Genomic DNA, 55,766 nt, shown 5'->3' with positions numbered 1-55,766 from the left:
TCGATGGTCAGGCTGGTCTCGGCGATATTGGTGGCCAGCACCACCTTGCGCGTGCCGGGCGGCGCCGGCTCGATGGCGGCGCGCTGGGCCATCAGGTCCAGCTCGCCGTGCAGCGGACAGAGGAGGATGTCGGTGCGGCCGCCGAACGCGTCCTCCAGCGCCGCCTGCACGCGGCGGATCTCGGCCTGGCCGGGCAGGAACACCAGCAGGCTGCCGCCCTGCTCGGCCAACGCCTGCAACACGGTCTGCGCCACCCGCGGCTCCAGCGCCTCGCCGGGCTGGGCGGCGCGGCCCCACTGGATATCCACCGGGAACATGCGCCCCGCGCTGCGCACCAGCGGCGCATCACCCAACAGCGCGGCCAGGCGCTCGCCCTCGAGGGTCGCCGACATCGGCAGCACCTTGAGCGGCGGCCCATCGCGCAGCAGCTCGCGGCCGTTGAGGGTCAGCGCCAGGGCCAGATCGGCGTCCAGGCTGCGTTCGTGGAACTCATCGAGGATCACCAGGCCAACGCCCTCCAGGCCCGGGTCGTCTTGCAGGCGGCGGGCGAGGATGCCCTCGGTGACCACCTCAATGCGCGTGCGCGGGCCGACCTTGCTGTCCAGGCGGATGCGGTAGCCCACCGTCGCGCCGACCGGCTCGCCCAGCTCGCTGGCCAGGCGCTCGGCGGCGGCGCGCGCGGCCAGGCGGCGCGGCTCTAGCATGACGATGGCCTGCCCGGCCAGCCAGGGTTCGTCGAGCAGCGCCAGCGGTACGCGGGTGGTCTTGCCGGCGCCGGGCGGCGCCTCCAGCACCACTTCGTGGCGGCGGGCGAGCGCCTCGCGCAGCGCGGGCAGGACGGCATCGATGGGCAGGGCGGACGACAAGCTCATGGGCACTCGCAACGGCAGACGGCAAGGGCGGCGATTATAGCGGCGAAGCGCCAGCGCCTTCCGGCCGTCATGACCGAACGCTTACACTATGCGCCCGCGTCTGGCACCGCACTGCCACGCTGCAGCAGCGCCACCCAAGGAGAAGATGCATGCGCACCTGTCACCGGATCGTCAGCGGCGTCCTCGCCGCCACCCTGCTCGCCCAGCTGAGCGGCTGCGGCACCTTGTTCTATCCGGAGCGCCGCGGCCAGCTCAACGGGCAGATCGACCCGGCCATCGCCGCCCTGGATGCCGTCGGCATCCTGTTCTATGTGATCCCCGGGCTGATCGCCTTCGCCGTCGACTTCGCCACCGGCGCCATCTACCTGCCGGAGGGCCGCTACTCTGTGGCGCCCGAGCGCCTGCAGGATGCCATCGGCAGCGACGGCCGTATCGACCACGTCCGCCTGCGCGCCATCCTGCAAGAGGAGCTGGCCCGCGACCTGCCGCTGGACGACCCGCGCCTGATCCGCCACAGCGGCAATCTCGAACAACTGGCCGCCTATGGCCTGCGCCCAAGCGCCTGAGGAGAACTGCAATGAATCTGAGCCGCGAACACGGCCGTCTGATGCGTCTGGCCTCGGGCGCCGCCCTGGCCACCGCGCTGGTCCTGATCGCCGCCAAGGCCTTCGCCTGGTGGCTGAGCGGCTCGGTCAGCCTGCTCGCCGGCCTTACCGACTCGCTGCTCGACGGTGCCGCCTCGCTGCTCAACCTGATCGCGGTGAACTACGCGCTGCGCCCGGCGGACGAGGACCACCGCTACGGGCATGGCAAGGCGGAGGCGCTGGCCGGCCTCGGCCAGGCGGTGTTCATCGCCATCAGTGCCGTGCTGGTCGGCATCCGCGGCTTCGAGCGCCTGCAGGCCCCGCAGGAGATCACCGCCACTGGCATCGGCGTGGCGGTGATGCTGTTGTCGCTGGGCATGACCGCCCTGCTGCTGGTGTTCCAGCGCCATGTGGTCAAGGTCACCGGCTCCACCGCGATCCGCGCCGACTCGCTGCACTACGCCTCCGACCTGCTGCTCAACACCAGCATCCTCGCCGCCTTGCTGCTCGCCGCCTACGGCTGGACGCGGGCCGATGCGCTGTTCGGCATCGCCATCGCCGCCTACATCCTGTGGAGTGCGCTGACCATCGTCCGCGAGTCGGCGGCGGTGCTGATGGACAAGGAGCTGCCGCTGGAGATCAGCGAGCGCATGACCCAGCTGGCCCTCAACGTGCCCGGCGTGCTCGGCGCCCACGACCTGCGCACGCGCATGTCCGGCACCCGCTGGTTCGTCCAGCTGCACCTGGACCTGCCGGCCAGCCTGACCCTGCACGAGGCGCACGACAAGTGCGAGGCGGTCGAGCAGATCATCCGCGACGAGTTCCCCCGCGCCGAAGTGCTGGTGCACGCCGACCCGCAGCATTGAGCCGTCCCCCCTACTGCCCCCTGACGCTGTCTGCCTGGCCGGCAGTGCAGGTGGGCAGCAATCGCGGGGCATAAAAAAGGGGCCTTGCGGCCCCCTGGGATGTTTCCTCCGGATCGCGGCTGCGGTAACAGCCTGCTCGTCGCAACGCCTGGTGGGCAGTGCGGGCCTGGGGCCGCAACCTTGTGGGTTGCCGGCAGCGCGGGCCTGATTGGGCTCTGCGCGGGAGTGAGCGTCCGGGCCTTGAAACTGATTCAAACTGTACGCGCCTTCGCGCAGCAGGAGTTTGCGAAGATTGCCCTTTAAAACATGACTTGCGCAAGCAAATGCCAATCCAGCATGCTTCTGCGCAATTTCAGCGAACCGACCGGCCATCATGAGCAAACTCGACCGCTACGACCTGCGCATCCTCGCCGAACTGCAGCGCGACGCGCGGATTTCCAACCAGGAACTGGCCGAGCGCATCGGCCTGTCGCCCTCACCCTGCTCGCGGCGGGTCAAGCAGCTGGAGGACGACGGCTACATCCTGCGCCAGGTCGCCCTGCTCGACCGCAAGAAGCTCGGCCTGACCCTCACCGTGTACGTGCTGGTGGGCATGGACCGCCACACCCCGGAGCGCTTCGAGCACTTCGAGTCGGCCATCCGCCAGTGCCCGCAGGTGCTCGAATGCAGCCTGGTGACCGGCATGGAGGCGGACTACCAGCTCAAGGTGGTGGTGCCGGACATGGACCACTACCAGCAGTTTCTGCTCGGCACCCTGACCCGCATCGAGGGCGTCTCCAGCGTGCGCTCGAGCTTCGTGCTCAACCAGGTGCTGGCCGGCACCGAGCTGCCGCTGGAACACCTGCGCTGACGACCTGCTGGCATAAAATGTGAAGCCTTCGCATTTTGCCGTTTGCCTAGCGAACCCAAGAGCCTATAATTCGCGCGCATTTTTGCGCATGCCTGCGTGGCCGAACACATAATAACTATCGCCCGCCCCCTGAACGTACCGCATCTCCTGCAGGAGGGATCGATGGACCCGGAAGTTTTCGAACACTGGATGATGACTGGCCTGATCGTCGGCCTGGTCGGATTCATGGCTTTCATCGTCTGGGATCTGGCGAAAAAATCCAATGCCGGCAAATTCGGCACCATGATTCTGTTTTTTGCCCTCGGTTTGGGCGTCCTTGGCTTCGTCATCAAGACTGTGGTGATTGGCAGCCTCGAAGGCATGTAACCCCCAAGCGTTCGCAAGCCCCACAACAACCCCTGCATGATGCACCGGGGTGACGGGACTATTTGCCCCAAAGGATAATCATGACCGCCGCCAATCGTGTGATGCAAAGCTACGGCCGCTGCTGCGCCAGCCCGAACTTCTTCGATACCTTCTACCAACACTTCCTCGCCAGCTCGCCGGCGATCCGCGACAAGTTCACCAAGACCAACATGGTCGCGCAGAAGCAACTGCTGCGCGCCGGCATCCTCAACCTGGTGCTGTACGCACGCGGCATGTCCGACACCAAGCTGCGCGCCCTCGGCCAGAGCCACTCGCGCGAAGGCCTGGACATCCGCCCGGAACTCTACGACCTGTGGCTGGACTCGCTGCTGCTGGCGGTCAAAGAGCATGACAAGGATGCGGACACCGACATCCTCGCCGCCTGGCGCGAAGTCCTGGGCAAGGGCATCAACCTGATCAAGTCGTTCTACTGATCAGCCCGCCGGCGCCCCAAGTCGCCGGCACAGGCTCCCGGGCACGCCCTGCCGCGCAGCCACTCACAACTGCGGCGGCACTTCCCGCCACTCTCCCGGCGCCAGGCCGTCCAGGCTCCAGGGCCCGATGCGCACCCGCACCAGACGCAGGGTCGGCAGGCCCACCGCCGCGGTCATGCGCCGCACCTGGCGGTTGCGCCCTTCGCGGATGGTCAGCTCCAGCCAACAGGTCGGCACGCTCTTGCGAAAGCGCACCGGCGGCTGGCGCTCCCACAGCGCCGGCGTAGCGATGCGGCGCGCCTCGGCCGGCAGGGTCGGGCCGTCGTTCAGTTCGACGCCGGCGCGCAGTCGCGCCAGCTGCTCCTCGCTCGCCTCCCCCTCCACCTGCACCCAGTAGGTCTTCGGCAACTTGTGCTTGGGATCGGCGATGCGCGCCTGCAGGCGGCCGTCGTTGGTCAGCAGCAGCAGGCCCTCGCTGTCGCGATCCAGGCGGCCGGCCGGGTAGACGCCGGGCACCGGGACGCAATCCTTGAGGGTGGCGCGCCCCTCGGCGTCGGCGAACTGGGTCAGCATGTCGAAGGGCTTGTTGAGCAGCAGCAGGCGCGGCTCGGCGGGCGGCGCCTTGGCCACCCGCCGCGGTGCCTGCGCCTTGCCCGCCAGCTGACTGCGCGGCGAGCGGGCGGCAGGGCTGCGCGGTGGACGCGACTTCACAGGCTGTCCCGCAGCCGCTGGCTGCAGCAGTTCTGGTAGCGCTTGCCGCTCTGGCACGGGCACGGCTGGCTGCCGCTGCCGCCCAGCTCCAGCCAGCCCTCCAGGCGCTCGCAGGTCTGCCGCAGGGTCAGCCGCGTCTCCTCGCCCAGTACCGGACGGGCGAGGATGCCGCACACCCGCAGGTAATCCTCCAGCAAGGCATCGCGATGCAGCGCCTGGTAGCGCTCGACGATCGGCACACCCTCGTAGCGCCGCTGCGGGTCGGGCAGGAACAGCCAGGCCTGACTGCCGGGCAGCACGTTCCACAGCCGGCCGCTGCCGTCGCGCCAGCAGGCGCTGAACACCGCTCGCAGCGCCTGGCCCGGCCACTCCTGCAGGCACCAGCCATCGACCCGCTGGCCCCCCAGCGCGGCCACCGCGCGGCCGACCGAGTACCAGGGCTCGCCGCCCAGGCTTTCCGGCAACGGCAGCGGCGCGGCCACCTCGGGCTCGCCGTCGGCCACCAGGGTGCGGGCGAAGCGGCGCAGGGGGTTGCTGAAGCGGACAGGATCGACAAAGGCCATAGGACGGTTTCGCAAGACGGCGCCCGACCGGCCCGCAAGCGAGCCGCCGCGACGGCTGCGGCGCGGGCTGAGACGCGCATTCTAGCCGCCGCGCCGGCCTCAGTCGAACGCCTGCAGCCGGCTGCGCGCCAGCAGCGCCGCCACTTCCACGCCGCGCGGCAGGCAGCCGTAGACCGTCGCCGGCGCATCCAGCCGGGCGGCGATGAAGGCGTCGCTCACCGCGGCATTGCCGGCCTGCAGCAACAGGCCGGCCTGTAGCGCCACGGCGATCTCGCCACACAGCTGGCGGGCGCGATATTCCAGGCTCTCGCGATCCTGCAGGGCATGCTTGAGGCGCAGCACCTGCGCCTTCAGCCGTGCCTCGCCATGGCCGTCGCCCAGCTCGGCGAACAGCGCCTCGGCCACTTCCGGGTTTTTCTCCAGTGCGCGCAGCACGTCCAGGCACTGCACGTTGCCGGAGCCCTCCCAGATCGAGTTGACCGGCGCCTCGCGGTACAGCCGCGGCAGGATGCTCTCCTCGACGTAGCCGGCGCCGCCCAGGCATTCCTGCGCCTCGTTGACGAAGGCCGGCGCGCGCTTGCACACCCAGTACTTGCCGACCGCGGTGAGCAGGCGGGCGAAATGCCGCTCCTGCTCGTCTTCCGGGCGCTCCAGGGCATGGCCCAGGCGCAGGCTGAGGGCCAGCGCCGCCTCGCTGTCCAGGGCCAGGTCGGCCAGCACGTTCTGCATCAGCGGCTGCGCCTCCAGCACCCGGCCGCCGACTTCGCGCTGCGCGCAGTGGTGCAGGGCCTGGCTCAGCGCCTGGCGCATCAGCGCCGCCGAGCCGGTCATGCAGTCGAAACGGGTCAGCGCCACCATCTCCAGCACCGTGGCGATGCCGCGCCCCTCTTCGCCGACCATCCAGGCCAGGGAGCCGCGCAGTTCGATTTCCGCCGAGGCGTTGCTGCGGTTGCCCAGCTTGTCCTTCAGCCGCTGGAGATGGATGTGGTTGTGGCTGCCGTCCGGACGCAGGCGCGGCAGCAGGAAGCAGCTCAGCCCGCCCTCGCTGTGCGCCAGGGTCAGGAAGGCATCGCTCATCGGCGCCGAGCAGAACCACTTGTGGCCGAGCAGCTCGTAGGCCTGTCCCGGGCCCATGGCACCGAGGGCGAAGGCGCGGGTGGTATTGGCGCGCAGGTCGGTGCCGCCCTGCTTCTCGGTCAGCGCCATGCCCAGGGTCAGGCCGCGCTTCTGCGCGACCGGCAGCGGCTGTGGGTCGTAGTCGAGGCTGAGCACCTTGGGCAGCCAGGCCTCGGCCAGTTCCGGCTGGCGCCGCAGCACGGCGACGCCGGCATGGGTCATGGTCAGCGGGCAGGCGCTGCCGGCCTCGGCCTGGTTGTGCAGGTAGAACAGCCCGGCGCGCAGCACTTGGGCACCGGGCCGCGGCTCGCGCCAGGGCAGCGCGTGCAGGCCGTGGCCGATGCCGGCCTGCAACAAGCGGTGCCAGGCCGGATGGAACTCGACCTGGTCGAGGCGATAGCCATAGCGGTCGTGGCTGTGCAGCTCGGGCAGATGGCGATTGGCGGCGAAGCCGGCCGCCAGCAGCGGGCCGCCGGCCAGATCGCCGTAGGCCGCCAGGCGCGCCTCGCCCCAGCTGGCGCCGAAGCGCTGCAGCCACTCCTGCAGCGGCCGGTCGCCGCGGTACAGGTTGCTGCCGTCCAGCGGCGTCGGTTGGTTGGTCACGGTATGGGTGTGTGCGTATTGCTCCAGACTCATCGTCCACCTCCGGCAGGGTGCATCTCCTGCAGTGAAGCAGAACCACGGCGCGACGCCTGCCGGGCGCCGCGCCGGGCAGGCCGCCGGGCGACTTTGGTGGTAAGCTCGGCAGCCATGAACAGATACCCTTCGCGTCCCGTCGTCCTCTGTCTTTCCGGCCACGACCCCAGTGGCGGTGCCGGCCTGCAGGCGGACATCGAGGCCCTGCTCGCCCAGGGCTGCCACGCCGCGCCGGCGGTCACCGCGCTGACCGTGCAGGACACCGTCAACGTTTCCGACTTCCGCGTGCTCGACCGCGCCTGGGTGCTCGCCCAGGCCAACGCGGTGATTGCCGACTTGCCGGTCGCGGCGGTCAAGCTGGGCATGCTCGGCTCGCTGGAAATGGTCGATACCGTGGTCGAGATCATGGCCAGGCTGCCCAGCGTGCCGCTGGTCTGCGATCCGGTGCTGCGCGCCGGCGGCGGCGGTGCCCTGGGCAAAGACGAGGTCGGCTACGCCATCCGCGAGCGCCTGCTGCCACTGTGCCGCATCGCCACGCCGAACCTGCCGGAAGCGCGCATCCTCGCCGAGCTGCCCGCGGGCAGCGCCGACCAGTGCGCCGCCAAGCTGCTGCCCTACTGCGCGCACCTGCTGATCACCGGCGGCCACGGCGACGAGACCGAGATCCACAACCGCCTGTACACGCGCGACGGCGGCCAGCACACCTTCACCTGCGCACGCCTGCCGGGCAGCTACCACGGCTCCGGCTGCACCCTGGCCAGCACCCTGGCCGGCCGCCTGGCGCTGGGCGAGGAACTGGTCAGCGCCGTAAAGTCGGCGCTCGACTACACCTGGCGCACCCTGCGCGATGCCGAGCAGCCCGGTCACGGCCAGTACGTGCCGCGCCGCCTGCCGCTGGATTTCTGCTCCTGACCCTTGTGCCGTGACCTTCTGCCTGGAATAGCGCCGATGAAAACCCTGCGCGGACTCTACGCCATCACCGACAGCCAGCTGCTGGACGGGGGCCGCCTGCTGCCCTACGTCGAAGCGGCGCTGCGCGGGGGTGCGAAACTGCTGCAATACCGCGACAAGTCCGAGGATGCCGCGCGCCGCCTGCGCCAGGCCGAGGCCCTGCGCGAGCTGTGCCTGCGCCACGGCGCGCAGCTGATCATCAACGACGATGCCGAGCTGGCCGCGCGCCTGGGCGTCGGCGTGCACCTGGGGCAGAGCGACGGCTCGCTGGCCGCGGCGCGTGCCTTGCTCGGCCGCCACGCGCTCCTCGGCGCCACCTGCCACGCCCAACTGGAACTGGCCGAACAGGCCCGCCAGGAAGGCGCCAGCTACATCGCCTTCGGGCGCTTCTTCAATTCGCAGACCAAGCCCGGCGCCCCGGCGGCCACCCTTGAGCTGCTCGAGCAGGCCCGCGCACGCTTTCGCCTGCCGATCGTCGCCATCGGCGGCGTGACCCTGGACAGCGCCCCCGAGCTGGTCGCCCGCGGCGCCAGCATGGTGGCGGTGATCCACGCCCTGTTCGCCGCCGACAGCGCCGCCGAAGTCGAGCGCCGCGCGCGCGCCTTCAGCGCCCTGTTCGACTGACTTTCCCTGTAGGGGCGAATTCATTCGCCCGCTGTACGTCAAGGCGAATGAATTCGCCCCTACAGGACATGAATGAGCTTGCCCCGTTCCCGCCCCGACTCGAGAGGCCCCCATGTCCCGCTCCGAAATCCTGTTCAGCAACGCCCAGAAGCACATCCCCGGCGGCGTCAACTCGCCGGTGCGCGCCTTCCGCAGCGTCGGCGGCACGCCGCTGTTCTTCAAGCACGCCGCCGGCGCCTACGTCGTCGACGAGGACGATAAGCGCTATGTGGACTACGTCGGCTCCTGGGGCCCGATGATCCTCGGCCACAGCCACCCGGACGTGCTCGACGCGGTGCGCCGCCAGCTGGAGCACGGCCTGTCCTACGGCGCGCCGACCGCCATGGAAACCGAGATGGCCGAGCTGATCTGCTCCCTGGTGCCGTCGATGGAGATGGTGCGCATGGTCAGCTCCGGTACCGAGGCGACCATGAGCGCGATCCGCCTGGCGCGCGGCTACACCGGTCGCGACAGCATCATCAAGTTCGAGGGCTGCTACCACGGCCACTCCGACAGCCTGCTGGTCAAGGCCGGCTCCGGCGCGCTGACCCAGGGCGTGCCCAGCTCCGCCGGGGTGCCGGCAGCCTTCGCCAAGCACACCCTGACCCTGGCCTACAACGACCTCGCCGAGGTGGCCGCCACGCTGCAGGAAGTCGGCCAGGAAGTGGCGTGCATCATCGTCGAGCCGGTCGCCGGCAACATGAACTGCGTGCCGCCGGCGCCGGGCTTCCTCGAAGGCCTGCGCGCGCTGTGCGACCAGCACGGCGTGGTGCTGATCTTCGACGAGGTGATGACCGGCTTTCGCGTCGCCCTCGGCGGCGCCCAGGCGCACTATGGCGTCACCCCGGACCTGTCGACCTTCGGCAAGATCGTCGGCGGCGGCATGCCGGTCGGCTGCTTCGGCGGCAAGCGCGCGATCATGGAATGCATCGCCCCGCTCGGCCCGGTCTACCAGGCCGGCACCCTGTCCGGCAACCCGCTGGCAATGGCCGCCGGCCTGACCACCCTCAAGCTGATCAGCCGCCCGGGCTTTCACGCCGAACTGAGCGACTACACCGCGCGCATGCTCGACGGCCTGCAGCAGCGCGCCGATGCCGCCGGCATCCCGTTCGTCACCACCCAGGTGGGCGGCATGTTCGGCCTGTACTTCAGCGCGGCAGACGACATCGTCACCTTCGCCGACGTGATGGCCAGCGATGCCGAGCGCTTCAAGCGCTTCTTCCACCTGATGCTGGACGGCGGCGTCTATCTAGCCCCCAGCGCATATGAAGCCGGCTTCACCTCCATCGCCCATGGCGAGGCCGAGCTGAAGATCACCCTCGACGCCGCCGAGCGTGCCTTCGCGGCGCTGAAAAAGGCCTGAAGCGGCCCTGCGGCGGCCCACATAATGGGCCGCCGCAGGGCAAACCCGGCTATTCTTGGGCTCTGCAGGCACATCGCCAGCAGGAAAAGCCGTTCAGGGCCTGTCATGACCCGCCGGCTTATTTCATAATGTGAATGCTGGCGCACTGCGCCGGCCGGGCTTCCTGGCCCGTTGACCCAGGGGAGATGTCCGACCGCCATGAACCGTGCTGGCCGCACCCTGCTGATGGGCTGCCTGTTGCTGACCACCCCGCTGCTAGGCCATGCAGGAGACAACTCCCTGCTGATTCCCGCCGACGGCAGTTGCGTGCTCGACACCCGCCCGGAAGATCTCGAACAGGCCCTGGCGCAATGCCGCCGCCTCGCCGAGGGCGGCGACAGCCAGGCGCAGTACGAGCTGGGCGAATACTTCTACGATGCCAGCCGTCACCCACAGGATCTGCCGCAGGCCGTGCACTGGTACGAGCAGGCGTCCCTGCAGGGTCATGCCGAGGCGCAACTGCGCCTGGGCACGCTGTTCTGGCACGGCGAAGGCGTGCCGGCGAGCGCCATGCAGGCCTACATCGTGCTGAAGATGGCGGCGGTCAATGGTTCGGAGGAGGCGATGGACAGCGCCGACCAGGTGGCCGAGCAGATGGACCGCGAGCAGCTGGAGCGCGCCAACCGCGTACTCGGCGAGATCTTCCGCAACTACCTGCAGGAACTGCAGGCCAGCGACACCCGCTCACCGTTCGCGCCGCTGCCCTGAAGTCTTGCGCAGAGCGATTGTCCAACGCCAGACCACGCTGCGGGGAATGGTGGAAAATCGCTACGCGAGTTATCTACCTACCCGGCTGATGCCTTCAGCCGTTGCGATCCGGCATCGGCGGCATGGGGAACGGCATGACATTGCTGCCGCCCTTGGCCTCGCTGATCTTCGCCGTGCCCAGGCGCTCCACCTCGTCGATGCGCACGATGGCGTGCATCGGCACGAAGCTGCGCAGCACGCCGTCGAACTGCGCCTTGAGCTTCTCCTCGCTGGGATCGACCACCAACTGGCTGCGCTCGCCGAAGACGAACTCCTCGATCTCCAGGAACCCCCACAGGTCGCTCTGGTAGATGGCCTTGGCATACATCTCGAATACCTGACCCTGGTTGAGGAAAATCACCTTGAAGATGGGCGCGGGCTTGCTCATGGATCGCTGGACCAACGGGGACTTGCGGGAAGGGCGCGCATCCTAGCACATCCTCCCGGCGGCCAAGCCTAGGAAGGCTGCGCCCCACTCCCTATAATGCGCGGCTCACTGATTTTCCCGACGAGCACCCATGGCCAAGAAGCTTTTCATCGAAACCCACGGCTGCCAGATGAACGAGTACGACAGCTCGCGCATGGCCGACCTGCTGGGCGAACATCAAGCCCTGGAGCTGACCGAGCGCCCCGAAGAGGCCGACGTCATCCTGCTCAACACCTGTTCGATCCGCGAGAAGGCCCAGGACCGGGTGTTCTCCCAGCTCGGCCGCTGGCGCGAACTGAAGCAGCAGAACCCGGCGCTGGTGATCGGCGTCGGCGGCTGCGTGGCCAGCCAGGAAGGCGCGGCGATCCGCGAGCGCGCGCCCTACGTCGACGTGGTGTTCGGCCCGCAGACCCTGCACCGCCTGCCGGAGATGATCGACGCCGCGCGCAGCACCCAGCAGCCGCAGGTGGACATTTCCTTCCCCGAGATCGAGAAGTTCGACCGCCTGCCCGAGCCGCGCGTCGACGGCCCCAACGCCTTCGTCTCGGTGATGGAAGGCTGCAGCAAGTACTGCGCCTTCTGCGTGGTGCCCTACACCCGCGGCGAGGAAGTCAGCCGGCCGCTGGCCGACGTGCTCGGCGAGATCCTGCACCTGGCCGAGAACGGCGTGCGCGAGGTGACCCTGCTCGGCCAGAACGTCAACGGCTACCGCGGTGACGCCGGTGGCGGGCGCATCGCCGACTTCGCCGAACTGCTGCACGCGGTGGCGACCATCGACGGCATCGACCGCATCCGCTACACCACCAGCCATCCGCTGGAGTTCTCCGACGCCATCATCCAGGCCCACGCCGAGATTCCCAAGCTGGTGAAGTACCTGCACCTGCCGGTGCAGTCCGGCTCCGACCGCATCCTGGCGGCGATGAAGCGCAACCACACCACACTGGAATACAAGTCGCGCATCCGCAAGCTCAAGGCGGCGGTGCCGGACATCTGCATCAGCTCGGACTTCATCGTCGGCTTCCCCGGCGAAACCGAGAAGGACTTCGAGCAGACCATGAAGCTGATCGAGGACGTCGGCTTCGACTTCTCCTACTCCTTCGTCTACAGCGCCCGCCCCGGCACCCCCGCGGCCGACCTGGCCGACGACACCCCGGAGGAGGTGAAGAAGCAGCGCCTGGCCATCCTCCAGCAGCGCCTCAACCAGCAGGGCTTCGAGAACAGCCGGCGCATGGTCGGCAGCGTGCAGCGCATCCTGGTCAGCGACTACTCGAAGAAGGACCCGGGCATGCTGCAGGGCCGCACCGAGAACAACCGGGTGGTCAACTTCCGCGCCAGCAACCCGCGCCTGATCGGCCAGTTCGTCGACGTGCACATCGACGAGGCGCTGCCGCACTCGCTGCGCGGCACCCTGGTCGACGCCGCCGGCGCCTGAGCCCTCGCGCGGCGTCCGCCACGGGCGCCGCGCGACTTATCCACCATTGGCAGGCTTTCCCCCTCGGGCCCCTGCGGTTATTCTTCGTCCATTCCCCCAGCCGAACGGCGGCCAACAGAAGACCTTGAACGCACCCCTGGAACACCATCGCTTTATCCTGGAACCCTTCGAAGCACGCCGCTTCGCCAACCTCTGCGGACAGTTCGACGAGCACCTGCGCTTGATCGAGCAGCGCTTGGGCCTAGAGATCCGCAACCGCGGCAACCAGTTCGAGCTGGTCGGCGACGCCCAGCGCAGCCAGACTGCCGAGCGTCTGCTGCGCCGCCTGTACCGCGAAACCCACACCGGCACCGACCTGACGCCCGAAATGGTCCATCTGTTCCTGCAGGAGTCGGGGCTCGAAGACATCGCCCTGCCCGGGCATACGCCGACGGTGACGCTGAAGACCCGCAAGGTGCACATCACCCCGCGCGGCGCCAACCAGCAGCGCTACGTCAAGGCGATCCTCGACAACGACATCAACTTCGGCATCGGCCCGGCCGGCACCGGCAAGACCTACCTGGCGGTGGCCTGCGCGGTGGACGCCCTGGAGCGCGAGCAGGTGCGCCGCATCCTGCTGGTGCGCCCGGCGGTGGAAGCCGGCGAGAAGCTCGGCTTCCTGCCCGGCGACCTGGCGCAGAAGATCGACCCCTACCTGCGCCCGCTGTACGACGCCCTCTACGAGATGCTCGGCTTCGAGCAGGTGGCCAAGCTGATCGAGAAGCAGGTGATCGAGATCGCCCCGCTGGCCTACATGCGCGGGCGCACGCTGAACAACAGCTTCATCATCCTCGACGAAAGCCAGAACACCACCCTCGAGCAGATGAAGATGTTCCTCACCCGCATCGGCTTCGGCTCCACCGCGGTGATCACCGGCGACGTCACCCAGGTCGACCTGCCGCGCGGCACCAAGTCGGGTCTCGCCCACGTGGTCGAGGTGCTGCGCGACGTGCCGGGGATCAGCTTCACCCACTTCAAGGCCAAGGACGTGGTGCGCCACCCGCTGGTGCAACGCATCGTCGAGGCCTACGACCGCTACGAGCATCGCCTGCAAGGCAAGCCCGACAAGGTCAACGACACCGCAAGGGACGGCCGCCATGCAGATTGAACTGGATCTGCAGCTGGCCACCACGGCCGGCGATCTGCCGGACGAAGCCCAGCTGCGCCGCTGGTGCGAACTGGCCCTGCGCCAGCGCACTGCGCCGTCTGAGCTGACCATCCGCATCGTCGACGAAGCCGAAGGCCGCGAGCTGAACCACACCTGGCGCGGCAAGGACTACGCCACCAACGTGCTGTCGTTCCCGGCCGAAGTCCCCGACGGCCTGCTGGACATCCCGCTGCTCGGCGACCTGGTGATCTGCGCCCAGGTGGTCGCCCGCGAGGCCGGGGAGCAGGGCAAGAGCCTGGACGCCCACTGGGCGCACCTGACCATCCACGGCTGCCTGCACCTGCTCGGCTACGACCATATCGACGACGACGAAGCCGAGGAAATGGAAGCACTGGAGCGGCAGTTGCTCGCCGAACTGGGCTATCCCGATCCCTATGCGTGTGACGAAGAGTAAGGACACATGAGCGAAGACCGATCGAGCCAGGGGCAGAGGTCCTGGCTGGAAAGAATCACCCAGGCGTTTTCCCATGAGCCGAAAAGCCGCCAGGAGCTCCTCGAAGTCCTGCGCGAAGCCCATGAGAACAAGCTGCTCGACACCGAAGCGCTGGCGATCGTCGAGGGCGCCATCCAGGTCGCCGATCTGCAGGTGCGCGACATCATGATCCCGCGCTCGCAGATCATCACCATCAAGGCCTGCCAGAGCCCCCAGGAGTTCCTCCCGGCGGTGATCGACGCCGCCCATTCGCGCTACCCGGTGATCGGCGAGAACCTCGATGAAGTCGTCGGCATCCTGCTGGCCAAGGACCTGTTGCCGCTGCTGCTGCACGGCAGCGAACAGGCCTTCGACCTGCACAAGCTGATGCGCCCGGCCACCTTCGTCCCCGAGTCCAAGCGCCTCAACGTGCTGCTGCGCGAGTTCCGCGCCAATCGCAACCACATGGCCATCGTCATCGACGAATACGGCGGCGTGGCCGGCCTGGTGACCATCGAGGACGTGCTGGAGCAGATCGTCGGCGACATCGAGGACGAGCACGACGTCGAGGAGGACAGCTACATCAAGGCGCTGCCCAGCGGCGACTTCATCGTCAAGGCGCTGACCCCGGTGGAGGACTTCAACGAATCCTTCGCCACGACCTTCGCCGAGGACGACTTCGACACCATCGGCGGCGTGGTGATGAGCACCTTCGGCCACATGCCCAAGCGCAACGAAGTGACCGACATCGGCGGCTTCCGCTTCCGCGTGGTGAATGCCGACAGCCGGCGCATCCACCTGCTGCGGGTGACGCCGCTGGTGCGCTGAGGCTGGCGCGCGCAGCGTAGGCTGGATGGCCACCCCGTGGAAAACTCGCGCAGCGATTTTCCACGGGAACGCTGCGTCATGCGGTGGGCAAGGCCTGTGGCCGCTTCCCACCCTGCGCGCCGAGCATCCCCAGGTTCCTGCCTGGGGATGCCGGTATCGCCTCGCCTTCCCCACGCCCGTGCTAGCCGGGCGCCCGCGGCTCCATTAAGCTGCCCCCGCCTCTCTCTGCCAAGGAATTCCCATGCGCTGGATCACCCGCCCCGGCTGGCCGGGTCACCTGCTTGCGCTGGCGGCCGGCGCCCTCACGCCGCTGGCCCTGGCGCCCGTCGACCTGTGGCCGCTGGGCCTGCTGTCGCTGGCCCTGTTCTACCTCGGTCTGCGCGGACTGGGGCCGCGGGCCGCCCTGGCGCGCGGCTGGTGCTACGGCTTCGGCGTCTTCGCCGCCGGTACCAGCTGGGTCTATGTCAGCATCCACGACTACGGCGCCGCCTCGCCGGCGCTGGCCGGGCTGCTGACCCTGCTGTTCAGCGCCGGGCTGGCGCTGTTCTTTGCACTGCCGGCCTGGGCCTGGGTCAAATGGCTGCGCCGCGAACGCGCGCCGCTGGCCGATGCGCTGGCCTTCGCCGCCCTGTGGCTGGCCCAGGAAGCCCTGCGGGGCTGGCTGTTCACCGGCTTCCCCTGGCTGTACATCGGTTACAGCCAGCTCGCCGGACCGCTGGCCGGGCTGGCGCCGCTCGGCGGCGTCTGGCTGCTGTCGTTCGGCATGGCGCTGACTGCGGCGCTGATGGCCAACCTGCCGGCGCTGCTGCCGCGCTGGCCGTCGGCGCTGACGGCCCTGCTGCTGCTCGCCGCCACCTGGGGCGGCGGCCTGCTGCTCCGGGACCACGCCTGGACCCAGCCGGCCGGCGCGCCGCTCAAGGTCGCCGCCATGCAGGGCAATGTCGAGCAGAGCATGAAGTGGGACCCCGAGCAGCTCAATGCCCAGCTGGCCCTGTACCGCGACCTGACCTTTGCCGAGGCACCGGCCGACCTGTACGTCTGGCCGGAAACCGCGGTGCCGGTGCTCAAGGAATATGCCGAGGGCTACCTCAGCGTGATGAGCCGCTTCGCCAGCGAGCGCAACGCCGCGCTGATCACCGGCGTGCCGCTGCGCCAGGCCGACGGCGAGGGCCGGCCGCGCTACTACAACGCGGTGCAGGTGATCGGCCGGGGCGAAGGCACCTACCTCAAGCAGAAGCTGGTGCCGTTCGGCGAGTACGTGCCGCTGCAGGATCTGCTGCGCGGGCTGATCGCCTTCTTCGACCTGCCGATGTCCGACTTCGCCCGCGGCCCGGCCGACCAGCCCATGCTGCAGGCGCGCGGCTACCGCATCGCCCCCTACATCTGCTACGAGGTGGTCTACCCGGAGTTCGCCGCCGGCCTCGCCGCACGCAGCGAGCTGCTGCTGACGGTGAGCAACGACGCCTGGTTCGGCACCTCGATCGGTCCGCTGCAGCACCTGCAGATGGCGCAGATGCGCGCCCTGGAGGCCGGGCGCTGGATGATCCGCGCCACCAACAACGGCGTCACCGCGCTGATCGACCCGTTGGGGCGCATCGACGCCCATGTGCCGCAGTTCCAGCGCGCCGTGCTGCGTGGCGAGGTGGTGCCGATGCAGGGCCTGACGCCCTATCTGCAGTGGCGCGCCTGGCCGCTGACCGGCCTGTGCGCCCTGCTGCTCGGCTGGCCGCTGCTCGCCGGCCGCCGCGAGCGCCGGCTGTTCGCCGCGCTGGGCTGATCCCAAACCGCCTCGCCCCGGCGCCGGGGGCGGGGCTCAGCGATAGACCAGCGGATAGGCCAGCAGCCCCGCCGCCTCGTTGAGCAGCTGGCCGCTCTGCCACACCGCGGCGGCCTCCGGCAGCCAGCCGCCCCACGGGCGGGCGTTGGCCACGCCGAGAAAGCCCATCGGCGCCGCGACCACCGCGAAGCCCAGCCGCTCGAAGCACCAGCGCGCCCGCGGCATGTGTGGAGCCTGGGTCACCAGCACGATGCGCCGCACGCCGGCGGCGCGCAGCAGCGGCGCGCTGAGGGTGGCGTTTTCCCAGGTGGTGCGGCTCGCGCCTTCCTGCCAGCGCACCGCCACGCCGAAGTCCTCCTGCAACACCGCGGCCAGCAGCTCGGCCTCGCTGGGAGGCGCGCCGTAGTGCAGGCCGCCGCTGACCAGCAGCGGCAGTCCGCTGGCCTTGTGCAGGCGCGCAGCGAAGCGCGCCCGCTCCATGGCCGACAGGCTCGGCTGGTCGCCGCCCCAGCCCGGATCGCCGCGCTCGCGCCCGCCGCCGAGCACCACGATGGCCTCGGCGCGCTGCGCCAGGGCCGGCCACTCGGCCGTGGCCAGCGCCGGCTCGCGCTCGAGCAGCCGCCCGCCCCACTCGACCGCCACCGGCAGGCTCGACAGCCACAGCCCGCCCAGGCCGAGCACGCCACAGGCCAGCGCCAGGCGCGGACGCCGTGCCCGCCACCACCAGGCCAGCAGCAGGAGCAGGAACAGGCCGCCCGGCGGCAGCAGCAATTGCTTGAACAGGTAACGCAGCGGCATGCCGATCTCCCTTGCCCGCCCATGGCGGCGGCCGTTGTCGATGTCGGCCGGCATCATATAGCGGATGCCCGTGCGCCGGCCTCGCCGGGCGTCCGTGGTTGCCGCCCGCCAGCCACAGCCGCACGATCGCCACCGGCGAGCCCGAGCCCCGCGGCGAGTGGCCGCCCCACGCCGTCTGCGGCGATCAGGGTTTCCCCTGATCCGCGGGGGTCATGTATGCTTAGCCTCTTTGGTCAACTCCCTTTTTCCAGTCCGGCAGAGCCATGCACGAACAGTATCAGCCCCGCGAAATCGAAGCCGCCGCGCACTCCCACTGGGACGCGCACCAGTCCTTTGAAGTAAGTGAACAGCCAGGCAAGGACACCTTCTACTGCCTGTCGATGTTCCCCTACCCGAGCGGCAAGCTGCACATGGGCCACGTGCGCAACTACACCATCGGCGACGTGATCGCGCGCTACCAGCGCATGCAGGGCAAGAACGTGCTGCAGCCGATGGGCTGGGACGCCTTCGGCATGCCGGCGGAAAACGCCGCCATGCAGAACCAGGTCGCCCCCGCCGCCTGGACCTACGCCAACATCGACTACATGAAGACCCAGCTGAAAAGCCTGGGCCTGGCCATCGACTGGTCGCGCGAAGTCACCACCTGCAAGCCGGACTACTACCGCTGGGAGCAGTGGCTGTTCACCCGCCTGTTCGAGAAGGGCGTGATCTACCGCAAGAACGGCACCGTCAACTGGGACCCGGTGGACCAGACCGTGCTGGCCAACGAGCAGGTGATCGACGGCCGCGGCTGGCGCTCCGGCGCGCTGGTCGAGAAGCGCGAGATCCCGATGTACTACTTCAAGATCACCGCCTACGCGGATGAGCTGCTGCAGTCCCTCGACAATCTGGATGGCTGGCCCGAGCAGGTCAAGACCATGCAGCGCAACTGGATCGGCAAGTCGCGCGGTATGGAAGTGAGCTTCCCCTACGACGCCGCCAGCATCGGCAGCGAGGGCGAGCTGAAGGTGTTCACCACCCGTCCGGATACCCTGATGGGCGCCACCTACGTGGCGGTGGCCGCCGAACACCCGCTGGCCAGCATCGCCCTGAGCCAGCTGCCGGCCGACCAGGCCGCCGAACTGCAAGCCTTCGTCGACGAGTGCAAGCGCGGTGGCGTGGCCGAGGCGGACATCGCCACCCAGGAGAAGAAGGGCCTGGCCACCGGCCTGTTCGTGCAGCACCCGCTGACCGGCGAGAAGCTGCCGGTGTGGGTCGCCAACTACGTGCTGATGAACTACGGCGAAGGCGCGGTGATGGCCGTGCCGGCGCACGACGAGCGCGACTTCGAGTTCGCCCACAAGTACGCCCTGCCGATCAAGACCGTGATCCGCACCAGCGCCGGCGACCAGACCCCAGCGCCGTGGCAGGACGCCTATGGCGAGCACGGCCAGCTGATCAACTCCGCCGAGTTCGACGGCCTCGACTTCCAGGGCGCCTTCGACGCCCTCGAAGTGGCGCTGCAGCAGAAAGGCCTCGGCCAGGCGCGCACCCAGTTCCGCCTGCGCGACTGGGGCATCAGCCGCCAGCGCTACTGGGGCTGTCCGATCCCGATCATCCACTGCGCCAGCTGCGGCGACGTGCCGGTGCCGGAAGACCAGCTGCCGGTGGTGCTGCCCGAGGACGTGGTGCCGGACGGCGCCGGCAGCCCGCTGGCGCGCATGCCCGAATTCTACGAATGCAGCTGCCCGAAATGCGGCGGCGCGGCCCGCCGCGAAACCGACACCATGGACACCTTCGTCGAGTCGTCCTGGTACTACGCGCGCTACGCCTCGCCCAAGTTCGAGGGCGGCATGGTCGACAAGGCCGCGGCCAACCACTGGCTGCCGGTCGACCAGTACATCGGCGGCATCGAGCACGCCATCCTGCACCTGCTGTACGCGCGCTTCTTCCACAAGCTGATGCGCGACGAGGGCCTGGTCGACAGCGACGAGCCGTTCACCAACCTGCTGACCCAGGGCATGGTGATCGCCGAGACCTACTACCGCCTGCAGGATAACGGCGCCAAGCTGTGGTTCAACCCGGCCGACGTCGAGCTGGAGCTGGACGCCAAGGGCAAGCCGCTGTCCGCCAAGCTGAAGAGCGACGGCCTGCCGGTGGAAATCGGCGGCATCGAGAAGATGTCCAAGTCGAAGAACAACGGCGTCGACCCGCAGACCATGATCGAGCAGTACGGCGCAGACACCTGCCGCCTGTTCATGATGTTCGCCTCGCCGCCGGACATGAGCCTGGAATGGTCGGACTCCGGCGTCGAGGGCGCCAGCCGCTTCCTGCGCCGCGTCTGGCGTCTGGCCCACGCCCACGTCAGCGCCGGCCTGCCGGGCGCGCTGGACAAGACCGCGCTGAGCGATGCCCAGAAGGACGTGCGCCGCGCCATCCACCTGGCCATCCGCCAGGCCAGCCAGGATATCGGCCAACACCACAAGTTCAACACCGCCATCGCCCAGGTGATGACCCTGATGAACGTGCTGGAAAAGGCACCGAACGAAAGCGCCCAGGACCGCGCCCTGCTGCAGGAAGGCCTCGAAGCCGTGGCCCTGCTGCTGGCGCCGATCACCCCGCACATCAGCCACGCGCTGTGGCAGCAGCTGGGCCATGCCGAGGCGATCATCGACGCCACCTGGCCGCAGGTCGACGACGCCGCCCTGGTGCAGGACAGCCTGACCCTGGTGGTGCAGGTCAACGGCAAGCTGCGCGGTGAGATCCAGGTCGCCGCCACCGCCTCCCGCGAGGAAGTGGAAGCCGCCGCCCGCGCCAACGAGAACGTGCTGCGCTTCACCGAGGGCACCACCATCCGCAAGGTGATCGTGGTCCCCGGCAAGCTGGTCAACATCGTTGCCAACTGAGTGTCGCCACGCGACGCAAGCCATCCAATCCGCCGCCCGCCCATCGCGGGCGGCGCTGCACAAGAGGGAAGACTGATGAAACGGAGCCTGACCGGCCTGCTGCTGGTGATGCTGACCACGACGCTCGTCGCCTGCGGCTTTCAGCTGCGCGGCGTCGGCAGCAACGATTTCGCCCTGAAGGAGCTCGACCTCAGCGCCCGCAACGCCTACGGCCAGACCGTCAAGGACGTGCGCCGCCTGCTGGAGGCTAGCGGCGTGCGCGTGCACGACGGCGCGCCCTACGAGTTGGTGCTGACCCACGAGGGCGAGCAGCAGCGCACCGCCAGCTACACCAGCTCGGCGCGCAGCGCCGAGTACCAGCTGACCACCAGCCTCGACTACCAGATCCGCAGCGGCAACCTGTCCCTGCTCGACGACAAACTGGAAGTGCAGCGGGTCTACGTACACGACTCCAACAACCTGATCGGCTCCGACCAGGAGTCCCAGCAGTTGCGCACCGAGATGCGCCGCGAACTGGTGCAGCAGCTGCTCATGCGCCTGCAGCAGCTGACTCCGGCGCGCCTCGGCGAGCTGCAGGAAAAGGCCCAGGCGCGCGCCGAGGCCGAAGCCAAGGCCAGCGCAGCCGCCCGCCAGAGCGCGCCGGCACCGGCTCTGCCGCTGCTGCAGCGCTGATCCGCCAGACGGGGCCGCAGGGCCCCGTTTGCTTCTGCCGATGAAACTCAATCCCGCCCAACTGGCCAAGCACCTGCAGGGTCCGCTCGCCCCGGTCTACGTGGTCAGCGGCGACGACCCGCTGCTGTGCCAGGAAGCCTGCGACGCCATCCGCGCCGCCTGCCGCGCCCGCGAATTCAGCGAACGCCAGGTGTTCCACGTCGACGCCAATTTCGACTGGAACCTGCTGCGCGAAGCCGGCGCCAGCCTGTCGCTGTTCGCCGACAAGCGCCTGCTGGAACTGCGCATCCCCGGCGGCAAGCCGGGCGACGACGGCACCCGCGCGCTGCTCGACTACCTGGCGCGTCCGGCCGAGGACACCGTGCTGCTGCTCAGCCTGCCGCGGCTCGACGGCAAGACGCAGAAGAGCAAGTGGGCCAAGGCGCTGATCGACGGCGACCACTGCCAGTTCGTGCAGATCTGGCCGGTGGACGCCGCGCAGCTGCCACAGTGGATCCGCCAGCGCCTGGCCCAGGTCGGCCTGGCCGCCAGCGCCGAGGCGGTCGACCTGCTGGTGGCGCGCATCGAGGGCAACCTGCTGGCGGCGGTGCAGGAAATCGACAAGCTGCGCCTGCTGGTCGACGGCAACCAGCTCGACGTGCAGACGGTGCAGGCCAGCGTGGCCGACAGCGCGCGCTTCGACCTGTTCGGCCTGCTCGACGCGGCACTGGCCGGCGACGCGGCGCACGCCCTGCGCATGCTCGAGGGCCTGCGCGGCGAGGGGGTGGAAGCGCCGGTGATCCTCTGGGGTCTGGCGCGCGAACTGCGCCTGCTCGCCACCCTCGCCCAGCAGCACGGCCAGGGCCAACCGCTGGAGCGGCTGATCGCCCAGGCCAAGCCACCGATCTTCGGCAAGCGCCAGGCCCTGGTCGGCCGCGCCGTGCAGCGTCTTCCGGCCAGCCGCTGGAACCAGCTGCTGCGCGATGCCCAGCTGATCGACGCGCAGATCAAGGGTCAGGCGCCCGGCAATGCCTGGAGCGGGCTGGCGCAATTGGCCCTGCAGATCGCCGGCGTGCGCCTCAATCTGCCCAGCGAGTAATTCGGCTCGTTTTCTGCACAGCGCCGCTGGACATTTTCTGTACAGCGACCGATGATGCGCGCGCCTGCACGCTGGCAGGTCCGCATGAGGAAAGGTCATGGCCAAACCACGCAAACCCGGCCCGAACAAGGCCAAATCCCTGGCTGCCCAACCGCTGTTCCGCTGCCGCCAGGAACGTCCCGCCAAGGGCAAGGGCAGCTACCAGCGCGAAGCCTTCCGGTTCACCGACCGGGAGGCTTCTTCCTTTGCGGGCCAGGAAAAGGCGGCCGCCTGAGCGACGCCCCTCCCCGGCTCATGGCCCGCTGACTAGCCCAACCACGGCGGCGGCGGTTCCTCGCGCTGCGGCGGCGCATCTTCAGCCGCCAGGGCCGCCTTGCGGCGCTCTTCGTCGGCCAGTGCCGCGTTGATCTCGCGCATCACTGCGTCGACATCCGCCTCTTCTTCGGGCTCCTCGAACTCGCCGGTCAGCTCGCTCTCCGCCGTCAGCTTGCCGGCCTCGAACAACGCCCACATTTCCTTGGCATGCTTGCGCGTCAGCAACTCGGGCGCGAAGTGGCCGAAATAGGCGTTCATGTTGGCTACGTCGCGCTCGAGCATCTTGAACGCATGGTTGTTGCCGGCGGCATCCACGGCCTGCGGCAGGTCGATCACCACCGGGCCGTCCGGGCCGAGTAGCACGTTGAACTCCGAGAGGTCGCCATGCACCAGGCCGGCACAGAGCATCAACACGACCTGGCGGATCATGAAGGCATGGTATTCACGCGCCTGCTCGGGGGTCAGGTCGACATCGTTGAGGCGTGGCGCCGCATCGCCGTCGGCACCGGCGACCATCTCCATCAGCAGCACGCCGTCGAGAAAGTCGTAGGGCTTGGGCACGCGCACGCCGGCACTGGCCAGGCGGTAGAGCGCGGCCACCTCGGCGTTCTGCCAGGCTTCCTCTTGCTCCTTGCGGCCGTGCTTGCTGCCCTTGGCCATGGCCCGCGCATCGCGGCTGTTGCGGACCTTGCGGCCCTCCTGGTATTCGGCGGCCTGGCGGAAGCCGCGCTTGTTGGCCTCCTTGTAGACCTTGGCGCAGCGCAGTTCGCTACCGCAGCGCACCACGTACACGGCTGCTTCCTTGCCGCTCATCAGCGGACGCAGCACCTCGTCGATCAGGCCATCCTCGGCCAGCGGCTCAAGACGTTTGGGTATCTTCATCGGTTCTACTGCAGGTCCTTGCCATGAAACGGGGGAAAACAGGCGTGCCGACACCTCGGCAGGCGTGGTCGGCACAAACTAGCTGCACGTTATACGCCAAACACCCCGAAGCCGCCCAGCACCGGGCGACCGCAGCCCGGCCAGGCCCGCCCGGCCGCGACCCCGCACGGACGTCCGGTTTTCCGAACGCAACTGCGCCCGGCATCCGGCCAGCCGGACGCAGAGCCCGTGGACAGCCTTCGCCTGAAAATTAAAATCCTTTATTTTCAATAGGTTATGAATATAACCAGGCCATCGAAAAGCTGGCCCGCATCCTGCACCTAGACTTGCCATAAGCGCGATACGCCTGCCACTCGAGCCTGGTGCCCGCACGTCAGGCAGCCGTTCCTCGACGGAGCGGACGGTATCGCTGTTTACGCGCCCAACAACAAGTCGAGGAAACACTCATGCGTATCGCCCCCCGTTTGCTGAGCAGTGCCATCGCCATCGCCCTGCTGTCCGCCCCGGCCTTTGCCGAAGAACTCAGCGGCACGCTGAAGAAGATCAAGGAGTCCGGCACCGTCACCCTCGGCCACCGCGATTCCTCGATTCCTTTCTCCTACCTGGGCACCGATCCGCGCCAGCCGATCGGCTACGCCCACGACCTGCAGATGAAGGTGGTCGAGGCACTCAAGCAGAAGCTCGGCGTGCCGGAACTCAAGGTGCGCTACAACCTGGTCACCTCGCAGACCCGCATTCCGCTGGTGCAGAACGGCACCGTCGACCTCGAGTGCGGCTCGACCACCAACAACCTCGAGCGGCAGAAGCAGGTGGATTTCTCGGTGGGTATCTTCGAGGTCGGCACCCGCCTGCTGACCAAGAAGACCTCCGGCATCGCCGACTTCGCCGACCTCAAGGGCAAGAACGTGGTGACCACCGCCGGCACCACCTCCGAGCGCCTGCTCAAGGCGATGAACGCCGACAAGCAGATGGGCATGAACATCATCTCGGCCAAGGACCACGGCGAATCCTTCCTGATGCTCGAATCCGGCCGCGCAGTGGCCTTCATGATGGATGACGTGCTGCTCTACGGCGAAATGGCCAAGGCGCGCAAGCCGGACGAGTGGACGGTGGTCGGCACCCCGCAGTCCTACGAGATCTACGGCTGCATGCTGCGCAAGGGCGACCCGGCCTTCAAGCAGGTGGTCGACGACGCTATCGCCGCCACCTTCAAGTCCGGCGAGATCAACGCGATCTACGACAAGTGGTTCCTCCAGCCGGTGCCGCCGAAGAACCTCAACCTGAACTTCCCGATGAGCGAGCAGTTCAAGAAGCTGATCGCCGAACCGACCGACAAATCGGCCGAGCAGCTGTAAAGCCGTGACTGTCCGCGGGGCGTGCGCGCCCCGCAGCACAGTCTGCCTTGCGCCATCAATAGAAGGGGTACCCCCGCATGGATTACAACTGGGACTGGGGCGTGTTCCTCAAGTCCACCGGCATCGGCGACGAGATCTACCTGGACTGGTTCATCACCGGTTTCGGCTGGACCCTCGCGGTCGCCCTGGTGGCCTGGATCATCGCCCTACTGCTCGGCTCGCTGCTCGGCGTGCTGCGTACCGTACCGAACCGCTGGTTGTCCGGCCTCGCCACCGTCTACGTGGAAACGTTCCGCAACGTGCCGCTGCTGGTGCAGCTGTTTCTCTGGTACTTCCTGGTGCCCGACCTGCTGCCCACGCCGCTGGAAACCTGGTTCAAGCAGGACCTCAGCCCGGCCACCTCGGCCTACCTGAGCGTGATCGTCTGCCTCGGCCTGTTCACCGCCGCGCGGGTCTGCGAGCAGGTGCGCACCGGCATCCAGGCGCTGCCCAAGGGCCAGGCCGCCGCCGGCTGCGCGCTGGGCTTCACCCTGGCGCAGATCTACCGCTTCGTCCTGCTGCCGCAGGCCTTCCGCATCATCATCCCGCCGCTGACCTCGGAGTTTCTCAACATCTTCAAGAACTCCGCGGTGGCGTCCCTGATCGGCCTGATGGAGCTGCTGGCGCAGACCAAGCAAACCGCCGAGTTCTCGGCCAACCTGTTCGAGGCCTTCACCCTGGCCACGCTGATCTACTTCACCCTGAACATGAGCCTGATGCTGTTCATGCGCTACGTCGAGAAGAAGATCGCGGTACCGGGCCAGCTCGCCGCAGGAGGTAAATGATGGACTTCAGCGCAATTCCCGCGGCCCTGCCGGGACTCTGGGACGGCATGCAGCTGACCCTGCAGCTGCTGGTGCTGGGCGTCATCGGCGGCGTGGTGCTGGGCACCCTGCTGGCGATGATGCGCCTGGCGCACAACAAGCTGCTGTCCGGCCTGGCCACCGCCTACGTCAACTACTTCCGCTCCATCCCGCTGCTGCTGGTGATCACCTGGTTCTACTTCGCGGTGCCCTTCGTGCTGCGCTGGATCACCGGCGAGGACACCCCGGTGGGCGCCTTCAGCTCGTGCCTGGTGGCCTTCGTGATGTTCGAGGCCGCGTACTTCAGCGAGATCGTCCGCGCCGGCATCCAGGCGGTGCCCAAGGGCCAGATGAGCGCCGCCCAGGCGCTGGGGATGAACTACGCGCAGACCATGCGCCTGATCATCCTGCCCCAGGCGTTCCGCAAGATGACTCCGCTGCTGCTGCAGCAGAGCATCATCCTGTTCCAGGACACCTCGCTGGTCTACACGGTCGGCCTGATGGACTTCCTCAACGCCGCCCGCTCGCGCGGCGACATCATCGGCCAGCCCCACGAGTTCCTCATCTTCGCCGGTCTGGTGTACTTCATCATCAGCTTCGCCGCCTCGCAGCTGGTCAAGCGTCTGCAGAAAAGGTTAGCCGTATGATCTCGATCAAGAACGTCAGCAAGTGGTACGGGGACTTCCAGGTTCTGACCGACTGCACCACCCAGGTGAACAAGGGCGAAGTGGTGGTGGTGTGCGGGCCGTCCGGCTCGGGCAAGTCGACCCTGATCAAGTGCGTCAACGCGCTGGAGCCGTTCCAGAAAGGCGACATCGTGGTCGACGGCACCTCGATCGCCGATCCGAAGACCGACCTGTCGAAACTGCGCTCGCGGGTCGGCATGGTGTTCCAGCACTTCGAGCTGTTCCCGCACCTGTCGATCACCGAGAACCTGACCCTCGCGCAGATCAAGGTGCTCGGCCGCGGCAAGGAGGAAGCCACCGAGAAGGGCCTCAAGCTGCTCGACCGGGTCGGCCTCAAGGCCCACGCGCACAAGTTCCCCGGCCAGCTGTCCGGCGGCCAGCAGCAGCGCGTGGCGATCGCCCGCGCGCTGGCCATGGACCCGGTGGTGATGCTGTTCGACGAACCGACCTCGGCGCTCGACCCGGAGATGGTCAACGAGGTGCTCGACGTGATGGTCCAGCTCGCCCAGGAAGGCATGACCATGATGTGCGTGACCCACGAGATGGGCTTCGCGCGCAAGGTGGCCAACCGGGTGATCTTCATGGACCGCGGGCAGATCGTCGAGGACTGCGCCAAGGAGGCGTTCTTCGGCGACGTCAACGCCCGCTCCGAGCGCGCCCAGCAGTTCCTCGCCAAGATCCTCCAGCACTGAAGGCCCGGGCGGCGGGCTCTCCCGCCGCCCGGCTCCGGCCACCCAGAAACGGCCAGCCCGGCGCCACACTGGCCGCACGGACCCGATTGTGATGCAATCCCCCCATCCCAGCCCCTGCGCGTTGCCGCCCTCGCTGACCGTGAACCCGCGCCTGCTCCCGCCCCTGTACCTGCCGCTGCTGGCCATCCTGCTGATGTTCGGCTGCGGCTACCTCGCCTACCACCTGAGCGAGCAGGCCGGCCTGCGCGCCCTGGCGGACAGCGGCGAGCGCCAGCTGGAGCTGCACGCGCGCACGGTGGAAAGCGCGATCAGCACCCACACCTACCTGCCCAGCCTGCTGGAGCTGGAAGACGGCGTCAGCCGCCTGCTGCTGGCGCCGAGCGAGGCGCGTCGCACACGGGTCAACCAGTACCTCGAAGGCCTCAACCAGCGCAGCGGCAGCCGGGCGATCTACCTGCTCGACCGCAGCGGCCGGGTGGTCGCCACCAGCAACTGGCGCGACGCCGACAGCTTCCAGGGCGAGGACCTGTCGTTCCGCGCCTACTTCCAGGACGCCCTGCAGGGCAAGCCCGGGCGCTTCTACGGCGTCGGCAGCACCACCGGCGAAGCCGGCTACTATCTGGCCCACGGCCTGCGTCACGACGGGCAGATCATCGGCGTGGCGGTGGTGAAGATCCGCCTCGACCCGCTGGAACAGCGCTGGCAGCGCGCGCAGCTGCAAGCCTTCGTCAGCGACGACAACGGCATCGTCATCCTCTCCAGCGACCCGGCGCGGCGCTTCAAGTCGGTGCTGCCCCTCGACGCCGCGCGCCGCGCGCAGCTGGCCGCCAGCCTGCAATACCACTGGACCCGTTTCGAGGAGCTGCAGCCGCTGGGCCGCGAACGCCTCTCCGCCGACACCGAACTGCTGACCCTGGCAGGCGCCAACGGCGCGCGGCCGCTGGCCTACCTGGCGCAGACCCTCAGCCTCAACGACCCGCCGTGGCAGTTCACCCTGCTCTCGCCGGTGCAGGAGGTGCGCCGCGCCGCCACCAGCCACGGCCTGCTCGCCGCGGTGGCCTTCGCCCTGCTGGCCTTCCTGCTGATCGCCTGGAACGAGCGGCGCAAGGTGTTGGCCACCCGTCTGGCCGCCCGCGAGGCGCTGGAGCAGGCCAACAGCCAGCTGGAACGGCGCATCACCGAGCGCACCGAGCACCTGCGCGCCAGCAACGAGCACCTCAAGGCGCAGATCCGCGAGCGCCGCCAGGCCGAGGAAAGCCTGCGCCGGACCCAGGACGATCTGGTGCAGGCCGGCAAGCTGGCGGTGATCGGCCAGATGTCCACCTGCATCGCCCACGAACTCAACCAGCCGCTGGCCGCCCTGCGCACCCTGTCCGGCAACACCGTGCGCTTCCTCGCCCGCGGCGACAGCGCCACCGCCAGCAGCAATCTGCAGACCATCGGCGAGCTGGTCGACCACATGGGCCGCATCACCGCCAGCCTGCGCGCCTTCGCCCGGCGCTCCGACGACCGCGGCGAGGCGGAACTGGGCAAGGCGGTGGACGCCGCCCTGTTCCTCCTCCACCCGCGCCTGGAGCGCACGCCGCTGCAGATCCACCGCGCCTGCGCCGATGCCCGCCTGGCCATCGACCAGACCCGCCTGGAGCAGATCCTGGTCAACCTGATCGTCAACGCCGCCGACGCGATGAGCGCGCAGGCCGACCGCCAGCTGTGGCTCGCCGGCCAGGTCGACGACGGCCACTACCGGCTGAGCGTGCGCGACAACGGCCCCGGCGTGCCGCCGGCGCTGCGCGGACAGCTCTTCGAGCCGTTCTTCACCACCAAGCCCGGCGAGCAGGGCCTCGGCCTCGGCCTGACCCTGTCGGCCAGCCTGGCCGCCGCCGCCGGCGGCAGCCTCGCCGCCAGCCACCCCGACGAGGGCGGCACCGTCTTCGAGCTGCGCCTGCCGCTGCTGCCCCCTTCCCCCGCCGAGTCCCCCCGCGATGAATGAGCCCCTGACCGTCCTGATCGTCGAGGACGATCCCCACGTGTTGCTCGGCTGCCAGCAGGCGCTGGCCCTCGAGGACATCCCCAGCGAGGGCGTCGGCAGCGCCGAGGAGGCGCTGGCGCGGGTCGGCGAGGACTTCGCCGGCATCGTCATCAGCGACATCCGCCTGCCCGGCATGGACGGCCTGAGCCTGCTCGGCCAGCTCAAGGCGCGCGACCGCAGCCTGCCGGTGGTGCTGATCACCGGCCACGGCGACATCAGCATGGCCGTCGGCGCGATGCGCGACGGCGCCTACGACTTCATGGAAAAGCCGTTCTCCCCCGAGCGACTGGTCGACGTGGCGCGCCGCGCCCTCGAACAGCGCAGCCTGGCCCGCGAGGTGTCGGCACTGCGCCGCCAGCTGGCCGGCCGCCAGGCCCTGGAGGAGCGCCTGATCGGCCGCTCGCCGGCCATGGCGCAGCTGCGCGCGCTGATCGCCAACGTCGCCGACACCTCGGCCAACGTACTGATCGAGGGCGAGACCGGCACCGGCAAGGAGCTGGTGGCGCGCTGCCTGCACGACTTCAGCCGGCGCCAGGACCGCCCGTTCGTCGCCCTCAACTGCGGCGGCCTGCCGGAAAGCCTGTTCGAGAGCGAGATCTTCGGCCACGAGGCGCACGCCTTCACCGGCGCCGGCAAGCGGCGCATCGGCAAGGTCGAGCACGCCAGCGGCGGCACCCTGTTCCTCGACGAGATCGAGAGCATGCCGCTCAACCTGCAGATCAAGCTGCTGCGCGTGCTGCAGGAGCACAGTCTGGAGCGCCTCGGCTCCAACCAGAGCATCGCGGTGGACTGCCGGGTGATCGCCGCGACCAAGGCTGACCTCGACGAGCTGGGCCGCCGCGGCCAGTTCCGCAGCGACCTGTACTACCGGCTCAACGTGGTCACCCTCGAACTGCCGCCGCTGCGCGAACGGCGCGAGGACATCCCGCTGTTGTTCGAGCACTTCCTGCAGCTGTCCGCGCTGCGCTTCGACCGCCCCGTCCCCGAGCTGGACCGCCAGACCCTGGCCGGCCTGCTGGCCCACGACTGGCCGGGCAACGTGCGCGAACTGCGCAACGTCGCCGAGCGCTTCGCCCTCGGCCTGCCGGCGTTCAAGAAGTCCGGTTCCGGTGCGGAAAGCGGCGGGCCGAACTTCGCCGAGGCGGTGGAAGCCTTCGAGAAACGCCTGCTCGGCGACGCCCTGGAGCGCCACGGCGGCAACCTCAGCCAGGCCAGCCAGGCGCTGGGCATGGCCAAGACCACCCTGTTCGACAAGGTCAAGAAGTACCGCCTGCAGTAGGCTGCGCCGTGCGCACCGCGGACTTGTGCCGGGACCAAGGTGCGCACCGCGCACCCTGCCCGCGCTTGCGGCCGGCGCGGCGAGCGCCGAAGCTATGCGCCCTCGAGGAGCCGCCATGAACATCGACGAACTGACCCGCCGCCTGCACGCCATCCGCGACCACAACGACTGGAAGCGCTTTCACAGCCCGAAGAACCTGGCCATGGCCGCCAGCGTGGAGATGGCCGAGCTGGTGGAAATCTTCCAGTGGCTGAACGAAGACCAGGCGCGCACCCTGGCGCCGGCGCAGCTGGAGCACGCCGGCCAGGAGATCGGCGACGTAGTGCTCTACCTTCTGCTGCTGTGCAGCGAACTGGGCCTGGACCTGGACGCCGTGGTGCGCGCCAAGCTGGCCGACACCGAAAGGCGCTACAAGCAATGAGCGAACACCAGCCAAACGACCGCCATTTCGACGCACTGGCCACCCGCTTCGCCGAGAAGATCTACGGCGGCGCCAAGGGCGCCATCCGCCTCGCCGTGCTGCAGGCCGACCTCAAGGAAGTGCTGCCCGAGCGCCCGCTGCGGGTGCTCGACGTCGGTGCCGGCCTCGGTCACATGAGCCTGTGGCTGGCCGGCCACGGCCACGCCGTGACCCTCGCCGAACCGGCCGCGCCGATGCTCGACGGCGCCCGTGCGCGCTTCGCCGAGGCCGGCTGCCAGGCCACCTTCCTCCAGGCGCCGTGGCAGGAACTGCTCGGCCAGTTCGAGCAGCCGTTCGACCTGGTGCTCTGCCACGCCGTGCTGGAGTGGCTGGCCGAGCCGCCGGCGATCCTGCCGGTGCTGCACCAGCTCACCGCAGCGGACGGCTGGCTGTCGCTGGCCTTCTACAACCGCGACGCGCTGATCTACCGCAACCTGCTCAAGGGGCATTTCCGCAAGCTGCGCAAGGAGCGCTTCGCCGGCGAGGGCCAGAGCCTGACCCCGCAGCGCCCGCTCGACCCGCGCGAGCTGGCCGGGCAACTGGACGACTGGTTCCGCGTCGAACAGCAGAGCGGCGTGCGGGTGTTCCACGACTACATGCCGGCCGAGTTCCAGGCCCGCGCCGAACTGACCGACCTGCTGGAGATGGAGCTGGCGCACCGCCGCCATCCGGCCTTCGCCGGGCTCGGCCGCTACCTGCACTGGCTGTGCCGGCCACAGCCCTGAGCGGTGATTGTCAGCGGGCCCACGCAGTCGCAAGCTATTCGCAGCCCCACCCGCTATCCGGAGCTGCCGCCATGGCTGTCCGCACACCCACCCTGTTGCTGCTCGTCCTCCTCTCCGGTTGCCAGAGCAGCAATCCCTACACCGCCAGCCACCTGCCCTACCCGCCGCCGCCGCGGGAAGCGGCGGCGCTGCCGGTCGACCCGGGCAGCTATCCGGCCACGCCGCGCGACTTCGGCCAGTACCGCAACTGGCAATGGGCGGCGGCGGTCGACGAGCCGCTGGCCGGCATCGTCGCTGCCGAACTCGACCAGCGCGGCCTGCGCCCGGCCACCGCGCAGAGCCCGGCCACCCTGCGCGTGCACGCGCAGCAGCGCAGCGTCACCCGCCAGCAGCAGGTCTACGACGATCCCTACTTCGGTGCCGGCTACGGCTACTACCGCCATCACTACGGCTACTGGGGCGGCAGCGGCTACCCGCTGGTGCGCACCATCACCTACCGGGTCGAGGAGGTGCAGGTGGAGCTGTTCGATGCCCACAGCGGCGAGCGTGTGTGGAGCGGCAGCGGCGAGGCCGAAAGCGGCCGTGCCCGGGACGACAGCCTGCGCCGCGCGGTACGCCAGGCGCTGGACGGTTTCCCGCCGCCTTGACCGCAGCCCCCGGCACGCCCACTCTCATCGATACGACGCCAATCCCGGCGCCATCTGCTCCCGGGAGTCCACCATGCTCCGCCGTCTCTGCCTCCTTGCCATCCTGCTCGGCCTGGCTGCCTGCCAGAGCATCCAGGTGGACAGCGACTACGATCCCCACCGCGACTTCGCCGCCTTGCAGAGCTGGGCCTGGCAGGAGCCGGCCGTGCAGTACCGCCCGGACGATCCGCGCGTGCGCAGCGACCTGACCGAACAGCGGTTGCGCGAGGCGATCGCCCAGCAACTGGAGCAACACGGCCTGCGCCAGGCTGCGCCGGGCACGCCGGCCGACATCCGGGTGCAGGCCTTCCTGATCGTCGACAACCGCCAGCAGCAGGTCAGCACCTACTACGGCGGCGGTTACTGGGGCGGCATGTGGGGTTATCCCGGCTACACCGAGGTCCGCACCCTCGACTACCAGGTCGGCACCCTGCAGCTGGACTTCCTCGACCACGACGGCCGCCTGATCTGGCGCGGCAGCGCGGCGCAGATGCTGCGCCGCAACCCAGGCTCGCCACAGGAGCGGGCCATCGCGATCAATAAAACCGTGGCGAAGATTCTCGCCCGCTACCCGCCGCAACGCGGGCACTGAGGAGCCGGCATGGGCCAGCGCATCCTGATCCTGGTCGCCAGCGGGCCGAGCACGCCACAGCGCTGCGCCGCGCCCTTCCACATCGCCACCCTGCTGGCGTGCATGGACGCCGAGGTGACCCTGTTCCTCACCGGCGAGGGTGTACAGCTGGCGCGCGAAGAGATCGCCGACACCCTGTGCGCCATCGACGGCGGCGAGCCCGTACGCCACTTCATCCGCCAGGCGAAGAGCGCCGGCGCGCGCCTGCTGCTGTGCCGCGCGCCCGGCGTGCCGCTGCACGACTACCGGCTGATCGCGGAGGTCGACGAACCGGCCAGCGGCGGCGAGCTGGCGCAGATGATCCTCGAATACGAGCGGGTACTGACCCTCTGATCCGCTGCGCAAGGAAAGCCCATGAGTGAAGTCCTCAACCTGCACGGCCTGCCCTTCCCCACCGAACTGCTGTATGCCCCGGCGCACAACCTGTGGCTGCGCGAGGAGCCTGACGGCAGCATCACCCTCGGCCTGTGTGCCTATGGCTGCGCGCTGTACGGCGAGATCTTCGCCTTCACCGCCAAGCGCGCCGGACTGCACATCGACGCCGGCCGCAGCTTCGGCGTGGTCGAGTTCGCCAAGGCGGCCTCCTCGGCGCGCTGCCCGCTGGCCGGCGAGCTGGTCGAGAGCAATCCACGGCTGCAGGAACAGCCGGCGTTGATCAACCGCGACTGCTACGGCGAGGGCTGGCTGGTACGCATCCGCCCCGACGACTGGCCGGCGGCGCGCGCCGGCCTGGTCGGCGGGGAAGCGGCGCTGGCGGCCTTCGCCGAACAGATGCGCCTGGACAACTTCGACCCCGAGGCGGCGGGGGTGCAGGCACTGCGGTGGAAGTGAGCCGCCCCCTCGCAGCGGGATGCAGGGCGGGCAAGGCTGCGCCTCGGAAAGTCCCGTAGGGTGGAAAACCCGCGCAGCGATTTTCCACCTTGCGAGCAAGCCCGGCAGCCATGGTCCACCCGACTGCAGTGAAATTGGCGGAAGGCAGTGAGAGTCGAACTCACCCGGGAACGGCTGCCGTCCCCCACCGGGTTTGAAGCCCGGCCGCGCCACCGGGCGCGGTTGCCTTCCGTGTCTCGCGGGCGGCGTGCCAGCCGGCACACCGCCTGAACTCATGCCGCGGCCGGCTGGGCCGCTTGCGCCAGGGCGTTGTCGTGGCGCACCTTGCGCTCGTTGCCGCTGCGGCGGGTCAGGCCGATACGGTCGAAATACTCGAGGATCTGGATGCAGCGCTTGCGGCCGATGCCAAGGCGGTCGCGGAAGTCGACCACCCGGATCATCCCGGCCCTGGCCTCCAGCTGCAAGACGATACGTGCCAGCTGTTGCAAGCTTTCCTGCGGGTAGAACAGGTCCTTGACCACCTGCTGCACCAGCGCCAGACGTGCCAGCTTGCGCAGCAGCAGACGCATCGCCGCCTCGTCCACCGCCAGATCGGCGGCCAGCTCGCGCACCCACGGCGGGTCGAAGCCGCCCTCCAGCAGCAGCGGCCAAATCTGCACGCGCAGGCGCTCGTCGGCCTCGCCCAGCTGTACGCGATGCTCCGGCAGGTGCAGCCACGCCCCGCTGGCCGCCACCACCCCAGCAGCCAGCGCCTGCTCCAGCAGAGCGGCGAAAAGCGGCCGCTCCAGTTCGGCGAAAGCGTAACGGCGCAGGCGATCGCGATCGGGGCCAAGTTCGTCGGGCTGCTCGGCGTGGAAGCGCGCCAGCGCCGCGACCAACGCCTCGCGCAGTGCCTGCCAGCGTTGGCGCGCCAGCAGCCGCGAGCCGAGCCGGGTGGCGATCTCGACCACCTCTCCCGGCACGTTCCAGCGCGCCCGTGGACGGTTGAACTGGCGCTCCAGCACGCCCGGATCGAGGCCGTTGCCAGCCTCGGCCAGCAGGGTCGGCAATGCCTGCTCCAGACCGCCCACCCGCAGCGCGACCAGCTGCGCCAGGCGCGCCGGCGTGCGCCGCTGGCGCGTCGGGGCAAAGGGATCGAGCACCCGCCCGCCGCCCAGGGTGCGCTGCGCCGACTGATCGCGCAGCACCAGCGCATCGCCATGCACCGCGTGCAGCGGCGCGTTGAGCAGCAGCTGCGCCAGCGTGCGTTCGCCCGGCGCCAGGCTGTCGCCTTCGAGCAGGGCGACCCGGCCGGTGACGTCGCTGGCGCCGAGATGGACGTGCAGCGGTGTCCAGTGTTTCAGCTCGCGGGCCTCGCCCGGCAGCAGACGCAGGTCGATGTCGATGCGGGTGGTCGGCGCGTGCAGCGCCTGGTCCAGCAGCCAGTCGCCGCGATGGATCAGCTCCACCGCCAGGCGCTCGCCAGCCAGGTTCAACGCCACCCGCTGCCCTGCGCAGGCCTGCTGCGCCGCGCGGTTCTGCGCGTGCAGGCCGCGCACCCGCACGCGCCGCCCGGACGGGCTGAGCAGCAGCTCGTCGCCCACCGCCACCCGCCCGTCCAGCGCGGTGCCGGTGACCACCACGCCGGAGCCGGCGACGCTGAAGGCGCGGTCGATGGCCAGGCGGAAATAGCCTTCGCCGGCCCGCGTCGCCACGGTGCGGGCCAGCTCGGCCAGTGCCGCGCGCAGGGCATCGACGCCCGCGCCGCTGACGCTGGATACGGCGAAGCGCGGCGCATCGGCAAAGGGGCCGTCGGCCAGCAACGTCGCCACCTCGGCGTCCGCCGCAGCGAGCCGCGGCGCATCGACGCGGTCGATCTTGGTCAGCGCCACCAGCGCACGGGGAATGCCCAGCAGCTCGACGATGGCCAGGTGCTCGCGGGTCTGCGGCATCACCCCGTCGTCGGCGGCCACCACCAGCAGCACGCAGTCGATGCCGCCGGCGCCGGCCAGCATGTTGTGCACGAAGCGCTCGTGGCCGGGCACGTCGATGAATCCGGTGGGCTCGCCGTTGCCCAAGTCCGCATAGGCATAGCCGAGGTCGATGGTGATGCCGCGCTCGCGCTCCTCGCGGCGGCGATCGCCAGCCACCCCGGTCAGCGCGCGCAGCAGCGCGGTCTTGCCGTGGTCGATGTGCCCGGCGGTGCCGACGATCACGACGCCACTCCGGCCAGTTCGGACAGCTGGGCGAGGAACGCCGGCTCGTCGTCGAGCTGGCGCAGGTCGAGCCACAGGGCATCGTCGTCGAGGCGGCCGAGCACCGGTAGCGGCAGGCCGCGCAGCGCCTCTTCCAGCTGGCGCAGGGCGCGGCCGCACAGGCGCTTGGGTTGCCGCGGACGCAGGCACAGCGCGGCGCTGGGCAGGCGCGCCACCGGCTGGGCACCGCTGCCGATCATGCCCAGCGCTTGCTCGGTGGAAACCTGCCAGCTCGGCCCCAGTGCGGCCTGTACCTGAGGGGCCAGGCGCTCGGCCTGGGCGCGGATTTCTTGCTGCGGCCGACTGAGCAGGCGCAGGGTCGGCAGGCGCTCGGCGAGGCGCTCCGGGTCGCGGTACAGACCGAGCACCGCCTCCAGTGCGGCGAGGGTCAGCTTGTCGACGCGCAGGGCGCGCTTGAGCGGGTGTTTCTTGATCCGGGCGATCAGCTCCTGGCGACCGACGATGATCCCCGCCTGCGGGCCGCCGAGCAGCTTGTCGCCGCTGAAGGTGACGATGTCGGCGCCGGCGGCCAGCGCCTGCTGCACGGTCGGTTCGGCGGGCAGGCCCCAGCGGGTCAGGTCGATCAGGGTGCCGCTGCCCAGATCCTCCAGCAGCGGCAGGCCGTGGCCATGGGCGATGGTCGCCAGTTGCTCGGTCGCCACGCTGGCGGTGAAGCCCTGCACGCTGTAGTTGCTGGTGTGCACGCGCATCAGCAGGCCAGTGCGCGGGCCGATGGCCGCCTCGTAGTCCTTGGCGTGGGTGCGGTTGGTGGTGCCGACCTCGACCAGTTTCACCCCGGCGCGGGCCATGATGTCGGGGATGCGGAAGGCGCCGCCGATCTCGATCAGTTCGCCGCGCGAGATGATGCCTTCCTTGCGCGCGCCCAGGCTGGCCAGCGCCAGCAGCACGGCAGCGGCGTTGTTGTTGACCACGGTGACCGCCTCGGCGCCGGTCAGCTCGCGGATCAGTTCACCGATCAGGTCGTCGCGGTCGCCGCGCTGGCCGCTGGCCAGGTCGTACTCGAGGTTGAGCGGATGGCGCGCGGCCTGCACCACCGCGTCGATGGCGGCCTCCGGCAGCAGGGCGCGGCCGAGGTTGGTGTGCAGCACGGTGCCGGTGAGGTTGAACACCCGGCGCACGCGGCTCTGGTGTTGGGCGGCCAGGCGTTCGCCGACGCGCCCGGCGAGCACCGCCTCGCTCAGCTCCACCGCCGCCAGCTGGCCGTGGCGGGCCGGCTCGCGCAGCTCGTCGAGCAGGTCGCGCAGGGTGCCGAGCAGCGCCTGGCGGCCGTAGCGCAGCTGCAGCGGCGCCACGGCCGGGCTGCGCAGCAGGCGGTCCACCGAGGGCAGGCGCAGGGCGGTCACTCGCCGCCTCCCGGCGCCAGCAGCAGGTTGGGCGCCTGGCGCAGGTAGCCCTGCGCGTCGAGCAGCAGGTCGAGATCGAGACTGGCGAGGTCGGTGGACAGCGCCTCCCCGGCCGGCTCCAGTTCCAGGTAGAGCTGCTTGAGGTAGTGCCTACACTCCGGACAGGCTTCGGCGCGCACGCCGTGCGGCGAGTGCTCGAGATGCAGGTGGTCGAGGCGCTTGGTGCTCTTGCAGTGGCTGCACTTGAGGCGCACGTAGTGCCATTCGCAGGCGCACTGCGAGCAGACCAGATAGCGCAGGCCGTTGCGCGCGCCGTGGCCGTGGATCACCCCGACCATCGGCAGCGCGCCGCAGGCCGGGCAGGTCTGCTGATCCTCGGCCTCGCCGATGGCGGCGAGGTCCGCCGTCAGCAGCCAGTGGCTCCAGGCCAGTTGCAGGACAGCGCCGACGAAGGGCGCCACGGCGGCCGGCACGCTGGCGTACTGGCCGCTGACCAGCGCCACGCCCCAGGCCTTGCGCTGCCCGGCATCGGCACGGCGCAGCTGCTCAAGGGCGGCGACGAGCGGTGGATTGGCCGGCTCGAGCGGCACGAAGGCGGCCAGCCAGGCATCGACCAGCGCCAGCCAGCCGTTCTCGCGTACCAGGCTGTCGCAGGCCAGCGGCGGCAGGCCGTGGGCGATGGCCTGGGCGCAGCGCTGCGGATCGGGAGCAGGAATGGCGGGCGGGGCGTTGAGCACCTGCTGCTGGGCGCGGCATACGGCGGCGAGCAAGCGGAGGTAGTCGCCCAGCGCATGGCCTTCGGCCAGCTGCGCCAGGCGCTCGGCGCGCAGGGCGAACAGGTTGCGTGGTGGCAACTGGAGAAACGCGGGCTTGCTGGCAGCGGCGGCGATCTGGCCGGGCTCGAGAATGGTGCCTGACACGCAGGACTCCTTCTGGGCTTGTTGTGATTTTTAGGGGCCTGAAGGAAAGGGTAGACGCTGTTTTCGACTCTGCATGGGCGCGGAGCATCCCGGGCGGCGTTTCCAAACAATCAATGGTGCGCATGGCGCACCCTACGAACACCCGGCTGCGGCGCTCAGCGTCCTCCGTAGGGTGCGCCGTGCGCACCGACCAGACTATTTGCGCTGGCGCTCCACGTCCTTGTACCAGCCGGGATGATGCTTGCGCGCCCAGGCGCGGCTGACCTTGCCGTAGAGCATCGCCCCCACCGAGCCCTTGATCCAGATGGCGGCGTAGATGTGCACGATGATGCTGGTGACCAGCACGAAGGCCGCCACGGCATGGGCCAGCGCGGCCAGGCGGATCAGCTCGATGCCGAACACATGGCCGAAGTACTGGCGCCAGATGACGACGCCGCTGGCCAGCAGCACCAGCATGCACAGTACCAGCACCCAGAACAGCAGCTTCTGCCCGGCGTTGTAGCGGCCGACCTCAGGCAACCGCTCCTCGCGGTTGTTGAGCACGTCGCCCATCTGGCCCAGCCACTGGCGGTCGTTGGCGTTGAGGCGGTTATGTCCTGCGAAACGGATAGCCATGATCAGGAACAGCGCGAACATGGCCAGACCGAGGAAGGGATGCAGGATGCGCGTCCACGGGCCGCCGCCGAACAGGCTGGACAGCCAGAACAGCGCCGGATGGAACAGCGCCAGCCCGGACAGCCCGGCGAGGATGAAGAGGATGGCCACGGCCCAGTGATTGGACCGCTCCGAGGGGGTGTAGCGCTGGATCTCGTTGTTCATCGTCGACTCCCGGAAGAGGCTTTCCCCTCTCCCTCGGAAGGATTCGCGGTCGCCCCGGCCCGCACAACGGACCGGGGCATGGCCGGCTCAGGGCTGCTTGTGCGGATCGACCACGTGCACCGACGGATCGACCTGGTGCACCGTCGGCTCGCCGGAGTCCTGCTCCTCGTCCACCCGGTTCGGACCGACCCGCACGTAGTGGAAGAAGCCGGCCAGCACGGTGGCCCCCATGGCCAGCAGTGCCAGCGGCTTGGCGATGCCTTTCCACAGGCTGACCAGCGGGCTGATCACAGGCTCATCGGGCAACCCGGCGTACAGCGACGGCTGGTCGGCGTGGTGCAGCACGTACATCACATGGGTGCCGCCGACGCCGTCCGGGTCGTACAGCCCGGCCTGGTCGAAGCCGCGCTCCTTGAGGTCGGCGATGCGCCCCGCCGCATGCTCCTGCATGTCCTCCTTGCTGCCGAACACGATGGCACCGGTCGGACAGGTCTTCACGCACGCCGGCTCAAGACCCACCGCCACGCGGTCAGAACACAGGGTGCACTTGTAGGCCTTGTGGTCCTTCTGCGAGATGCGCGGGATATCGAACGGACAGCCGGTCACGCAGTAGCCGCAGCCGATGCACTTGTCCTGGTTGAAGTCGACGATGCCGTTGGCGTATTTGACGATCGCCCCCGGGCTCGGACAGGCCTTGAGGCAGCCGGGGTCGGCGCAGTGCATGCAGCCGTCCTTGCGGATCAGCCACTCCAGGTTGCCGCTGGTGGGGTTCTCGTACTCGGTGAAGCGCATCAGCGTCCAGGAGTCGGCGCTGAGGTCGTTGGGGTTGTCGTAGACGCCGGCGTTGTGGCCGACCTCGTCGCGCAGCTCGTTCCACTCCGAGCAGGCGACCTGGCAGGCCTTGCAGCCGATGCACTTGGAGGTATCGATCAGCTTGGCCACCTCACCGACCTGGCGTACCTGCGGCATCGGCGTGGTGGTGGCGGAACGGGCGATGATGTCTTGGCTGGCCATGTCACACCTTCTCCACGTTCACGAGGAACGACTTGAACTCCGGCGTCTGCGTGTTGCCGTCGCCGACGAAGGGGGTCAGGGTGTTGGTAATGAAGCCGTTCTTCGCCACCCCGGTGAAGCCCCAGTGGATCGGGATGCCGACGTGGTGCACGGTCTTGCCGTCCACCGTCAGCGGCCGCAGGCGCTTGGTCACCACCGCCACCGCCTTGATGTAGCCGCGGTTGGAGGAGACCTTGACGCGGTCGCCGGCCCGGATGCCCAGCTCCTTGGCCAGCGTCTCGCCGATCTCGACGAACTGCTCGGGCTGGGTGATGGCGGCGAGCCGGCAGTGTTTGGTCCAGTAGTGGAAGTGCTCGGTCAGCCGGTAGGTGGTCGCCGCGTAGGGGAACTCCTCCGCCTTGCCGAACACCTCCAGGTCGTTCTTGAACACCCGCGCCGCCGGGTTGCTGATCACCTTCGGGTGCAGCGGGTTGTTGCCGATCGGCGTCTCGAACGGCTCGTAGTGCTCGGGGAACGGGCCTTCGGCCATCTTGTCGACAGCAAAGAAGCGCGCCACCCCCTCGGGGTTCATGATGAACGGGTTCATGCCGTCTTCCGGCGCCGAGTCGGCCTTGAAGTCGGGCACGTCGGTGCCGCCCCAGTTCTTGCCATTCCACCATACCAGGCGCTTCTTCAGCGGGTCCCACGGCCGGCCCGAGGGATCGGCCGAGGCGCGGTTGTAGAGGATGCGCCGGTTGGCCGGCCAGGCCCAGGCCCAGCCAAGGGTCTGGCCCATGCCGTAGGGGTCGGCGTTGTCGCGCCGCGCCATCTGGTTGCCGGCCTGGGTCCAGCTGCCGCTGAAGATCCAGCAGCCGCTGGCGGTGGAGCCGTCGGCGCGCAGCTGGGCAAAGCCGGCCAGCTGCTCGCCGGCCTTGGCCAGCACCGCGCCCGTCGCCGGGTCGCTGACGTCGGCCAGCGCCTTGCCGTTGAACTCGCGGGCCAGTTCGTCGGCGCCCGGTTCGTCGGGGCGCAGGTAGGGCCAGTCGAGACCGAGGATCGGCTCGGCGAAGGCGCCGCCCTCCTTGACGTACAGCGCGCGCAGGCGGTGGAACAGCCCGGCCATGATGGCGATATCGGTGCGCGCCTCGCCCGGCGGCTCGGCGGCTTTCCAGTGCCACTGCAGCCAGCGTCCGCTGTTGACCAGCGAACCGTCCTCCTCGGCGAAGCAACTGGTCGGTAGGCGGAACACGGTGGTCTGGATGCTCGCCGTATCGACATCGTTGAACTCACCGGCATTGCGCCAGAACTCCGAGGTGTCGGTGACCAGCGGGTCCATGATCACCAGGTACTTGAGCTTGCCCAGCGCCGCGCCGACCTTGGCCTTGTTGGGGAAGGCGGCGATCGGGTTGAAGCCCTGGCAGAAGTAGCCGTTGACCTGCCCCTGGAACATCATGTCGAACACCTTGAGCACGTCGTAGCCGGCACCCGGAGCGTCAAGCTTGGGCAGCCAGTCGTAGGCCCAGTGGTTCTCCGCCGTGGCGCTCTTGCCGAACCAGGCCTTCATCAGGCTGACGTGGAACTTCTCGTAGTTCTGCCAGTAGGACAGCTGCCCCGGACGCAGCGGTTTCTGCGTGCGCTTGGCGATGTAGGCGGCGTAGTCCTGCTCGGCGTCGCCTGGCAGGGTCAGGTAACCCGGCAGCAGGTTGGACAGCAGGCCGAGGTCGGTGAGGCCCTGGATGTTGGAGTGGCCGCGCAGGGCGTTCATGCCGCCGCCGGGCATGCCGATGTTGCCGAGCAGCAGCTGCACCATGGCGCCGGTGCGGATCATCTGCGAGCCCACGCTGTGCTGGGTCCAGCCGAGGGCGTACATGATGGTCATCGCCTTGCCCGGCTGCGACGTCTCGGCGATGGTCGCCCAGACTTTGAGCATCTGCTCCTTGGGCGTGCCGCAGATGTTGCTGACCACGTCTGCGGTGTAGCGGCTGTAGTGCTGCTTGAGCAGGTTGAACACACAGCGCGGGTGGCTGAGGCTCGGGTCGACCACCGCGTAGCCGTCCTCGCCGACCTCGTAGCCCCAGGCCGACTTGTTCGGGTAGCCACGCTTCTCGGCGTCGTAGCCGTTGAACAGTCCGTCCTCGAAGCTGAAGCCCTCCTTCACCACGAACGACAGGTCGGTGTAGTGGCGCACGTACTCGTGCTGGATCTTGTCGTTCTCCAGCAGGTAGTTGATCAGCCCGCCGAGGAAAGCGATGTCCGTGCCGGTGCGGATCGGCGCGTACAGGTCGGCCAGCGAGGCGGAACGGTTGAAGCGCGGGTCGACCACGATCAGGCGCGCCTGGTTGTGCGCCTTCGCTTCGGTCACCCACTTGAAGCCGCAGGGGTGGGCTTCGGCGGCGTTGCCGCCCATGATCAGCACCAGATCCGCATTCTTGATGTCGGACCAGTGATTGGTCATGGCGCCACGGCCAAACGTCGGGGCAAGACCTGCCACCGTCGGGCCGTGTCAGACACGCGCCTGGTTGTCGAACGCCAGCATGCCCAGCGAACGCACCACCTTGTGGGTGAGGTAGCCGGACTCGTTGGAGGACGCCGAGGCGGCGAGGAAGCCGGTGCTCAGCCAGCGGTTGACCGTCTGCCCCTGCGCGTTGCGCTCGATGAAGTTGGCGTCGCGGTCGGCCTTCATCAGCTTGGCGATGCGCTCCAGCGCCTCGTCCCAGCTCAGTCGTTTCCACTCGTTGCTGCCGGCCTCGCGCACCTCGGGATACTTGAGGCGGTTGGGGCTGTGCACGAAGTCCAGCAGGCCGGCGCCCTTCGGACACAGGGTGCCGCGGTTGACCGGATGGTCGGCGTCGCCCTCGATGTGGATGATCTCCTGGGCGACGTTCTTGCCGCCGTCGCCCCGGCTGTACATGATCAGGCCGCAGCCGACCGAGCAGTACGGGCAGGTATTGCGCGTCTCGCGGGTGCTGGCCAGTTTGAAGTGGCGGATCGTCTCGGCGTAGGCCGGCGGTGGCGCCATGCCCAGAGCCGCCAGGCTCGAGGCTCCTAGGCCAACACCGCAGACCTTGAAGAATTGCCGACGGTTCATGTCCATCGTGCTCTCCTCTCGGGAAAGGAAAGGTCGACCGGAGCGACCGGGCGACCGCATTGCCTTAACCATAGCCCACGCGCAGGCCTGTGCCAGTCGGTGCCCGGCAGAGCTCCAGTCGATTGCGGCATACTATGGGGCCTCGCCGCCACGCGCCCGGAGTCGCTCCATGTCCTTGCCCAGTTGGTTCCTGCTCGCCCTGCCCCTGCTCTCCGGCGCCATGATGCCGCTGCAGGCCGGCGTCAACGGCCAGCTGGCGCGACACATCGACAGCGTGCTGAGCGCCTCGCTGATTTCCTTCCTGGTCGGCAGCCTGGCACTGCTCATCATCACCCTGACCCAGCGCGACCTGCCCAGCGGCCTCGCTCCGTTCAAGGGCCTGAGCTGGTGGCACTGGACCGGCGGCCTGCTCGGCGTGCTGTTCGTGGTCAGCGCCGCCTTCGCCGGCCCGCGCATCGGCGCCCTGCTGTTCATGTCGCTGGTGCTGGCCGGCCAGCTGAGCGCCGCGCTGCTGCTCGACCATTTCGGCTGGGCCGGCTTTCCCCAGGCATCGGTTAGCCTCGGCAAGCTCGCCGGGCTGGTGCTGATCGTCGCCGGGGTGTGGCTGATCCGCCGTGGCTGAACCCTGGCGCGATGCCTGGCGGCACGCCCCGACCCAGCGCCGGGTGTGGGCGCTGGCCGGGCCGATGATCCTCTCCAACCTGTCGGTGCCGCTGGTGGCGCTGGTCGACAGCGCGGTGGTCGGCCACCTGCCGCACGCCCACCAGCTCGGCGCCGTGGCGGTCGGCGGCAGCCTGTACAGCCTGCTGGTGTGGACCTTCGGCTTCCTGCGCATGGGCACCACCGGCTTCGCCGCCCAGGCCTGCGGCCGCGGCGAAGGCGGCGCGCTGCGTCAGGTGCTGCTGCAGGGCCTGCTGCTCGGACTCGGCCTGGCGCTGCTGTGCGGCCTGATGGCCCTGCCGCTGCTACCCGCCGCCCTGCAACTGATGCAGCCGGGCGCCGCCCTGGATGCCCTGGTCCGCGACTTTGTCCACACCCGCCTGCTCGGCCTGCCGGCGGCGCTGGCCAGCTACGCGCTGATCGGCTGGCTGCTCGGCGTGCAGAACGCCCGCGCGCCGCTGGCCATGCTGCTGACTTGCAACCTGCTCAACGTGGCGCTGGCCCTGTGGTTCGTCCTCGGCCTCGACTGGGGCGTGGTCGGCGCCGCCCGCGCCGCGGTGATCGCCGAGTGGAGCGGCGCGCTGCTCGGCCTGTACCTGGCCCGGCGCCAGCTGGGCGCCTACCCCGGCCGCGCGAACTGGCCGGCACTGCGCAGCTGGGCGAGCTGGCGGCCGCTGCTGGCGGTCAACCGCGACATTTTCCTGCGCACCCTGGCGCTGCAGAGCGTGTTCTTCATGGTCACCGTGCAGGGCACCCGCCTGGGCGACGCCACCGTGGCAGCCAATGCCCTGCTGCTCAACGGCCTGCTGCTCACCGCCCATGCCCTCGACGGTCTGGCCCACGCGGTGGAGGCGCTGTGCGGCCATGCCATCGGCGCGCGTGACCGCCTGGCCCTGCGTCGCAGCCTGTGGATCGCCGGCAGCTGGTCGCTGCTGGCCAGTCTCGGCTTCGCCGCCCTGTTCCTGCTCGGCGGCCAGTGGTTCGTCGACCTGCAGACCGACATCGCTGCAGTGCGCGTAATCGCCCATGCCCATCTGCCGTACCTGGCCGCTCTGCCGCTGCTGGCAGTGTGGAGCTACCTGCTCGACGGCCTGTTCATCGGCGCCACCAAGGCGCGAGAGATGCGCGATGCCATGCTGCTGGCCCTGGCCTTGAGCCTGCCGCTGGGCTGGCTGCTGCGCGACTTCGGCAACGCCGGCCTGTGGCTGGCCTTCCTCGCCTTCATGGCGCTGCGCAGCCTGATCCTCGCCGCCTGGGCCTGGCGCATCGCACAGCGCGGCGGCTGGATCGCCCCGCACCGGCTGGGGTAAACAGCTGGAGCGCCGCTGCATCGGCCATGGCGGCCTGCTGCTAGAATGCGTCCCCTCCTTGTACGCCAACGATCGCCATGCCCAGCACTCCTTCCGCTTCCTCCCCCCGCGTCGTCGTCATCGGTGGCGGTCCGGCCGGCCTGATGGCCGCCGAAGTCCTCGCCGCCGGCGGCTGCGCAGTGGAGCTGTTCGACGCCATGCCCTCGCTGGGACGCAAGTTCCTGCTGGCCGGGGTCGGCGGCATGAACATCACCCACGCCGAGCCCAAGCCGGCGTTCGTCGCCCGCTACGCCAGCCGCGCCGGCGAGATCGGCCGCCTGCTCGCCGACTTCGACGCCGACGCGCTGCGCGCCTGGATTCACGCGCTGGGCATCGACACCTTCGTCGGCAGCTCCGGACGGGTGTTCCCCACCGACATGAAGGCCGCCCCGCTGCTGCGCGCCTGGCTCAAGCGCCTGCGCGAAAGCGGCGTGGCGCTGCACACCCGCTCGCGCTGGCTGGGCTGGAGTGAAGCCGGCGAGCTGCGCATCGCCACGCCGGACGGCGAGCGGCAGCTCAACGCCGATGCCGTGGTGCTGGCCCTCGGCGGCGGCAGCTGGGCGCGCCTCGGCTCGGACGGCGCCTGGGTGCCGTTGCTGGAACAGCGCGGCATCGACGTGGCGCCGCTGCAGCCGAGCAACTGCGGCTTCGAGGTGACGGGCTGGAGCGTATTCTTTGCCGACAAGTTCGCCGGCGCGCCGGTCAAGCCGGTGGCCATTCACGTGGACGGCGAGACACCGCGCCAGGGCGAGTTCGTGGTGACGGCAACGGGCGTGGAAGGCAGCCTGATCTACGCGTTGTCGGCGCCGATCCGCGAGCAGATCAACCAAGGCGGCCGCGCGGTCATCCACCTGGACCTGCTGCCCCACCGCAGCCGCGAACAGATCGTCGCCGCGCTGAGCAAGCCACGCGGCTCGCGCTCGCTGGCCAAGCACCTGGCCAGCCAGATGGGCATCGACGGCGTGCGCGCCGGGCTGCTGCGCGAGCTGACCGACGCGGATACCTTCCAGGACATGGGTAGGCTGGCGACGGCGATCAAGGCCCTGCCGCTGGAGCTGGTGCGCACCCGCCCGCTGGACGAGGCGATCAGCAGCGCCGGCGGCGTGCCGTTCGAGGCGCTGGACGCCAACCTGATGCTGCGCCAGTTGCCGGGCGTGTTCTGCGCCGGCGAGATGCTCGACTGGGAAGCGCCGACCGGCGGCTACCTGCTCACCGCCTGCTTCGCCAGCGGCCGGGCGGCGGGGCTGGGCGCATTGCGCTGGCTGACGCGACGCTGAGCCGTAGGGTGGAAAACGACCGCAGGTCTTTTCCAACAGCAGCGCACGGAGCTTGGTGGAAAATCGCTCAGCGAGTTTTCCACCCTACCCATCCGTACCATGAAAAACGCCGCTGCCCAGTCAGGGGCAGCGGCGTTTTGCGCAACTGGGCAAGGCCTTAGCGGCGCTTGTCCTTCTTCTTCTTCTCGGCCTTCTTGTGGTGGCTCATCAGGCGGCGCTTCTTGTTCACCTGGCGGGTGCTGAGCTCGTTCTTCTTGCCCTCGTAGGGGTTCTCGCCGCCCTTGAACTCGATGCGGATCGGCGTACCGACCAGCTTGAGCACGCGGCGGTAGGTGTTCTCCAGGTAGCGCGAGTAGGCGCGCGGCACCGCGTCCACCTGGTTGCCGTGGATCACGATCAACGGCGGGTTGGCGCCGCCCAGGTGGGCGTAGCGCAGCTTGATGCGCCGACCGTTGACCAGCGGCGGCTGGTGCACGCTGACCGCATCCTCGAGGACCTGGGTCAGGTAACTGGTCGGCCAGCGGGTCACCGCGGAACGGAACGACTCCTGCACCGACTTGTACAGGTTGCCGACGCCGGTGCCGTGCAGGGCGGAGATGAAGTGGATGTCGGCAAAGTCGACGAACTGCAGGCGGCGCTCCAGCTCGGTCTTCACCCGGTCGCGCTCGTGGCTGTCCATGCCGTCCCACTTGTTCAGCGCGATCACCAGCGCGCGGCCGGTCTCCAGCACGAAGCCGAGCAGGTTGAGGTCGTGGTCGACCACCCCTTCGCGGGCGTCCATGACGAATACCACCACGTTGGCGTCCTGGATCGCCTGCAGGGTCTTGACCACCGAGAACTTTTCCACCGCCTCGAAGATCTTGCCGCGGCGGCGCACGCCGGCGGTGTCGATCAGGGTGTACTTGGCATCGTCGCGCTCGAAGGGGATGTAGATGCTGTCGCGGGTGGTGCCGGCCTGATCGTAGACGATGACCCGCTCTTCGCCGAGCATGCGGTTGACCAGCGTCGACTTGCCGACGTTGGGACGACCAATGATGGCGATCTTGATGCCGGTACGCTCGTCAGGGCCGGGGATGCGCTTCTGCGGCGCGGCGGCGCCCTCCTCGCCTTCACCCTCGGGGAACTCCTCTTCCGCGACTTCGTCCTTGGGGAACTCGCCCAGCGCGGCCTGCAGCAGCGCGGTGATGCCGCGACCGTGGGCGGCGGCGATCGGCCAGGCGTCGCCGATGGCCAGCGGGCTGAATTCGGCGCGGGCGATGTCCGGGTCGACGGTGTCGACCTTGTTGGCCGCCAGGAAGGTGCGCTTGTTCTTCTTGCGCAGGTGCTCGGCGATCATCTGGTCGGCGGCGGTCATGCCGGCGCGCGAGTCGACCATGAACAGCACGGCATCGGCTTCCTCGATGGCCTGCAGCGACTGCTCGGCCATCTTGGCGTCGATGCCTTCCTCGTCACCGGAGATGCCCCCGGTGTCGATGACGATGTAGGTGCGCCCCTGCCACTTCGCCTCGCCGTACTTGCGGTCGCGGGTCAGGCCGGAGTAGTCGGCGACGATGGCGTCGCGGCTCTTGGTCAAGCGGTTGAACAGGGTGGACTTGCCGACGTTCGGCCGTCCTACCAGAGCAATTACGGGAACCATGCGGCTCTCCACGGTAATTCGGAAAAACACAACGGCCGCTGCAGTGTAGGTGCAGCGGCCGCTAATGGGTATGTCCCGCGCCCCGCAGGGCGCGGCGGGCAATCAGCGCAGGGTGTAGGCCACCAGCTTGCCACTGTTGCCGTAAGCGTACAGCCAGTCGCCGACCACCAGCGGGCGGGCGCGCAGGCCGTCGCTGTCGACGCGCTCGCGGCCGACGAAGCGACCGTCCACCTGGCTCAGCAGATGCAGGTAGCCCTCCAGGTCGCCGACCGCGACGTTGCTGGAGAACGCCACCGGGCTCGACAGCTGGCGACGCGCCAGGGCGTCGTTGCTCCACAGCGCCGAGGTCGAGCGCTCGTCGATGCCTTCGACGGTGCCGCTGGCCTCGCTGACGTAGACGTTGCCGAAGCCGGCGGCCACACCGACGTAGCTGGAGGCATCGCGCTGCCACAACGGGCGGCCGCTTTGCAGATCCAGTGCCGCCAGTTGCCCCTGGTAGGTCACCACGTACAGGGTGCCGCCGGACAGCAGCAGGCCGCCGTCGATGTCGACCATGCGCTCCAGTTCGGAACGGCCCTTGGCCATGGCCACGCGCTGCTCCCACACCGGGATGCCGCGCTGGATGTCGAGGGCGACCACCTTGCCGCTGGACAGACCGGCCACCGCCAGGCGGTTGGTCACCACCGGCGCGCTGGTGCCACGCAGGGTGAGCACCGCCGGGGTGCTTTCGTAGCTCCAGCGGCGCTCGCCAGTGGCGGCATCCAGACCGAAAACATGGTCGTCCTGGGTCTGCACCACCACCACGTCGCCGTTGTTAGCCGGAGCGGAGAGCACCTCGCTGCCAACCGGCGCCTGCCACTTGACCTCGCCGGTGGCGCTGTCGAGGGCGATCACCTGGCCCTTGAGGGTGCCGACCAGCACCAGGCCGTAACCAGCACCGACGCCACCGGAGACCGGCTTGTCCAGCTCCTGTTCCCACAGCACCTTGCCGGTCTCGCGGTTCATCGCCACGACCAGGCCTTCGATGTCGGCGGCGAACAGGCTGTCGCCGTCCGAGGCCAGCTCCAGCTGGTTCCAGGTTTCACCCTGTCCTTCGCCGATGGAGCGGCTCCACTGCTTGTCCAGGTGGACTTCTTCGCTGAACTTGGTCAGTTCGGCCGGCGGCAGTTCCTTCTTGCCACTGCTGCTGCAACCGACGGCGAGTACCGCGGCCGCCAGCATTACTGCATGAGTCCAGCGCATCATCGGGTCTCCCCCTCAGCCAAATCGTCCAGTTTGATCTGCAGCGTACCGAGACCCGCTTCCTGCGGCAGGGCCGCACGCGCCTTCTCGTAGGCGCTGCGCGCCTCGCTGCTGCGGCCGAGCTTGACCAGCAGATCGCCACGCAACTCCTCGCGACCAGCGACGAACGCCGGAGCGGCGTCGCCGGCCAGCAGGGCCAGGGCCTCCTCGGCCTTGTCCTGCGCGGCCAGCACGCGGGCCAGACGCTGGCGGGCCACTTCGCCCATGGTCGCGTCGACCGGCTTGTCCATGACCTTGCGCAGTTCGGCGGCGGCCTCGTCGAGGCGACCGCTGTCCACCGCCACCCGCGCCAGCAGCAGGCTGGCGTACTGGGCATAGTGGCTGCCGGCGAAGTCCTTGTTCAGCTTGCCGGCCAGCTCGCTGACCTTGCCGGCATCCGGCTGGCCGGCGGTGTTGAGAGCGACGTCCACCAGCTGCTGGTACACGCTCGAGGCGGCGTAGGTCTGGTTGGTCTCGTGCCGCTGCCAGGCCTGCCAGCCGAATACGCCGACCAGCGCCAGCACGCTGCCGGTGAGCAGGGGCTTGCCGTTGCTCTGCCACCAGTCCTTGATTACCGCCAGTTCTTCTTCTTCGGTACGCGAGGTCACCTGGTCACTCCCTTAATTGGTCCGGTTCAGGCTTGCGCCAGGCAAGCCGCGAGATGCGCTGCCAGCGCATCCCAGGCAATGGTTTGCTGCTGGCCTTCGCCACGCAGGGGCTTGAGCGCGACCACCTGTTGCGCCAGTTCGTCCTCGCCAAGGATCAGGGCGAACAGCGCGCCGCTCTTGTCGGCCTTCTTCAGCTGGCTCTTGAAGCTGCCGGCCCCGGCGTTAACCGCCAGGCGCAGGCCCGGCAACGCATCGCGCAGCTGCTCGGAGAGGGTCAGCGCGGCCAGTTCGGCCGCTTCGCCGAAGGCGGCGACATAGACGTCGACCTGACGGGCCAGCTCGGCCGGCACCTGCTCCAGGGTCTCGATCAGCAGCACCAGACGCTCGATGCCCATGGCGAAACCGACCGCCGGGGTCGGCTTGCCGCCCAGCTGCTCGACCAGGCCGTCGTAGCGGCCACCGGCGCACACGGTGCCCTGCGAGCCGAGCTGGTCGGTGGTCCACTCGAACACGGTCTTGCCGTAGTAGTCGAGGCCGCGCACCAGCTTGGGGTTGAGCACGTAGGGGATGCCGGCGGCATCCAGGCGGGCCTTGAGGCCGGCGAAGTGCACGCGCGACTCCTCGCCCAGGTAGTCGGCCAGCTTGGGCGCGTCGACCAGCAGGGCCTGGGTATCCGAGTTCTTGCTGTCGAGGATGCGCAGCGGGTTGCTGGCCAGGCGACGCTGGCTGTCCTCGTCGAGCTGCTCGAAGCGCGCCGACAGGTATTCGACCAGCGCCTCGCGGTAGCGCGCGCGGTCCTCGCTGCTACCCAGGCTGTTGAGCTCCAGCTGCACCGCGTTGCGGATGCCGAGCAGGCCCCACAGGCGCCAGGTCAGCACGATCAGCTCGGCGTCGACATCCGGGCCGTCGAAGTTGAACAGCTCCACGCCGATCTGGTGGAACTGGCGATAGCGGCCCTTCTGCGGGCGCTCGTGGCGGAACATCGGGCCGATATACCACAGCTTCTGCGGCTGGCCGCCGCCGATCAGGCCGTGCTCCTGCACCGCGCGCACGCAGGAGGCGGTGCCTTCCGGGCGCAGGGTCAGCGAGTCGCCGTTGCGGTCGTCGAAGGTGTACATCTCCTTCTCGACGATGTCGGTGACCTCGCCGATGGAGCGCTTGAACAGGTCGGTGGACTCGACGATCGGCATGCGGATCTGCCGGTAGCCGTAACCGTCCAGCAGGCCCGCCACGCTGTTCTCAAGGTAGCGCCAGAGCGGGGTCTGCTCCGGCAGGATGTCGTTCATGCCACGGATGGCCTGGATGTTCTTGCTCACGCGAATTCCTTAACTGCGGGCGATCAGGCTGGCGTCGGCCGCAGCCTTCTCCGCCGCCTTCTGGCGGATCAGCTTTTCCAGCTCGTCCACCAGATGGTCGTTGTCCAACTTGTGGGCCGGCTTGCCGTCGATGTAGATCAGATTCGGCGTGCCGCCGGTGAGGCCGACGTGGGCCTCCTTGGCTTCGCCCGGGCCGTTGACCACGCAGCCGATCACCGCCACGTCGAGCGGCACCAGCAGGTCGTCGAGCCGGGTTTCCAGCTCGTTCATAGTCTTGACCACGTCGAAGTTCTGCCGCGAGCAGCTCGGGCAGGCAATGAAGTTGATGCCCCGCGAGCGCAGGCGCAGCGACTTGAGGATGTCGAAGCCGACCTTGATCTCCTCGACCGGATCGGCGGCCAGCGACACGCGGATGGTGTCGCCGATGCCTTCAGCCAGCAGCATGCCGAGGCCCACCGCCGACTTGACGGTACCCGAACGCAGGCCGCCGGCCTCGGTGATGCCCAGGTGCAGCGGCTGCTCGATCTGCGCGGCCAGCAGGCGGTAGGCGGCGACGGCCATGAACACGTCGCTGGCCTTGACGCTGACCTTGAAGTTCTGGAAGTCCAGCCGATCGAGATGCTCGACATGACGCAGGGCAGACTCCACCAGGGCCTCGGGAGTCGGCTCGCCGTACTTCTTCTGCAGGTCCTTTTCCAGCGAACCGGCGTTGACGCCGATGCGGATCGGGATGCCCTTGTCGCGGGCGGCATCCACCACCGCGCGCACGCGGTCCTCGCGGCCGATGTTGCCCGGGTTGATGCGCAGGCAGTCGACGCCCAGTTCGGCGACGCGCAGGGCGATCCGGTAGTCGAAGTGGATGTCGGCGACCAGCGGCACACGGACCTGCTGCTTGATGCGACCGAAGGCTTCTGCGGCGTCCATATCCGGCACCGAGACGCGCACGATGTCGGCGCCGGCGTCTTCCAGGCGACGGATCTGCGCCACGGTGGCGGCGACGTCGCAGGTGTCGGTGTTGGTCATGCTCTGCACCGAAATCGGCGCATCGCCACCCACCGCCACCGAGCCAACGTAGATCTGCCGCGACTTGCGGCGCTTGATCGGAGATTCGCAATGCATGTTACTGGCCCAGATTGACGCGGGCGGTGCCGCTGGCGGTCATGTTCTTGCGGTGCTCGACCGGCTCGCCGTTGTAGCGCACCTGGGCGACCCGGGCATTGCCCAGGCGCAGCTCGAGCGGTGCCTTGCCGGCGACCTGCAGGGTCTCGCCAGCGTGCTTGACCACGCTGACCAGCACCCGGCCGTTGCCATCGGCGACCTGGACCCAGCAGTCGGCGCTGAAGTTGATCTGCACCAGGCCTTCGCCGGCGGCGACCGCGACCGGCGCAGCCGGTGCGGCGGACGGGGTCTCGGCGGCTACCGGCGCAGCGACAGCCGGCGCCGGGACCGGGGTTGCCAGCGGGGCCACCGGCGGCAGCACGGCCGGAGCGTTGGCCTGCGCTGCAGCAGTCTCGGCATCGCCGACGGCGGGCGCCGCTGCACTGCTCGGGGTGGCGTTCGGCGCTTCGCCGGTCGTTGCCGGAGTCAGCTCGACCGGCGCCGGCTCGCCCTCTTCGAGGGCCTTGGCGACGGCCTGGTCTTCAGGCTCGTCCAGCGGATGGATCTCGGTGGTGCCATCGGCACTTTCCACTTCGATGTGCTGCAACCCCAGGGCACCGAGGTCGGCGAGGCGCTCGGGGCGCTCCTGCCACCAGAAGTAACCGAGTAGCAGCAACAGCAGCAACAGCACCGCACTGGCCAGCCGCAGCACAGTGCGCGACAGGCGCAGCGGCTCGGGGACGTGACCGAGGCTGTGCACGGTACTGCCGGTGGCATCGGTGCCGGTGTAGCGGTCGAACTGCTCGACCAGGGCAGCCTGCTCCAGGCCCAGCAGCTTGGCATAGGCGCGGATGTAACCGCGGGCAAAGGTATGCCCGGGCAGGCGGTCGAACTCGCCGGCTTCCAGTTGCGTCAGGAACTGTGCGGTCAGGTTGAGCTGGGTAGCCACCTCGGCCACCTGCCACCCCTTGTTCTCCCGAGCCAGACGCAGGACTTCACCCGGGTTGCCCCGCTGCGGCGCTGCGCCTGCTTCGGTATGCGACGACATGGTCATTTTTGCTCCGCAAGGTATTGCTGATATTCAGGCGTGCCCGGATACAGGCGCTTGAGCTGCATGCCGTAGTTGGAAGCCTTGTCGCGGTCCTCAAAGACCTTGGCCAGACGGATGCCGAGCAGCAGGCTGCGGGCGCTCTGCCCGCCCCTGCCGGCGCTCAGGAAGCGCTCATAGTAGCCACGCGCCGGCACATACTGACGGTCCTCCCAAGACATCTGGGCCATCTCCAGCAGCACCCGCGGCTGGTTGCGGTTGAGGCGCAGCGACTTGTCGAAATGCTCCAGCGCCTGCGGGCGCTGCTGCAGCTTGAGGGCAGTCAGGCCGAGGTTCTCGTAGACCCGCGAACGCTCGGGATACAGGTTGTCTTCGGCGGCTTGCTGGAAGCGCGCGTAGGCTTCCGGATAGCGCTGCTGCTCGAACAGGAAACCACCGTAGTTGTTGAGGATGCGCGCGTCGCTGCGCGCCGACAGCGCCTTGCGGTAGTGCTCGTCAGCCAGCTGCGGCTCCTTCTCGGTCTGGAACACCAGGGCCAGCGCCGCATGGGCCTCGGCATTCGAGCCGTCCAGTTCCAGGGCCTTCTTCAGCGGCACCTTGGCCTGCTCGGTGCTGCCCTTCTGCAGATAGCCGATGCCCAGCTGGATGTAGGCGTCACGGGCCTCATCGCGCCCCGCGCTGGTCTTCATCGGATCCTGGTACCCGGTTGACACACAGCCACCGAGCAGACCGCCCAATAGCAGGACCATGGTGGTTCGCAACAACATGTACAGACTCCCTCGTCAGTTTCCAGGCACGGCCGAACGGGGCTGCTCGCCTTCGCCTTCGCTTGCCAGCTGGCGCACGGCAATGTAGCGCTCGCTGCGCCGCGTGCGGTCCATCACCTGGCCGACCAGCTGGCCGCAAGCGGCATCGATGTCCTCGCCGCGCGTGGTGCGCGTGGTGACATTGTGCCCGGCCTGATGCAGCAGGTCCTGGAAGCGGCGAATGGCATTGTTGCTTGGCCGTTCGTAACCGGAGTGGGGGAACGGATTAAACGGAATCAGATTGATCTTGCAAGGAAAATCCTTGAGGAGTGCGATCATCTGCGCAGCGTGCTCAGGCTGATCGTTGACATCCTTGAGCAGGGTGTACTCGACGGTGAGCACACGCTTCTCGCCGAGGCCGGAGATGTAACGCTTGCAGGCGTCCAGCACCACGGCCAGCGGATACTTCTTGTTGATCGGCACCAGCTGGTTGCGCAGCTCGTCGTTGGGCGCATGCAGCGACAGCGCCAGGGACACGTCGATCACCTTGGCCAGCTCGTCGATCATCGGCGCCACGCCGGAGGTGGACAGGGTCACCTTGCGCTTGGAGATGCCGTAGCCGAGGTCGTCCATCATAAGGCTCATGGCGGCGACCACGTTGTCGAAATTCAGCAGCGGCTCGCCCATGCCCATCATCACCACGTTGGTGATGGCGCGGTCGATCTTGGCCGGGACGGTGCCGAAGGATTTGTTGGCGATCCACACCTGGCCGATGATCTCGGCGGCGGTCAGGTCGCTGTTGAAGCCCTGCTTGCCGGTGGAGCAGAAGCTGCAGTCCAGCGCACAGCCGGCCTGCGAGGACACGCACAGGGTGCCGCGACTGCCCTGCGGGATGTACACGGTCTCGACGCAGCTGCCGGAATTCACGCGCACCACCCACTTGCGGGTGCCGTCGCTGGAAATGTCCTGGCTGACGATCTCGGGACCGCGAATCTCGGCGCAGGCCTTGAGCTTTTCGCGCAAGGCCTTGCCGATATTGCTCATGGCGTCGAAGTCATCCACGCCAAAGTGGTGAATCCATTTCATCACCTGGCCGGCACGGAAGCGCTTCTCGCCGATCGACTCGAAGAACTGTTCCAGTTGCAGCTGGGTCAGCCCCAGCAGGTTCACCTTGCCGGTGTTTGCAGTCATGGATTCACCCTCGCTCATCCGTTAATCAGCGGATGCGCGCGCACACTTCGGTGGCGGCGAAGAAGTAGGCGATTTCACGGGCAGCGGCAGCTTCCGAGTCGGAACCGTGTACGGCGTTCTCGTCGATGGAGACGGCGAAATCGGCGCGGATGGTGCCGGCAGCAGCGTCCTTCGGGTTGGTGGCGCCCATCAGTTCGCGGTTCTTGGCGATGGCGTCTTCACCTTCCAGGACCTGAACGATCACCGGACCGGAGGTCATGAAGGCAACCAGATCCTTGAAGAAGCCGCGCTCGCTGTGCTCGGCGTAGAAGCCGGCCGCTTCGCGCTCGGACAGCTGAACCATCTTGGAAGCGACGACGCGCAGGCCGGCCTTCTCGAAACGGGTGGTGATTTCGCCGATCACGTTCTT

55 protein-coding genes and 1 tRNA gene (2 of these 56 cut by a window edge) are annotated in these 55,766 nt (G+C 68.8%); 33 read left to right on the top strand and 23 right to left on the bottom strand.

Annotated elements, in window-relative coordinates; genetic code table 11:
• Positions 1–872: the 5' end (the start) of an ATP-dependent helicase HrpB gene (gene hrpB, locus KRX52_RS14070; RefSeq protein ID WP_217682343.1), read on the bottom strand. 1,675 nt of this gene lie to the left of the window's left edge; 872 of the gene's 2,547 nt are visible here — the first part of the coding sequence; it begins with the start codon at positions 870–872; its stop codon lies beyond the left edge, outside the window.
• Positions 873–1,021: 149 nt separating this feature from the next.
• On the opposite strand from hrpB, the gene pmcY reads away from it, so the two are divergent.
• The 5 genes from pmcY (at position 1,022) to KRX52_RS14045 (ending at position 4,011) form a co-directional block, all read left to right on the top strand.
• Positions 1,022–1,438, top strand: coding sequence for a periplasmic Zn2+ metallochaperone PmcY (gene pmcY / locus KRX52_RS14065; protein ID WP_217682342.1), 417 nt, complete (start codon positions 1,022–1,024; stop codon positions 1,436–1,438).
• 11 nt (positions 1,439–1,449) lie between these two features.
• Positions 1,450–2,322, top strand: coding sequence for a cation diffusion facilitator family transporter (locus tag KRX52_RS14060; RefSeq protein WP_217682341.1), 873 nt, complete (start codon positions 1,450–1,452; stop codon positions 2,320–2,322).
• A 373-nt stretch (positions 2,323–2,695) separates the two neighbouring features.
• Positions 2,696–3,172, top strand: coding sequence for an Lrp/AsnC family transcriptional regulator (locus tag KRX52_RS14055; RefSeq protein WP_217682340.1), 477 nt, complete (start codon positions 2,696–2,698; stop codon positions 3,170–3,172).
• Positions 3,173–3,334: 162 nt separating this feature from the next.
• Positions 3,335–3,538, top strand: a complete 204-nt coding sequence (locus KRX52_RS14050) for a DUF2788 domain-containing protein (RefSeq protein WP_217682339.1) — start codon at positions 3,335–3,337, stop codon at positions 3,536–3,538.
• An 80-nt stretch (positions 3,539–3,618) separates the two neighbouring features.
• The gene (locus KRX52_RS14045) at positions 3,619–4,011 is read left to right on the top strand and encodes a globin (protein ID WP_217682338.1); all 393 of its coding nucleotides are present in this window, start codon (positions 3,619–3,621) and stop codon (positions 4,009–4,011) included.
• Between the two features lie 63 nt (positions 4,012–4,074).
• On the opposite strand, the gene KRX52_RS14040 is transcribed toward KRX52_RS14045, so the two are convergent.
• The 3 genes from KRX52_RS14040 to KRX52_RS14030 all read right to left on the bottom strand — a co-directional run bounded on the left by KRX52_RS14040 (position 4,075) and on the right by KRX52_RS14030 (position 7,037).
• Complete coding sequence (locus KRX52_RS14040; RefSeq protein WP_437439705.1) at positions 4,075–4,722, bottom strand: pseudouridine synthase; 648 nt, start codon at positions 4,720–4,722, stop codon at positions 4,075–4,077.
• Positions 4,719–5,285 (bottom strand): SEC-C domain-containing protein, encoded by a 567-nt coding sequence (locus tag KRX52_RS14035; protein WP_217682435.1) that lies wholly within the window; start codon positions 5,283–5,285, stop codon positions 4,719–4,721. The genes KRX52_RS14040 and KRX52_RS14035 overlap by 4 nt, the downstream gene beginning before the upstream one ends.
• 99 nt (positions 5,286–5,384) lie before the next feature.
• Positions 5,385–7,037 (bottom strand): acyl-CoA dehydrogenase family protein, encoded by a 1,653-nt coding sequence (locus tag KRX52_RS14030; protein WP_217682337.1) that lies wholly within the window; start codon positions 7,035–7,037, stop codon positions 5,385–5,387.
• A gap of 114 nt (positions 7,038–7,151) precedes the next feature.
• Here KRX52_RS14030 and KRX52_RS14025 point away from each other — a divergent pair, with 114 nt between their 5' ends.
• The 4 genes from KRX52_RS14025 to KRX52_RS14010 all read left to right on the top strand — a co-directional run bounded on the left by KRX52_RS14025 (position 7,152) and on the right by KRX52_RS14010 (position 10,761).
• Positions 7,152–7,949, top strand: a complete 798-nt coding sequence (locus KRX52_RS14025) for a hydroxymethylpyrimidine/phosphomethylpyrimidine kinase (RefSeq protein WP_217682336.1) — start codon at positions 7,152–7,154, stop codon at positions 7,947–7,949.
• A gap of 36 nt (positions 7,950–7,985) precedes the next feature.
• Positions 7,986–8,612 (top strand): thiamine phosphate synthase, encoded by a 627-nt coding sequence (thiE, locus tag KRX52_RS14020; protein WP_217682335.1) that lies wholly within the window; start codon positions 7,986–7,988, stop codon positions 8,610–8,612.
• 112 nt (positions 8,613–8,724) lie between these two features.
• Positions 8,725–10,014: a glutamate-1-semialdehyde 2,1-aminomutase gene (gene hemL, locus KRX52_RS14015; protein WP_217682334.1), complete on the top strand. Its 1,290-nt coding sequence runs from the start codon at positions 8,725–8,727 to the stop codon at positions 10,012–10,014.
• Between the two features lie 198 nt (positions 10,015–10,212).
• Positions 10,213–10,761, top strand: a complete 549-nt coding sequence (locus KRX52_RS14010; RefSeq protein WP_217682333.1) for a tetratricopeptide repeat protein — start codon at positions 10,213–10,215, stop codon at positions 10,759–10,761.
• 94 nt (positions 10,762–10,855) lie between these two features.
• On the opposite strand, the gene KRX52_RS14005 is transcribed toward KRX52_RS14010, so the two are convergent.
• Complete coding sequence (locus KRX52_RS14005; RefSeq protein WP_217682332.1) at positions 10,856–11,188, bottom strand: DUF1820 family protein; 333 nt, start codon at positions 11,186–11,188, stop codon at positions 10,856–10,858.
• Between the two features lie 130 nt (positions 11,189–11,318).
• Here KRX52_RS14005 and miaB point away from each other — a divergent pair, with 130 nt between their 5' ends.
• The 5 genes from miaB (at position 11,319) to lnt (ending at position 16,883) form a co-directional block, all read left to right on the top strand.
• Positions 11,319–12,659, top strand: a complete 1,341-nt coding sequence (gene miaB, locus KRX52_RS14000) for a tRNA (N6-isopentenyl adenosine(37)-C2)-methylthiotransferase MiaB (RefSeq protein WP_217682331.1) — start codon at positions 11,319–11,321, stop codon at positions 12,657–12,659.
• 124 nt (positions 12,660–12,783) lie between these two features.
• A complete protein-coding gene (locus tag KRX52_RS13995) occupies positions 12,784–13,806 on the top strand; it encodes a PhoH family protein (protein WP_217682330.1) in 1,023 nt (340 codons plus the stop codon).
• The gene (ybeY, locus tag KRX52_RS13990) at positions 13,796–14,260 is read left to right on the top strand and encodes an rRNA maturation RNase YbeY (protein WP_217682329.1); all 465 of its coding nucleotides are present in this window, start codon (positions 13,796–13,798) and stop codon (positions 14,258–14,260) included. Before KRX52_RS13995 ends, ybeY begins: the two co-directional genes overlap by 11 nt.
• 6 nt (positions 14,261–14,266) lie before the next feature.
• On the top strand, positions 14,267–15,106 hold the full coding sequence (locus KRX52_RS13985) for a CorC family transporter (protein WP_217682328.1): 840 nt from the start codon (positions 14,267–14,269) through the stop codon (positions 15,104–15,106).
• Positions 15,107–15,347: 241 nt separating this feature from the next.
• A complete protein-coding gene (gene lnt, locus KRX52_RS13980; protein ID WP_217682327.1) occupies positions 15,348–16,883 on the top strand; it encodes an apolipoprotein N-acyltransferase in 1,536 nt (511 codons plus the stop codon).
• 36 nt (positions 16,884–16,919) lie between these two features.
• Here lnt and KRX52_RS13975 read toward each other — a convergent pair whose 3' ends face one another.
• A complete protein-coding gene (locus KRX52_RS13975) occupies positions 16,920–17,681 on the bottom strand; it encodes a YdcF family protein (protein WP_217682326.1) in 762 nt (253 codons plus the stop codon).
• A 263-nt stretch (positions 17,682–17,944) separates the two neighbouring features.
• Here KRX52_RS13975 and leuS point away from each other — a divergent pair, with 263 nt between their 5' ends.
• The 4 genes from leuS (at position 17,945) to arfA (ending at position 22,590) form a co-directional block, all read left to right on the top strand.
• Positions 17,945–20,566, top strand: a complete 2,622-nt coding sequence (gene leuS / locus KRX52_RS13970) for a leucine--tRNA ligase (RefSeq protein ID WP_217682325.1) — start codon at positions 17,945–17,947, stop codon at positions 20,564–20,566.
• 75 nt (positions 20,567–20,641) lie between these two features.
• On the top strand, positions 20,642–21,238 hold the full coding sequence (locus KRX52_RS13965; RefSeq protein ID WP_217682324.1) for an LPS-assembly lipoprotein LptE: 597 nt from the start codon (positions 20,642–20,644) through the stop codon (positions 21,236–21,238).
• Positions 21,239–21,278: 40 nt separating this feature from the next.
• A complete protein-coding gene (gene holA / locus KRX52_RS13960) occupies positions 21,279–22,316 on the top strand; it encodes a DNA polymerase III subunit delta (protein WP_217682323.1) in 1,038 nt (345 codons plus the stop codon).
• A gap of 97 nt (positions 22,317–22,413) precedes the next feature.
• The gene (gene arfA / locus KRX52_RS13955; RefSeq protein WP_217682322.1) at positions 22,414–22,590 is read left to right on the top strand and encodes an alternative ribosome rescue factor ArfA; all 177 of its coding nucleotides are present in this window, start codon (positions 22,414–22,416) and stop codon (positions 22,588–22,590) included.
• Between the two features lie 32 nt (positions 22,591–22,622).
• On the opposite strand, the gene KRX52_RS13950 is transcribed toward arfA, so the two are convergent.
• Entirely contained in the window at positions 22,623–23,513 is an 891-nt protein-coding gene (locus tag KRX52_RS13950; protein WP_217682321.1) for a PA4780 family RIO1-like protein kinase, read from the bottom strand.
• A gap of 446 nt (positions 23,514–23,959) precedes the next feature.
• Here KRX52_RS13950 and KRX52_RS13945 point away from each other — a divergent pair, with 446 nt between their 5' ends.
• From KRX52_RS13945 to KRX52_RS13890, 12 genes are all read left to right on the top strand, one after another.
• On the top strand, positions 23,960–24,868 hold the full coding sequence (locus KRX52_RS13945; RefSeq protein ID WP_217682320.1) for a glutamate/aspartate ABC transporter substrate-binding protein: 909 nt from the start codon (positions 23,960–23,962) through the stop codon (positions 24,866–24,868).
• Positions 24,869–24,945: 77 nt separating this feature from the next.
• Positions 24,946–25,692: an amino acid ABC transporter permease gene (locus KRX52_RS13940; RefSeq protein WP_217682319.1), complete on the top strand. Its 747-nt coding sequence runs from the start codon at positions 24,946–24,948 to the stop codon at positions 25,690–25,692.
• Positions 25,689–26,357, top strand: a complete 669-nt coding sequence (locus KRX52_RS13935) for an amino acid ABC transporter permease (protein WP_217682318.1) — start codon at positions 25,689–25,691, stop codon at positions 26,355–26,357. The genes KRX52_RS13940 and KRX52_RS13935 overlap by 4 nt, the downstream gene beginning before the upstream one ends.
• Positions 26,354–27,088, top strand: a complete 735-nt coding sequence (locus KRX52_RS13930; protein WP_217682317.1) for an amino acid ABC transporter ATP-binding protein — start codon at positions 26,354–26,356, stop codon at positions 27,086–27,088. The genes KRX52_RS13935 and KRX52_RS13930 overlap by 4 nt, the downstream gene beginning before the upstream one ends.
• Positions 27,089–27,179: 91 nt before the next feature.
• Entirely contained in the window at positions 27,180–29,078 is a 1,899-nt protein-coding gene (locus tag KRX52_RS13925) for a sensor histidine kinase (RefSeq protein WP_217682316.1), read from the top strand.
• The gene (gene aauR, locus KRX52_RS13920; protein ID WP_217682315.1) at positions 29,071–30,396 is read left to right on the top strand and encodes a two-component response regulator AauR; all 1,326 of its coding nucleotides are present in this window, start codon (positions 29,071–29,073) and stop codon (positions 30,394–30,396) included. Before KRX52_RS13925 ends, aauR begins: the two co-directional genes overlap by 8 nt.
• 115 nt (positions 30,397–30,511) lie before the next feature.
• Positions 30,512–30,817, top strand: a complete 306-nt coding sequence (locus tag KRX52_RS13915; RefSeq protein WP_217682314.1) for a MazG-like family protein — start codon at positions 30,512–30,514, stop codon at positions 30,815–30,817.
• Positions 30,814–31,581, top strand: coding sequence for a methyltransferase domain-containing protein (locus KRX52_RS13910; RefSeq protein ID WP_217682313.1), 768 nt, complete (start codon positions 30,814–30,816; stop codon positions 31,579–31,581). Before KRX52_RS13915 ends, KRX52_RS13910 begins: the two co-directional genes overlap by 4 nt.
• A 71-nt stretch (positions 31,582–31,652) precedes the next feature.
• The gene (locus tag KRX52_RS13905) at positions 31,653–32,228 is read left to right on the top strand and encodes a DUF4136 domain-containing protein (protein ID WP_217682312.1); all 576 of its coding nucleotides are present in this window, start codon (positions 31,653–31,655) and stop codon (positions 32,226–32,228) included.
• A 73-nt stretch (positions 32,229–32,301) separates the two neighbouring features.
• On the top strand, positions 32,302–32,859 hold the full coding sequence (locus KRX52_RS13900; protein WP_217682311.1) for a DUF4136 domain-containing protein: 558 nt from the start codon (positions 32,302–32,304) through the stop codon (positions 32,857–32,859).
• Positions 32,860–32,868: 9 nt separating this feature from the next.
• Positions 32,869–33,231 carry a DsrE family protein gene (locus tag KRX52_RS13895; RefSeq protein WP_217682310.1) on the top strand — a complete coding sequence of 121 codons (363 nt, stop codon included), beginning with the start codon at positions 32,869–32,871 and terminating at the stop codon, positions 33,229–33,231.
• Between the two features lie 21 nt (positions 33,232–33,252).
• Positions 33,253–33,729, top strand: a complete 477-nt coding sequence (locus KRX52_RS13890) for a glycine cleavage system protein H (RefSeq protein ID WP_217682309.1) — start codon at positions 33,253–33,255, stop codon at positions 33,727–33,729.
• A gap of 135 nt (positions 33,730–33,864) precedes the next feature.
• On the opposite strand, the gene KRX52_RS13885 is transcribed toward KRX52_RS13890, so the two are convergent.
• From KRX52_RS13885 to fdnG, 7 genes are all read right to left on the bottom strand, one after another.
• Positions 33,865–33,960 (bottom strand) — tRNA-Sec (locus tag KRX52_RS13885).
• Between the two features lie 41 nt (positions 33,961–34,001).
• Complete coding sequence (selB, locus tag KRX52_RS13880) at positions 34,002–35,924, bottom strand: selenocysteine-specific translation elongation factor (RefSeq protein ID WP_217682308.1); 1,923 nt, start codon at positions 35,922–35,924, stop codon at positions 34,002–34,004.
• A complete protein-coding gene (selA, locus tag KRX52_RS13875; RefSeq protein WP_217682307.1) occupies positions 35,921–37,327 on the bottom strand; it encodes an L-seryl-tRNA(Sec) selenium transferase in 1,407 nt (468 codons plus the stop codon). Before selA ends, selB begins: the two co-directional genes overlap by 4 nt.
• On the bottom strand, positions 37,324–38,247 hold the full coding sequence (fdhE, locus tag KRX52_RS13870) for a formate dehydrogenase accessory protein FdhE (RefSeq protein WP_217682306.1): 924 nt from the start codon (positions 38,245–38,247) through the stop codon (positions 37,324–37,326). Before fdhE ends, selA begins: the two co-directional genes overlap by 4 nt.
• A gap of 195 nt (positions 38,248–38,442) precedes the next feature.
• Complete coding sequence (locus tag KRX52_RS13865) at positions 38,443–39,066, bottom strand: formate dehydrogenase subunit gamma (protein ID WP_217682305.1); 624 nt, start codon at positions 39,064–39,066, stop codon at positions 38,443–38,445.
• A gap of 87 nt (positions 39,067–39,153) precedes the next feature.
• A complete protein-coding gene (fdxH, locus tag KRX52_RS13860; protein ID WP_217682304.1) occupies positions 39,154–40,080 on the bottom strand; it encodes a formate dehydrogenase subunit beta in 927 nt (308 codons plus the stop codon).
• A gap of 1 nt (position 40,081) precedes the next feature.
• A complete protein-coding gene (gene fdnG, locus KRX52_RS13855) occupies positions 40,082–43,153 on the bottom strand; it encodes a formate dehydrogenase-N subunit alpha (RefSeq protein ID WP_217682303.1) in 3,072 nt (1,023 codons plus the stop codon).
• A 163-nt stretch (positions 43,154–43,316) separates the two neighbouring features.
• Here fdnG and KRX52_RS13850 point away from each other — a divergent pair, with 163 nt between their 5' ends.
• The 3 genes from KRX52_RS13850 to KRX52_RS13840 all read left to right on the top strand — a co-directional run bounded on the left by KRX52_RS13850 (position 43,317) and on the right by KRX52_RS13840 (position 46,433).
• Positions 43,317–43,769 (top strand): DMT family transporter, encoded by a 453-nt coding sequence (locus tag KRX52_RS13850; RefSeq protein WP_217682302.1) that lies wholly within the window; start codon positions 43,317–43,319, stop codon positions 43,767–43,769.
• Complete coding sequence (locus KRX52_RS13845; protein ID WP_367890549.1) at positions 43,762–45,117, top strand: MATE family efflux transporter; 1,356 nt, start codon at positions 43,762–43,764, stop codon at positions 45,115–45,117. The genes KRX52_RS13850 and KRX52_RS13845 overlap by 8 nt, the downstream gene beginning before the upstream one ends.
• A gap of 77 nt (positions 45,118–45,194) precedes the next feature.
• Positions 45,195–46,433, top strand: coding sequence for a TIGR03862 family flavoprotein (locus KRX52_RS13840; protein ID WP_217682301.1), 1,239 nt, complete (start codon positions 45,195–45,197; stop codon positions 46,431–46,433).
• A 157-nt stretch (positions 46,434–46,590) separates the two neighbouring features.
• On the opposite strand, the gene der is transcribed toward KRX52_RS13840, so the two are convergent.
• The 9 genes from der to ndk all read right to left on the bottom strand — a co-directional run.
• On the bottom strand, positions 46,591–48,069 hold the full coding sequence (gene der / locus KRX52_RS13835) for a ribosome biogenesis GTPase Der (RefSeq protein WP_217682300.1): 1,479 nt from the start codon (positions 48,067–48,069) through the stop codon (positions 46,591–46,593).
• 102 nt (positions 48,070–48,171) lie between these two features.
• Positions 48,172–49,314: an outer membrane protein assembly factor BamB gene (bamB, locus tag KRX52_RS13830; RefSeq protein ID WP_217682299.1), complete on the bottom strand. Its 1,143-nt coding sequence runs from the start codon at positions 49,312–49,314 to the stop codon at positions 48,172–48,174.
• Positions 49,311–49,958 (bottom strand): YfgM family protein, encoded by a 648-nt coding sequence (locus tag KRX52_RS13825; RefSeq protein ID WP_217682298.1) that lies wholly within the window; start codon positions 49,956–49,958, stop codon positions 49,311–49,313. The genes bamB and KRX52_RS13825 overlap by 4 nt, the downstream gene beginning before the upstream one ends.
• A gap of 26 nt (positions 49,959–49,984) precedes the next feature.
• Positions 49,985–51,274 (bottom strand): histidine--tRNA ligase, encoded by a 1,290-nt coding sequence (gene hisS, locus KRX52_RS13820; RefSeq protein WP_217682297.1) that lies wholly within the window; start codon positions 51,272–51,274, stop codon positions 49,985–49,987.
• Positions 51,275–51,283: 9 nt separating this feature from the next.
• Complete coding sequence (ispG, locus tag KRX52_RS13815; protein WP_217682296.1) at positions 51,284–52,393, bottom strand: flavodoxin-dependent (E)-4-hydroxy-3-methylbut-2-enyl-diphosphate synthase; 1,110 nt, start codon at positions 52,391–52,393, stop codon at positions 51,284–51,286.
• A gap of 1 nt (position 52,394) precedes the next feature.
• Positions 52,395–53,426 (bottom strand): RodZ domain-containing protein, encoded by a 1,032-nt coding sequence (locus KRX52_RS13810; RefSeq protein ID WP_254797591.1) that lies wholly within the window; start codon positions 53,424–53,426, stop codon positions 52,395–52,397.
• Entirely contained in the window at positions 53,423–54,187 is a 765-nt protein-coding gene (gene pilW, locus KRX52_RS13805) for a type IV pilus biogenesis/stability protein PilW (RefSeq protein WP_217682295.1), read from the bottom strand. Before pilW ends, KRX52_RS13810 begins: the two co-directional genes overlap by 4 nt.
• 15 nt (positions 54,188–54,202) lie before the next feature.
• The gene (gene rlmN / locus KRX52_RS13800) at positions 54,203–55,357 is read right to left on the bottom strand and encodes a dual-specificity RNA methyltransferase RlmN (protein WP_217682294.1); all 1,155 of its coding nucleotides are present in this window, start codon (positions 55,355–55,357) and stop codon (positions 54,203–54,205) included.
• Positions 55,358–55,382: 25 nt separating this feature from the next.
• Positions 55,383–55,766: the 3' portion of a nucleoside-diphosphate kinase gene (ndk, locus tag KRX52_RS13795; RefSeq protein WP_217682293.1), read on the bottom strand. Its footprint extends 48 nt past the window's final position; the window shows 384 of its 432 coding nt (coding positions 49–432); the start codon falls outside the window, past its right edge; its stop codon occupies positions 55,383–55,385.

The organism is Geopseudomonas aromaticivorans (genome assembly GCF_019097855.1).
GTDB lineage: Bacteria > Pseudomonadota > Gammaproteobacteria > Pseudomonadales > Pseudomonadaceae > Geopseudomonas > Geopseudomonas aromaticivorans.
The sequence above is the reverse complement of the archived record's forward strand: the minus strand, read 5'-3'. Positions and strand labels throughout refer to the sequence as shown.

Bases quoted from the DNA above. Each gene is read 5' to 3' on its own strand.
- pmcY (WP_217682342.1), top strand. From the start codon at position 1,022: ATGCGCACCTGTCACCGGATCGTCAGCGGCGTCCTCGCCGCCACCCTG.
- KRX52_RS14060 (WP_217682341.1), top strand. From the start codon at position 1,450: ATGAATCTGAGCCGCGAACACGGCCGTCTGATGCGTCTGGCCTCGGGC.
- KRX52_RS14055 (WP_217682340.1), top strand. From the start codon at position 2,696: ATGAGCAAACTCGACCGCTACGACCTGCGCATCCTCGCCGAACTGCAG.
- KRX52_RS14050 (WP_217682339.1), top strand. From the start codon at position 3,335: ATGGACCCGGAAGTTTTCGAACACTGGATGATGACTGGCCTGATCGTC.
- KRX52_RS14045 (WP_217682338.1), top strand. From the start codon at position 3,619: ATGACCGCCGCCAATCGTGTGATGCAAAGCTACGGCCGCTGCTGCGCC.
- KRX52_RS14035 (WP_217682435.1), bottom strand. From the start codon at position 5,285: ATGGCCTTTGTCGATCCTGTCCGCTTCAGCAACCCCCTGCGCCGCTTC.
- KRX52_RS14030 (WP_217682337.1), bottom strand. From the start codon at position 7,037: ATGAGTCTGGAGCAATACGCACACACCCATACCGTGACCAACCAACCG.
- KRX52_RS14025 (WP_217682336.1), top strand. From the start codon at position 7,152: ATGAACAGATACCCTTCGCGTCCCGTCGTCCTCTGTCTTTCCGGCCAC.
- thiE (WP_217682335.1), top strand. From the start codon at position 7,986: ATGAAAACCCTGCGCGGACTCTACGCCATCACCGACAGCCAGCTGCTG.
- hemL (WP_217682334.1), top strand. From the start codon at position 8,725: ATGTCCCGCTCCGAAATCCTGTTCAGCAACGCCCAGAAGCACATCCCC.
- KRX52_RS14010 (WP_217682333.1), top strand. From the start codon at position 10,213: ATGAACCGTGCTGGCCGCACCCTGCTGATGGGCTGCCTGTTGCTGACC.
- KRX52_RS14005 (WP_217682332.1), bottom strand. From the start codon at position 11,188: ATGAGCAAGCCCGCGCCCATCTTCAAGGTGATTTTCCTCAACCAGGGT.
- miaB (WP_217682331.1), top strand. From the start codon at position 11,319: ATGGCCAAGAAGCTTTTCATCGAAACCCACGGCTGCCAGATGAACGAG.
- ybeY (WP_217682329.1), top strand. From the start codon at position 13,796: ATGCAGATTGAACTGGATCTGCAGCTGGCCACCACGGCCGGCGATCTG.
- KRX52_RS13985 (WP_217682328.1), top strand. From the start codon at position 14,267: ATGAGCGAAGACCGATCGAGCCAGGGGCAGAGGTCCTGGCTGGAAAGA.
- lnt (WP_217682327.1), top strand. From the start codon at position 15,348: ATGCGCTGGATCACCCGCCCCGGCTGGCCGGGTCACCTGCTTGCGCTG.
- KRX52_RS13975 (WP_217682326.1), bottom strand. From the start codon at position 17,681: ATGCCGCTGCGTTACCTGTTCAAGCAATTGCTGCTGCCGCCGGGCGGC.
- leuS (WP_217682325.1), top strand. From the start codon at position 17,945: ATGCACGAACAGTATCAGCCCCGCGAAATCGAAGCCGCCGCGCACTCC.
- KRX52_RS13965 (WP_217682324.1), top strand. From the start codon at position 20,642: ATGAAACGGAGCCTGACCGGCCTGCTGCTGGTGATGCTGACCACGACG.
- holA (WP_217682323.1), top strand. From the start codon at position 21,279: ATGAAACTCAATCCCGCCCAACTGGCCAAGCACCTGCAGGGTCCGCTC.
- arfA (WP_217682322.1), top strand. From the start codon at position 22,414: ATGGCCAAACCACGCAAACCCGGCCCGAACAAGGCCAAATCCCTGGCT.
- KRX52_RS13950 (WP_217682321.1), bottom strand. From the start codon at position 23,513: ATGAAGATACCCAAACGTCTTGAGCCGCTGGCCGAGGATGGCCTGATC.
- KRX52_RS13945 (WP_217682320.1), top strand. From the start codon at position 23,960: ATGCGTATCGCCCCCCGTTTGCTGAGCAGTGCCATCGCCATCGCCCTG.
- KRX52_RS13940 (WP_217682319.1), top strand. From the start codon at position 24,946: ATGGATTACAACTGGGACTGGGGCGTGTTCCTCAAGTCCACCGGCATC.
- KRX52_RS13935 (WP_217682318.1), top strand. From the start codon at position 25,689: ATGATGGACTTCAGCGCAATTCCCGCGGCCCTGCCGGGACTCTGGGAC.
- KRX52_RS13930 (WP_217682317.1), top strand. From the start codon at position 26,354: ATGATCTCGATCAAGAACGTCAGCAAGTGGTACGGGGACTTCCAGGTT.
- KRX52_RS13925 (WP_217682316.1), top strand. From the start codon at position 27,180: ATGCAATCCCCCCATCCCAGCCCCTGCGCGTTGCCGCCCTCGCTGACC.
- aauR (WP_217682315.1), top strand. From the start codon at position 29,071: ATGAATGAGCCCCTGACCGTCCTGATCGTCGAGGACGATCCCCACGTG.
- KRX52_RS13915 (WP_217682314.1), top strand. From the start codon at position 30,512: ATGAACATCGACGAACTGACCCGCCGCCTGCACGCCATCCGCGACCAC.
- KRX52_RS13910 (WP_217682313.1), top strand. From the start codon at position 30,814: ATGAGCGAACACCAGCCAAACGACCGCCATTTCGACGCACTGGCCACC.
- KRX52_RS13905 (WP_217682312.1), top strand. From the start codon at position 31,653: ATGGCTGTCCGCACACCCACCCTGTTGCTGCTCGTCCTCCTCTCCGGT.
- KRX52_RS13900 (WP_217682311.1), top strand. From the start codon at position 32,302: ATGCTCCGCCGTCTCTGCCTCCTTGCCATCCTGCTCGGCCTGGCTGCC.
- KRX52_RS13895 (WP_217682310.1), top strand. From the start codon at position 32,869: ATGGGCCAGCGCATCCTGATCCTGGTCGCCAGCGGGCCGAGCACGCCA.
- KRX52_RS13890 (WP_217682309.1), top strand. From the start codon at position 33,253: ATGAGTGAAGTCCTCAACCTGCACGGCCTGCCCTTCCCCACCGAACTG.
- KRX52_RS13865 (WP_217682305.1), bottom strand. From the start codon at position 39,066: ATGAACAACGAGATCCAGCGCTACACCCCCTCGGAGCGGTCCAATCAC.
- fdxH (WP_217682304.1), bottom strand. From the start codon at position 40,080: ATGGCCAGCCAAGACATCATCGCCCGTTCCGCCACCACCACGCCGATG.
- KRX52_RS13850 (WP_217682302.1), top strand. From the start codon at position 43,317: ATGTCCTTGCCCAGTTGGTTCCTGCTCGCCCTGCCCCTGCTCTCCGGC.
- KRX52_RS13840 (WP_217682301.1), top strand. From the start codon at position 45,195: ATGCCCAGCACTCCTTCCGCTTCCTCCCCCCGCGTCGTCGTCATCGGT.
- der (WP_217682300.1), bottom strand. From the start codon at position 48,069: ATGGTTCCCGTAATTGCTCTGGTAGGACGGCCGAACGTCGGCAAGTCC.
- bamB (WP_217682299.1), bottom strand. From the start codon at position 49,314: ATGATGCGCTGGACTCATGCAGTAATGCTGGCGGCCGCGGTACTCGCC.
- ispG (WP_217682296.1), bottom strand. From the start codon at position 52,393: ATGCATTGCGAATCTCCGATCAAGCGCCGCAAGTCGCGGCAGATCTAC.
- KRX52_RS13810 (WP_254797591.1), bottom strand. From the start codon at position 53,426: ATGACCATGTCGTCGCATACCGAAGCAGGCGCAGCGCCGCAGCGGGGC.
- pilW (WP_217682295.1), bottom strand. From the start codon at position 54,187: ATGTTGTTGCGAACCACCATGGTCCTGCTATTGGGCGGTCTGCTCGGT.
- rlmN (WP_217682294.1), bottom strand. From the start codon at position 55,357: ATGACTGCAAACACCGGCAAGGTGAACCTGCTGGGGCTGACCCAGCTG.